Here is a 57671-nt window from a genome sequence, read left to right as displayed (position 1 = left end):
GGTGCGCGACGTGGCCGCCGAACTGCTGGACATTTATGCCCGTCGCGCCGCCCGCGAGGGCTACGCCTTCGCCGATCCGAAAGCCGACTACGAAACCTTCAGCGCCGGTTTCCCGTTCGAAGAAACCGTCGACCAGCAGACCACCATCGAAGCCGTGCGCGCCGACATGCTCGCGCCCAAGCCCATGGACCGACTGGTGTGCGGCGACGTGGGCTTCGGCAAGACCGAAGTGGCGATGCGCGCCGCATTCATTGCCGTGCACGGTGGCAAGCAGGTGGCGATCCTGGTCCCGACCACCCTGCTCGCCCAGCAGCACTACAACAGTTTCCGCGACCGCTTCGCCGACTGGCCGGTGACCGTGGAAGTGATGAGCCGTTTCAAATCCACCAAGGAAGTGAACGCCGCCGTGGCCGAACTGGCCGAGGGCAAGATCGACATCGTCATCGGCACGCACAAGCTGCTGCAGGACGACGTGAAGATCAAGAACCTGGGGCTGGTGATCATCGACGAAGAACACCGTTTTGGCGTACGCCAGAAAGAACAGCTCAAGGCCCTGCGCAGCGAAGTCGACATCCTGACCCTGACCGCCACGCCGATCCCCCGCACGCTGAACATGGCGGTGTCGGGCATGCGCGACCTGTCGATCATCGCCACGCCACCGGCCCGGCGCCTGTCGGTGCGCACCTTTGTCATGGAGCAGAACAAAAGCACCGTCAAGGAAGCCCTGCTGCGTGAGCTGCTGCGGGGTGGCCAGGTCTATTACCTGCACAACGACGTGAAGACCATCGAGAAATGCGCCGCCGACCTGGCCGAACTGGTGCCGGAAGCGCGCATCGGCATCGGCCACGGGCAGATGCGCGAACGTGAACTCGAACAGGTGATGAGCGACTTCTACCACAAGCGCTTCAACGTGCTGATCGCCTCGACCATCATCGAGACCGGCATCGACGTGCCGAGCGCCAACACCATCATCATCGAGCGCGCCGACAAATTCGGCCTGGCCCAGTTGCACCAGTTGCGCGGCCGGGTCGGTCGTAGCCACCACCAAGCCTATGCCTACCTGCTGACGCCACCGCGCCAGCAGATCACCCCGGATGCGGAAAAGCGCCTGGAAGCCATCGCTAACACCCAGGACCTCGGCGCCGGCTTCGTGCTGGCCACCAACGACCTGGAAATCCGTGGCGCCGGCGAACTGCTCGGCGACGGCCAGAGTGGCCAGATCCAGGCCGTCGGCTTCACCCTGTACATGGAAATGCTCGAACGCGCGGTCAAGTCGATCCGCAAGGGCGAGCAGCCGAACCTCGATCAACCCCTGGGCGGCGGGCCGGAAATCAATTTGCGAGTGCCGGCGTTGATCCCGGAAGATTACCTGCCGGACGTCCACGCACGGCTGATCCTCTACAAACGCATCGCCTCCGCCAGCGACGAGGAAGGCCTCAAGGACCTGCAGGTGGAGATGATCGACCGCTTCGGCCTGCTGCCGGAACCGACCAAGAACCTGGTGCGCACCACGCTGCTCAAGCTCAAGGCCGAGCAACTGGGCATCAAGAAAGTCGATGGCGGCCCCAACGGTGGCCGGATCGAGTTCGAAGCCCAGACTCCGGTCGACCCGCTGGTGCTGATCAAGTTGATCCAAGGCCAGCCCAAACGCTACAAATTCGAAGGGGCCACGATGTTCAAATTCATGGTGCCCATGGAACGCGCGGAAGAGCGTTTCAATACCGTAGAGGCGCTGTTCGAGCGCCTCACTCCGACCACTGCTTGAAGGACGCCCCATGCGCCTGTTTCGCTCACTGACCTTGTTGTTGACCCTGGTCGCTCCCCTGGCGTTTGCCGACGACCTGTATCAGGTTGAAATGATTCTAGTCCGCCAGAACGCCGAGCCGGCGATTGTCAGCCGCGCCGCACCGGAAGACTGGGACGCCGGCGCGCAACGCCTGGGCGCGGACAGCCAGCGCACACCGGCCCTGGGCAACATCGTCGAGAAACTCACCGCCAGCGGCCAGTACACGGTATTGATGCACAAGGCCTGGCAGCAGACGCTCGGTGAACAGGGCCGCAAAGTCGCCATCAGCGACGGTGCCGAACAGTTCGGACAATTCCCCATCGAGGGCACCCTGGAACTGAAACTGGGCCGTTTCACCGACGTGGATGCCGATTTCTGGATCAACCAGATCGACGCCAATGGCCTGGTCACCGCCAGCGAGCGCCTCAAACAGCAGAGCCATACCAAAAATGGCCAACTGAATTTCCTCGATAACGGTCACCTCGGCCTGCTGATCAAGATCACCTCGCTGACCGCGCCCGCGCCACGGCAGGCACCTGAAGTCATTCCGGACTGATTGGCGCGCCTATGCCCTCGCCCCTGAGCAAACCCCTGGCACCTTCCTGGGTCAATCGATTCAAGGAACAGAGCCTGGAGCGCGGGCGCCGTTATGCGCTGGAAAACCGCGTCAGGATCGTCGAGGCCGGCGACAGCACCATCACCGCCAGTTGCGAAGGCTCTGGCGGCAACGTCTACCGTCAGACCATTCGCCTTAAAGAGTCAGCCAAGGGCGCGTTGATTCTGCTCGAAGCCGCTTGCTCCTGCCCGGTGCGCATCAACTGCAAGCACTGCGCGGCGGTGTTGCTGCAAGTCCAGGAAACCCTGGCCTATCCGGCCGCCGAAAAAGACGCGCAATTGCTGGAAAAACTCCAGGCCGTGCTGGACAACCGCAGCCCCAAGGCCCCACCGCAAGTGCTGGTGGACAACGTACAACCGGTGCCGCGCCTGTGGCTGGCCAGTATCGAGTTCAGTGCCTTCGAACCGCGCAACGGCAAGATGCAACGCTACATCCAGCACCGCGCCGCCTTGTCCTTCAGCTATCTGGACGAGTACGTCAGCGGCCAGCGCAACACCGACGTGCTGATTCGCCAGGAAACCCAGACGCTGCGGATAAAACGCCACACCGATGTGGAACAGTCCTACCGCGAACAGTTGCGAATCCTCGGCTTCAAGGTCGCGACCCGCCAAAGCAAGGCCCTGCCGGAAAGCGCTGGCGAACTGTATGAAATGGTCAACGACAGTGCCTGGCTGACGTTCACCCTCAACGACCTGCCGAAACTGCGCACCCAGGGCTGGGAATTGCAGATCGACGAGGACTTCGGCTTCGACCTGACGGCCGTGGACGAGTGGTACGTCACGGTCGAGGAAACACCGGAACGGGATTGGTTCGACCTGGAGCTGGGGATCATCGTCAACGGCGAGCGCCTGAGCCTGCTGCCGATCCTGTTGAACCTGATGCGCTCGCACATCGAGTTGTTCAACCCGGAACGCCTGGCCAGGCGCCGGGACGATGAACTGATTCTGGTCAACCTGCCCAACCGTCCGAACTCCGAATTCGGCCCGCAGCAAGTGGCCCTGCCCTATGGCCGGCTGAAACCGGTGCTGGCGACCCTGGGCGAGTTCTACCTGCAAGAACCCGGCACCACCAAACTGCGCCTCAACAGCGCGGACGCCTTGCGCCTGAACCCGCTGCAGGACATGCCACTGACCTGGGAAGGTGGCGAACACATTCGCGGCCTGGCCCAGCGCCTGCGGGACATCAAGGATTACACCACCACCGCGCCGGAAGGGCTGAACGCGACGCTACGGCCTTATCAACTCGAAGGCTTGAGCTGGATGCAATCACTGCGACAGCTGGAAGTCGGCGGCATCCTCGCGGACGACATGGGCCTGGGTAAAACCCTACAGACCCTGGCGCACATTCTCAGCGAAAAAAATGCCGGGCGCCTCGATCGCCCGTGCATGGTGGTGATGCCCACCAGCCTGATTCCCAACTGGCTCGACGAGGCCGCTCACTTCACGCCGCAACTCAAGGTACTGGCCCTGTATGGCGCCGGGCGCAAAAAGCATTTCGAACGACTGGCCGATTACGATCTGGTCCTCACCACCTATGCCCTGCTACCCAAGGATGTCGAGCGCCTGGCCGCGCAGCCATTGCACGTACTGATCCTCGATGAAGCCCAGTACATCAAGAACCCTACCAGCAAAGCCGCCCAGGCCGCCCGCGAGCTGAACGCCCGCCAGCGATTGTGCCTGTCCGGTACGCCCCTGGAAAACCACCTGGGCGAACTGTGGTCGTTGTTTCACTTCCTGCTGCCGGGCTGGCTCGGGGACGTCAAGAGTTTCAATCGCGATTACCGCGTACCGATCGAAAAGCGCGGCAGCGATGTACGACTGCAGCACCTCAACGGTCGGATAAAACCCTTCCTGCTGCGTCGGACCAAGGAACAAGTGGCGACAGAGCTGCCACCCAAGACCGAGATCATTCATTGGGTCGAACTCAGCGATGCCCAGCGGGACGTCTACGAAACCATGCGCCTGGCGATGGACAAGAAGGTCCGCGACGAGATCACTCGCAAAGGCGTGGCCCGCAGCCAGATCATCATTCTTGAGGCACTGCTCAAGCTGCGCCAGGTGTGTTGCGACCTGCGCCTGATCAACGACGCCACCCTGCCCGCCCGAGGCAGCACCTCGGGCAAGCTCGATAGCCTGATGGAGATGCTCGACGAGCTGTTTGAAGAAGGCCGTCGGGTGCTGCTGTTTTCCCAGTTCACGTCCATGTTGGCGCTGATTGAAGATGAGCTGAAGAAACGCGGCGTCGATTACGCCATCCTGACCGGCCAGACCCGGGACCGTCGCACGCCCGTCAAGGAATTCCAGAGCGGCAAGCGTCAGATCTTTCTGATCAGCCTGAAGGCCGGTGGTGTAGGCCTGAACCTGACCGAGGCCGACACGGTGATTCACTACGACCCATGGTGGAACCCGGCCACCGAAAACCAGGCCACCGACCGTGCCTACCGCATAGGCCAGGAAAAACCGGTGTTCGTCTACAAGCTGATAGCCCGAGGCACGGTGGAAGAGAAGATCCAGCTGCTGCAAAAGGAAAAGTCCGACCTCGCGGCCGGTGTGCTGGACGGACGCGTGGCCGGAGATTGGAAATTGCAGAGCGACGATATCGAAGCGTTGTTCGCGCCACTGCCGGACAAACTGGAAAAGCGCTGACCCGCTCAATTCCTGTGGGAGCCGCGCTTGCTCGCGATGGCGGTGGTTCAGTTGGCGCAGATGTTGACTGGACTGTCGTCATCGCGAGCAAGCTCGCTCCCACAGGGGAGTTGCGGTGTTCACAAAACCTGGGGCCGCCACACTTCCAATGTGGGAGCGAGCTCCCACATTGCTCAGCGCTAATCAATCAGCTGGGCAGCCCTCAGCGCGCCGAGCGCCGCCAGCCAGCGAGGGTCCTGCCGGTAGTCCGTGGAAGCATAATAGGCCTGGCCGCGCATACGGGCGATCCGCGCCGAAGGCTTGACCTTCAGGCGTTGGGCAGCGCTCAAGGCCAACTCCGCGGCGGCGCGATCATTGCAGACCAGCCCCATGTCGCAACCCGCCGTCAACGCCGCCTCGATACGACTGGCGGCATCACCGACCACATGCGCCCCGGCCATCGACAAGTCATCACTGAAGATCACGCCCTCGAATTGCAACTCGCCGCGCAGGATGTCCTGCAACCAGCGGCGGGAAAACCCGGCTGGATTGGCGTCAACCTGCGGATAGATGACATGGGCCGGCATCACGGCGGCCAGTTGCTTGCTCAGCCTGGCAAACGGTACCAGGTCGTTGGCCCGAATCTGTTCGAGGCTGCGTTCATCGGTCGGAATCGCCACATGGGAATCGGCCTCGGCCCAGCCATGCCCCGGGAAGTGCTTGCCGGTGGCTGCCATGCCGGCGGCGCTCATGCCACGGATGAAGGCACCGGCCAGCAACGCCGCGCGCTCGGGGTCGCCTTCAAAGGAACGACTGCCGACGACAGCGCTGCGCTGATAGTCGAGATCCAGCACCGGGGCAAAACTCAAGTCGAGACCGACCGCCAGCACTTCGGTGGCCATGATCCAGCCGCACTGCTCAGCCAGGTATTCGGCGTTCGGGTTGTCGGCTATCGCACGCATCGCCGGCAACCGCACAAAGCCCTGGCGCAGCCGCTGAACGCGACCACCTTCCTGGTCCACCGCCAGTAAAAGATCGGGACGGATGGCGCGGATCGACGCGCTCAGCTCGCGCACTTGCCGCGGATGCTCGATATTGCGAGCAAAAATGATCAGGCCGCCAACTTCTGGCTGGCGCAACAGGTGGCGATCTTCGGCCGTCAGCCAGGTACCGGCGACGTCCACCATCAACGAGCCTTGCAGGCCAGCAGTCATAGCATTTCCTTAATAACGATGAACCCGCGCGGTGACACAGGCATGAGCAAACTGCCAGGCCCAAGGCCCGGCAGGTCGCGGTCATGCACTAAAGAATGGAACGGGTTCGAAACGAGAGTCGGCATGGGCGGCTAGCTTAGCGGATGTGGGCAGCTGCGCCCACCCGCGCACTCAAGCCTTGGCCACCGCCGGCGTCGATTTGCTGCGTGGACGCAGTTGAGCGGCCGCCATGGCCTCATCGGTGACGCCGCTTTCGGCACGCATACCGGCCGCCAGGAACGGCACCATCAGGCGCATCACCTGCTCGATCGAGGTGTTCACGCCAAAATCGGTTTCAGCGATGGCCCGCAGCGCCTTGATCCCGGACATGCTGAACGCGGCGGCGCCGAGCATGAAGTGCACCCGCCAGAACAACTCGATGGGAGGAATGCGCGGTGCGGCTTCGTTGACCAACAGCATGTAGCGACGGAACACCTTGCCGTACATGTCTTCCAGGTAACGCCGCAGGTGGCCCTGGCTCTGGCTGAAGGCCAGGCCCAGCAGGCGCATGAAAATGGACAGGTCATTACCGCTGCGCGGCTGCACGACAAGGGCTTGCTCGACCAGGATTTCCAGCAGCTCTTCCAGGGTAGGCTTGACGTCAGGCTTGGCCTGGCGCCGCTCCAGTTCACGATCGAGGCTGAGGCAGAAAGGCCCGAGGAAGCGCGAGAAGACCGCTTGGATCAAGGCCTTTTTCGAGCCGAAGTGATAGTTCACCGCCGCCAGGTTGACCCCGGCCTTGCTGGTGATCAGACGCAATGAGGTTTCGGCGAAACCTTTTTCCGCGAACAACTGCTCGGCAGCATCGAGAATGCGTTCAACGGTTTCCGACTGGGCCATGGTTACTCCGCCTGACAAACACTTGTTTGAAACATACGTTTCAGCCTAGGGGTTGTCAAGCCTGCCGGGGCGTTTTGCGAACGCCCGGTCACGTATTTAACCACACCTTTTCACAGGGGGTAGCCCTGCCCCATCCAACAACCTGACCGACCGTCCAGCGGCCTGTGGAAAAAGGAGGATTGCCAAGTGGCGCCCACTGTATATAATCCCAGTCACTGTATAAAAAGACAGAGCGATCAATATGCTAAAGCTGACGCCACGCCAAGCAGAGATTCTGGCCTTCATCAAACGCTGCCTCGAAGACAACGGCTACCCACCGACCCGTGCGGAAATCGCCCAGGAACTGGGTTTCAAGTCGCCCAACGCGGCTGAAGAACACCTCAAGGCGCTGGCGCGCAAGGGCGCTATCGAAATGACCCCGGGCGCATCCCGTGGCATTCGTATCCCCGGCTTCGAAGCCAAGGCCGACGAAACTACCCTGCCAATCATCGGCCGGGTCGCGGCGGGCGCACCGATCCTTGCCCAGCAGCACGTCGAGGAATCCTGCAACATCAACCCTTCGTTCTTTCATCCCCGGGCCGATTACCTGCTTCGTGTACACGGCATGAGCATGAAGGACATCGGCATCTTCGACGGTGACCTCCTGGCCGTCCACACCACCCGCGAAGCCCGCAATGGCCAGATCGTGGTAGCGCGAATCGGCGACGAGGTGACCGTCAAGCGCTTCAAGCGCGACGGCAGCAAGGTCTGGCTCATTGCCGAGAACCCCGAGTTCGCCCCCATCGAAGTGAACCTGAAAGATCAGGACCTGGTCATCGAAGGCTTGAGCGTCGGCGTCATTCGCCGCTAAAGGAGGCTTTATGCAGTTCCCTCACACACCACAACACACACAACTTCCGCTGTTCGAGGCATTCATGGCCCAACCGCTGGTTCCAGTCCTGAAAGAGGTCATCGAGTCGCCTTGGGGCGTCGAACCCGAGGCCTTCAGCGAACTGTCGTTACGTGGTGCGGCCGGAAACTGCCTGAACCTGCTGGCGCCGATTCTGCGAGAACTCAGCCAGGACCAGAATGCTCGCTGGTTGACGCTGATCGCCCCACCGGCGAGCGTTACCCAGGCCTGGCTGCGGGACGCCGGCCTGAACCGTGAGCGCATTCTGTTGCTGCAGCCGCGTGGCACCCAAAGCGCCCAACAGTTGACTTGCGAGGCCTTGCGCCTGGGCCGTAGCCACACCGTGGTCAGCTGGCTCAACCCATTGACCACGGCCGCACGGCAACAGTTGATCAGCGCCGCCCGCACCGGGGACGCACAAAGCCTGAATATTCGATTGGGCTAAGACAAACGCGGGGCTTCTCCAAAGTAGAGAAGCCGACCAGCAACACTATTCAAAAAAGCCGACAGACGGGATCAGTGAAGAACCCGCGGCCCCTCTTCCTTGTTGAATTCGCCTTCAACCAGGCGACCTGCCATCTGGACGCCCACGCTCAGCATCGCCTTGGCGACTTCGACGTGTTGGCCCTGAAGGAATACCTTGGCATCTTCGGAGAAGTTCAAGGTAACCAGAGAACCCTCGTCCTCGGCCCTGCGCAGCTCGATGCGGCCATCAGGAAGTTCGACAATTTCTAGAAAGGACGTAGGCATAAAAGTCTGTTCTCCACGAAAGGCGAGGATTATATAGTCATCGGCCAGGCTCCGCTCGGGATCTTGACCAAGCGTTATCAACGAACGTAACGGGCCGAGGGGAAACTCAGCACTCGTTCAACCCGTCACGAAAGCGTATCGCCAGGCTCTTGAGGTTCTGGCGCCAGCTCTCCAGCTCCTCCCGGCTCAACTCCTGCTCTGGGTCTTGCTCATCCAGATTGACCGCCACGATCAACGGTTGGGTCACGTCCCCCTTGGGCTTGCGCGGGGCCCGGGGCGGCTCGAACAGCGCCGCATGGGCCGCCAATAACTTCGCAAGCCAGGTTTCCGGGTTATGCGCCAGCTCGACCATTTCGGCCAGCTCCGGAATCGCGATGGTTTCCAGCACTTCGCGGGTCAACAGCAGCTCGGCCCGCGGGGCATTCGCTTGTGGCAGGCGATAGAAACCGGCGATTTCATGGCACAACCCCAACAACGCACCGTACAGGTGAAACAGCGCGGACTCACGGCCTGCCTGGAGCAGCGCCGGGGAGTTCATCGCACGCCCGTCCTCGGCCCTGGTCAGTGCTTCGAGCGATAGGCCGGCGAAATAGATTTTCTGATTGGTGCGGGTATAGAGTTCGTGGGCCATGGCGGCATCTCCCCAACGAAATGAAAGCTTCACGCAAGTGCGACAGTGTCGTGGATGAACCGCGGCCACTGCAAGCCAAAAACAAAAAGGCCGCATGAAAACCCATGGGTTGTCATGCGGCCTTTTGTTCAGTCGGGTCCTGCCTGGGGACGGCTGCGCCATTCAGCGGGAGCAAGCTCCCTTGCCACAGGGCCCCTCGCTTAACCCCGCATCTTCAAGCAAGCGCCACAATCAGCGCTTGTCTTCGACCGTCCACTTACCGCCGTCGTAATAGGCCTTCCAGCCGGTCGGCTTGCCGTCGACTTCGGTCTGCACGTACTGCTCCTTGGTCTTGCGGCTGTAACGAATGACCGCAGGACGCCCGTCCGGATCCTTCTGCGGTGCCTCGCAGAGGAAATGGTACTTCGGATCGATTTCGTCCTTGTGCGGCACGATCTCCATCACCAATGGCGCACGGGTCTCACGGTTTTTCGGAAACTGGCTGGCTGCCAGGAACAGGCCGGAAGCGCCGTCACGCAAGATATAGGTGTCGTTGACCTTCTCGCACTTGAGCTCCGGCATTTTCACCGGATCCATCTTCGGCGGCGCCGCGTCACCGCTCTTGAGCAGTTTGCGGGTGTTCTTGCAGGTCGGGTTGGTGCAACCGAAGAACTTGCCGAAACGGCCGGTCTTGAGCTGCATCTCGCTGCCACACTTGTCGCATTCCAGGCTCGGGCCTTCGTAGCCCTTGATGCGATAAGTGCCCTCTTCGATCTCGTAGCCGGCACAGTCCGGATTGTTACCGCAGATGTGCAGCTTGCGCTTCTCATCCAGCAGGTAGGCGTCCATCGCCGTGCTGCAGATAGGGCAGCGATGCTTGCCACGCAATACCAGGGATTCCGATTCGCCCTCGTCGTCGGCTGCGATTTCATCGCCTGGGACCAGGTTGACCGTCGCCTTGCAGCGCTCCTTGGGCGGCAGGCTGTAGCCCGAGCAACCGAGGAACACACCGGTCGAGGCAGTGCGGATTTGCATCGGACGGCCGCAGGTCAGGCATGGGATATCGGTCATGACTGGCTGGTTGGCGCGCATGCCGCTGTCAGGGCTTTCGGCCACCTCGAGCTTTTTCTTGAAGTCGCCGTAGAACTCGTCGAGAACGTTTTTCCAGTCCCGCTCGCCCTGGGCCACATCGTCGAGGTTCTCTTCCATGCCGGCGGTGAAGCCGTAGTCCATCAGGTTCGAGAAGCTCTCGGACAAACGCTCGGTGACGATGTCACCCATCTTTTCCGAATAGAAACGACGGTTGTGCAGCGCCACATAACCGCGGTCCTGGATGGTGGAAATGATGGCGGCGTAGGTCGAAGGACGACCGATGCCGCGCTTTTCCATTTCCTTGACCAGGCTGGCTTCGGAGTAACGGGCCGGCGGCTTGGTGAAATGCTGGGTCGGATCGAGCTTGATCAGCTTCATCACGTCGCCCTGGGCCATATCCGGCAGGACGTCGTCATCCCCAGGCTTGGTGATTTGCGGCATGACGCGGGTGTAGCCGTCGAACTTCAGGATGCGACCCTTGGCACGCAACTCGAAGTCACCGGCACCGACGCTGACCGTGGTCGACAGGTATTGCGCCGGCAGCATCTGGCAAGCCAGGAACTGGCGCCAGATCAACTCGTAGAGACGCTCGGCATCGCGCTCCATGCCCGACAGCTTGCTTGGCTCGGTGTTGGCGTCGGACGGACGAATCGCTTCGTGAGCCTCCTGCGCGCCTTCCTTGCTGCTGTAGACGTTCGGCGTGTCTGGCAGGTATTTCTTGCCGAACTCGCTTTCTATATAAGTGCGCGCCATCGCCACGGCATCGGCCGAAAGGTTGGTCGAGTCGGTACGCATGTAGGTGATGTAGCCGGCTTCGTACAGACGCTGGGCCATCATCATGGTTTTCTTCACGCCAAAGCCCAGGCGGTTGCTCGCGGCCTGTTGCAGCGTGGAGGTGATGAACGGTGCCGACGGCTTGCTGCTGGTCGGCTTGTCTTCGCGCTTGACGATGCTGTAGCTGGAAGCCTTGAGCTTCTCCAGCGCAGCCATGGCCTGGGCTTCGTTGAGCGGCTTGAAGGCCTCGCCCTTCTCGCGGGCCACGTCGAAGCGCACGGTCGCGCCCTTGGCAGTGCCGAGGTCGGCGTGGACCTCCCAGTACTCTTCAGGGATGAACGCGCGGATCTCGCGCTCGCGCTCCACCACCAGCTTTACGGCGACCGACTGCACTCGCCCGGCCGACAGGCCACGGGCGATCTTGGCCCACAGCAGCGGCGAGACCATGTAGCCCACCACGCGGTCGAGGAAGCGACGCGCCTGCTGGGCGTTGACCCGATCGATATCCAGCTCGCCCGGTTGGGAGAAGGCTTCCTGGATGGCCTTCTTGGTGATTTCGTTGAACACCACGCGCTTGTAGCGGCTGTCATCCCCACCGATGGCTTCGCGCAGGTGCCAGGCAATGGCTTCCCCTTCGCGGTCCAAGTCCGTCGCGAGATAGATGGTGTCGGCATCCTTGGCGAGCCGGCGCAGCTCTTCGATGACCTTTTCCTTGCCCGGGAGGATTTCGTACTTGGCTTTCCAGCCGTGTTCCGGATCGACCCCCATGCGTGAGACCAGCTGCTTGCGCGCCTTTTCTTTCGGCGACAGCGCCGGCGCTTCACCAGCCGCAGCCTTGCCGCGCTTGGCGGCAGGCTCCTTGCTGGCGCTAGCCGAACCGCTGGTGGGCAGGTCTCGGATATGGCCGATACTCGACTTCACCACGTATTGGTTGCCCAGATACTTGTTGATGGTCTTGGCCTTAGCCGGGGATTCCACAATGACCAGCGATTTGCCCATGGATCAGAAAATTCCTGAATTCTAAAAAGTGAAAGGCGGTTGGCGCCTGACGCGGCACCGCTATATATAGTGGCTGAAAGGTGAGGTCAAGCGCAGGGTTGCCCGCATATCGGCTTCAAGGCTTGGAAAAAATGCTCTCCTCGGCCTGCACCAAAGCAAAGCGTGGCACCTGTTCGCCGTCAACCTCGACGGACTCCTGGAACATGCTCAAGGGACGCACCCAAAAGCCGTAATCGCCATACAGGGCTTGATAGAACACCACTTCTTCTTCGGTCTCGGAATGCCGCGCGATGCTGAATACGCGGTACTGCGGACCTTTGTAATGCTGGTAGAGCCCAGGTTGTATCGGCATGTCTTGGCCCTCACTCAAATCTTTTCAAAATAAAAACAAAATTTTTCTACTAAACCCGGAAAAAACAAAAACCGGGGCACTTGGCCCCGGCTTCCATCGACGCAACGCTTAGACGCGTTCGAAGACAGTGGCGATGCCCTGGCCGAGGCCAATGCACATGGTGGACACACCGAAGGTGCCGCCATTCTGCTTCATGACGTTGAGCAGCGTGCCGGAGATACGCGCACCGGAGCAACCGAACGGGTGACCCAGGGCGATCGCGCCGCCGTGCAGGTTAACCTTCTCGTTCATCTTGTCGAGCACTTTCAAATCTTTCAGCACGGGCAGGGCCTGTGCGGCGAAAGCTTCGTTGAGCTCGAAGAAGTCGATATCGGCAATACCCAGGCCTGCGCGCTTCAAGGCTTTCTGCGTGGCCGGTACTGGACCATAGCCCATGATCGCCGGGTCCACACCCGCCACGGCCATCGAACGAATCACCGCCATCGGCTGGATACCCAGGTCCTGGGCACGCTGGGCCGACATCACGATCATGCACGAGGCACCGTCGGTGATCTGCGACGAAGTACCCGCTGTCACGGTGCCACCCTTCGGATTGAAGGCCGGCTTGAGGGCCGCCAGGCTTTCCAGGGTGGTTTCCGGACGAATGGTTTCGTCGTAGTCGAACAGCTTCAGGAAACCGTTCTCGTCGTAGCCCTGCATCGGGATGATCTCATCCTTGAACTTGCCTTCCACGGTCGCCTTGTGGGCGAGCTGGTGGGAGCGCACGCCGAAGGCGTCCTGCTGTTCGCGGGTGATGCCGTGCATTTTGCCCAGCATTTCCGCGGTCAGGCCCATCATGCCCGAGGCTTTTGCCGCGTACAGCGACATGTGCGGATTCGGATCGACGCCGTGCATCATGCTCACGTGGCCCATGTGCTCGACACCACCGACGACGAACACATCGCCGTTGCCGGTCATGATCGCCTGGGCGGCGGTGTGCAGTGCGCTCATGGACGAACCGCACAGGCGGCTGACGGTCTGGCCCGCCGCGGTGTGAGGAATCTGGGTCATCAGCGAGGCCATGCGGGCGATGTTCCAGCCCTGCTCCAGGGTCTGGTTCACACAGCCCCAGATCACGTCTTCGACTTCGTTGGGGTCGACCTTGACGTTGCGTTCCAGCAGCTTGCTGATCAGGTGCGCCGACATGTCTTCGGCGCGGGTGTTGCGGTGCATGCCGCCCTTGGAGCGGCCCATCGGCGTACGACCGAAGTCGACAATCACGACGTCTCTAGGATTCAAGCTCATAAATGTTCTCTCGCTCTAGTCGTTGGGCGCTTAACCGAAGAAACGCTGGCCGTTCTTGGCCATCTCACGCAGCTTCGCGGTCGGGTGGTACAGCGCGCCCAGATCAGCGTACTGGTCAGCCAGGGCAACGAACTCGGCCACACCGATCGAATCGATGTAACGCAGCGCACCGCCACGGAATGGAGGGAAACCGATACCGTAGACCAGACCCATGTCGGCTTCGGCGGCGGTTTCGACAATGCCGTCTTCCAGGCAGCGCACGGTTTCGAGGCACAGCGGGATCATCATCCAGTTGATGATGTCCTCGTCGGTGACTTCGCGCTGCTCGTAGACGATCGGCTTGAGCACTTCCAGTACCGACGAGTCGGCGACTTTCTTCTGCTTGCCGCGCTTGTCGGTCTCGTAGGCGTAGAAGCCCTTGCCGTTCTTCTGGCCCAGGCGCTTGGCTTCGTAGAGCACGTCGACGGCCGAACGACGGTCGTCCTTCATGCGGTCCGGGAAGCCTTCAGCCATGACGTCGCGACCGTGGTGGCCGGTGTCGATGCCGACCACGTCCATCAGGTATGCCGGGCCCATCGGCCAGCCGAATTTTTCCATGATCTTGTCGATGCGCACGAAGTCCACACCGGCGCTGACCAGCTTGGCGAAACCGCCGAAGTACGGAAACAGCACGCGGTTGACCAAAAAGCCCGGACAGTCGTTGACGACGATCGGGTTCTTGCCCATTTTCTTGGCGTAGGCCACGGTGGTGGCTACGGCCAGTTCGCTGGACTTCTCACCACGGATCACTTCCACCAGCGGCATCATGTGCACCGGGTTGAAGAAGTGCATGCCGACGAAGTTTTCCGGACGCTTGAGGGCCTTGGCCAGCAGCGAAATGGAGATGGTCGAGGTGTTCGAGGCGAGGATGGTGTCCTCTTTGACCTTGTCTTCGACTTCAGCCAGTACCGCCTGCTTGACCTTCGGGTTCTCGACAACCGCTTCGACCACCAGGTCGACATGGCCGAAATCGCCATAGGACAGGGTTGGACGAATGCCGTTGAGCACTTCGGCCATCTTCGCGGCGGTCATGCGACCTTTGTCGACGCGGCCGACCAGCAGCTTGGCGGCTTCGGCCAGGCCCTGCTCGATCCCGTGTTCGTTGATGTCCTTCATCAGGATCGGCGTGCCTTTGGACGCCGACTGGTAGGCGATGCCGCCCCCCATGATACCGGCACCGAGCACGGCGGCCTGCTTCACGTCACGGGCGATTTCGTCGTAGGCCTTGGCCTTTTTCTTCAGTTCCTGGTCGTTGAGGAACAGACCGATCAGACTTTGTGCAGCCGAGGTCTTGGCCAGCTTGACGAAGCCGGCGGCCTCGACTTCCAGGGCTTTGTCGCGACCGAAGTTCGCGGCTTTCTGGATGGTCTTGATCGCTTCGACCGGCGCCGGGTAGTTCGGGCCTGCCTGACCGGCCACGAAACCCTTGGCGGTTTCGAAGGCCATCATTTGTTCGATGGCGTTGAGCTTGAGCTTTTCCAGCTTCGGCTGGCGCTTGGCCTTGTAGTCGAATTCGCCGCTGATGGCACGCTTGATGGTTTCAAGGGCCGCTTCCTGGAGCTTGCCAGGTTCGACCACGGCATCCACGGCACCGACTTTCAGCGCGTCTTCGGCACGGTTTTCCTTGCCGGCGGCAATCCACTCGATAGCGTTGTCGGCACCGATCAGGCGCGGCAGGCGCACGGTGCCGCCAAAGCCCGGGTAGATGCCCAGCTTGACTTCCGGCAGGCCGATCTTGGCCGTGGTGGCCATGACGCGGTAATCCGCCGCCAGGCACATTTCCAGCCCGCCACCCAGGGCGATGCCGTTGATGGCCGCGACGGTCGGCACGTTGAGGTCTTCGAAGTCGCTGAAAATACGGTTGGCTTCGAGGTTGCCAGCGATCAGTTCGGCATCGGGCAGCTTGAAGTTGTCGACGAATTCGGTGATGTCGGCACCAACGATGAACACGTCCTTGCCGCTGCTGACGATCACACCCTTGATCGAAGCATCTGCCTTGATAGTGTCTACGGCCTGACGCAATTCATTCAGGGTTAGACGGTTGAACTTGTTGACGGACTCACCCTTGAGGTCGAATTTCAGTTCGACGATGCCACTTTCAAGAGCCTTAACCGTGATGGCTTTACCTTCGTAAATCATCAACTGATCTCCACGATATGGAAGCTGAACAGTACACGTTGGACGCTGACCCACTGGTTCGACACTGACGTTACCGTCGATGCTACGCCAATCCGCCAGGCACACCCGTCAACGCGATAGTCGGGGTCTGTAGGAGCCGTCTGAAAATACAAACGCTCAATTCATACGCCCGTTTGATTTGGGTACGTCACCTTCACGGAATTTCCGACAATTGTCAATCGCCCTAAACACAGGCGTGAACGCGACTTTACGGTCATTTTCGTACCCTGCGGATCCGCAACACGGCGCCGCATGAGTAGCCATTCATAGAATCAATCATTAGAAAAATCGCCCTAATTCCAGACAGACCGGATCCAGCCGACTACGCTGTCGGGAATGCGATTGAATTTTGCGCATTGAAGGGCGCTGCGAACGCACGCCCTGATACGAGATGGATTACCGGCCTGCCTGGCCAACCCGCCCGATGAGACTGTCGGGCTTTTTTATGCCCGAATGTAGGAGCTGCCGAAGGCTGCGATCTTTGAACTTTCACTCAAGATTCAATTGAGCCTGGAAAGATCCCAGCCTCGCTGTGCTCGACAGCGTCTAAAGCGCGTCAGGCCAGCGCCTTCAGCACCGAGGAAATCTCCTGCAAAACACTCGCCTCGCCTTTTTCGCCCCAATACAAGGCAATCATTTGCCGGTCGGCTTCAACTTTGTAGACGTTGGCCGGCAATTTTTCGAAATGATCGAGCAGGGACTCATCCAGGCACACTTCCCGCCACTGATTGACCCAGACGCCCGGCGCAGTTTGCCAGTAGCTCCAGCAGGCCGGCTGGCCGCCGCGCCGAGGCCGATAGTACTGGGCACAGGGGTTTGGCGGCTGTTGGCCGAGCCAGTGCGGCCACTCTTGTGGCGCCAGTTGCATGGCCAGGCCCAGGCGTCGCGCTTCCATGCGCAGGGCCATGCGACCGCTCTGTACCCGGGACGGACGCAACCATGCCAGCGGACTTAACACCACCAACAGGATTGACAGCACTATCCAGACCGTCATATTCGTACTCCCCGATTCTGATGAGCCCATTGACCCAGGTCGCGTCAATGCGCTTGAAACCAGCCATACTTACCGTATCGCAATTCTCTGGAGTGCCTTCCATGTACTACAACCACGTTCTGGTCGCCGTTGACCTCACTGAAGAATGCGATCCGGTCGTCAAGCGCGCCCTCGCCCTCTGCGAAGGCCGAGACACCCGGCTGTCACTGGTGCATATCGTCGAACCGATGGCCATGGCCTTCGGCGGCGACGTGCCGATGGACCTTTCCCAGTTGCAGCAGCAACAATTCGACCAGGCCAAGGAACGCCTTGACCGACTGATCGTGAAATACCCGGCCCTGAAGAAGGAATTCAGCCACCTGACCTACGGCCAGCCGCGCCAGGAGATCCATCACCTGGCCAAGGAACAGGGTTGCGACCTGATTGTCGTCGGCAGCCATGGTCGCCACGGCTTGGCGCTGCTGCTGGGCTCGACCGCCAACGATGTGCTGCATGGCGCGCCTTGCGATGTATTGGCAGTACACCTGGTCAAGCGCACATAAACCTAAACCTGTGGGAGCGAGCTTGCTCGCGATCGCGGTAGATCAGCAGCATTGATGCTGACTGTCACACCGCTATCGCGAGCAAGCTCGCTCCCACAAGGGGATGGCGTTTCAAGTAAAAATCCCGGCGCTCATTGCTGAACGCCGGGATTTTTCTCGACAGTGGATCAAGCGTCCAGTTCAGCCCAGCGCTCGACCAATGCGTCCAGCTCGGCCTGCAATTGCTCCAGGTGCGCAATCACCTTGGCGGTTTCGGCAGCAGGTCGCTGGTAGAACCCGGTGTCGGCCATTTCGGCTTCTACCGCTGCGATCTGCTGCTCCTTCGCGTCGATCTCACCCGGCAAGGCTTCCAGTTCACGCTGCAGCTTGTAGCTGAGCTTTTTCTTCGCTGGGGCCGGGGCTGCTGCGGCAACCGGCGCAGGCTCGGCCTTGACCACGGCCGAGTTCAGGTCGGCCTTGCCGGACTTGCTCTCGGTGACCCCCAGCAGACGCGGCGAGCCGCCCTGGCGCAGCCAGTCCTGATAGCCACCGACGTATTCGCGAACCAGGCCTTCACCTTCGAACACCAGGGTGCTGGTGACCACGTTGTCGAGGAATGCCCGGTCGTGACTGACCATCAGGACAGTGCCGTTGAAGGTCAGCAGCACCTCTTCCAGCAATTCCAGGGTTTCCACGTCCAGGTCGTTGGTTGGCTCGTCGAGCACCAGCAGGTTCGCCGGCTTGCTGAACAACTTGGCCAGCAACAGACGGGCGCGCTCACCACCCGACAACGCCTTGACCGGCGTACGGGCACGCTGGGGGCTGAACAGGAAATCGCCGAGGTAGCTCAGCACGTGGCGGCTCTGGCCATCGATGTCGATGAAATCGCGGCCTTCGGCCACGTTGTCGATCACGGTTTTTTCCAGGTCCAGCTGATGACGCAACTGGTCGAAGTAGGCCACGTCGATCTTCGTGCCCTCCTCCACCTTACCATTGGTCGGCACCAGGCCGCCGAGCATCAGCTTGAGCAAAGTGGTCTTGCCGGTACCGTTGGCACCCAGCAGGCCAATGCGATCCCCTCGCTGCAGCACCATGGAGAAGTCCTTGATCAGGAACGGGCCGCCAGGGTGGGCGAAACTCACGTTCTCCAGGACCATCACCTGCTTACCGGACTTGTCAGCGGTGTCCAACTGAATGTTGGCCTTGCCGGTGCGCTCGCGACGCTCGCTGCGCTCCATGCGCAAGGCCTTGAGCGCCCGCACACGGCCTTCGTTGCGGGTGCGACGGGCCTTGATGCCCTGGCGAATCCAGACCTCTTCCTGGGCCAACTTCTTATCGAACAACGCATTGGCAGTTTCTTCCGCTGCCAGCGCCGCTTCCTTGTGCACCAAGAAGCTGGCGTAGTCGCCGTTCCAATCGATCAGGCCGCCGCGGTCCAATTCAAGGATGCGCGTCGCCAGGTTCTGCAGGAAGGAACGGTCGTGGGTGATGAACAGCACCGCCCCCTGGAAGTCTTTCAGGGCCTCTTCGAGCCAGGCGATGGCGCCGATGTCCAGGTGGTTGGTCGGCTCGTCGAGCAGCAGCAGGTCTGGCTCGGAGACCAGGGCCTGGGCCAGCAGGACGCGGCGACGCCAACCGCCGGACAACTCGGCGAGGGTCTTGTCGGCCGGCAACTGCAGGCGGCTCAGGGTGCTGTCGACCAACTGCTGCAGGCGCCAGCCGTCTCGGGCCTCAAGGTCGTGCTGCACGTGCATCAACTTGTCCAGGTCGGCATCGGTGACGATGTTCTGGCTCAGGTGGTGATACTCGGCCAACAGCGCGCCGACACCGTCCAGGCCCTCGGCAACCACATCGAACACGGTCCGCTCGTCGGCCACCGGCAGTTCCTGGGGCAATTCGCCGATTTTCAGGCCAGGCGCACGCCAGACCGAGCCGTCGTCGGGCTTTTGATCGCCCTTGACCAGCTTCATCATGCTGGACTTGCCAGTGCCGTTTCGGCCGATGATGCACACCCGCTCACCACGGGCGATCTGCCAGGACACCTTGTCCAACAACGGCATAGCGCCGAAAGCAAGGGACACATCGCTGAATTTGAGCAGGGTCATGAGCTTCTCCAAAAACCGGGCGCGCATTCTACCTGAGATGAGGCCTCAAGGGTCCGCCAATTTCGCCACTGAAGCACTCTGCATAACAAATGTTGCGAACTTGCACCGACGGCCCCGCAAAGCTTTCGCCGGCTGCTGGCAAAAGGCTAAGCTACAGACAGTTACCCTGGGTTAACCCTTGGGCTTGTCATGTTTTTTCTGCCCGGACGTCTCATGCGCAGTCGCCTTTTCAGTGTTTTATCGTGTCTTTTTGTATGTGCCACTGCCGTTCAATCCGCTCAGGCGGTGGATATCTCCACTCAGCGCCAATACTACGACGAGGCCAAGCGTGCCTTGGCCAAGGGTGATTCCGGTCCCTACTTTCGCTACAGCCAGGCCCTGCGGGATTATCCACTGGAGCCGTACCTGGCCTACGACGAATTGACCGCTCGCCTCAAGAGCGCCAGCAACGCCGAAATCGAGAAATTCCTCGCCGAGCACGGTGACCTGCCCCAGGCCAACTGGATGAAGCTGCGCTGGCTGCGTTGGCTGACCGAGCGCGGCGACTGGGAGACCTTCGTCAAGTATTACGACCCCAAGCTCAACTTCACCGAGCTGGATTGTCTTAACGCTCAGTACCAACTCAGCCATGGCCTGAAGGCCGAGGGCTATGCCAACACCGAAAAGCTGTGGCTCACCGGCAAGTCCCAGCCTCAGGCGTGCGATACGTTATTCGGCCTGTGGGCATCCCAGGGCCAGTTGACCGAGCAGAAGCGCTGGGAGCGCGCCAAGCTGGCCGCCCAGGCGCGCAACTACCCACTGGCCAACAGCCTGGTCAGCGGCCTGACCACCCTCGCTCCCCGTGGCAACTTGTTGGTGGACGTAGCGCAAAAGCCCGAGTTGCTCAACCAGCCCTCGCGCTTCGTCCCAGCCGATGAACCGATGTCCGATATTGTCAGCCTCGGCCTGCGTCGCCTGGCCCGTCAGGACCCGGAAAAAGCCATGGCGCTGCTGGATGGCTACGCCAGCACCATGCATTTTTCCCGGGATGAAAAAGTCGCGATCGCCCGAGAAATCGGCCTGACCCTGGCCAAGCGCTTCGACAGCCGCGCCCTGGACGTGATGACGAAATACGACCCGGAGTTGCGCGACGACACGGTTTCGGAATGGCGCTTGCGCCTGCTGTTGCGCCTCGCTCGTTGGGACGATGCCTATCAGTTGACCCGCCGCCTGCCCGAGTCGCTGGCCAGCACCAACCGCTGGCGGTACTGGCAAGCCCGCACGCTGGAACTGGCGCAGCCGCAGAACCCGGAAGCCCTGACGCTCTACAAGCACCTGGCCCGTGAGCGGGACTTCTATGGCTTCTTGGCCGCCGACCGATCCCAGTCTCCCTATTCGCTCGTCAACAAGCCGCTGGTGATGAGCCAGGCGCTGATCAACAAGGTGCGCAATACGCCTGGCGTGCGTCGGGCGCTGGAATTCCATGCCCGTGGGGACATCGTCGACGGACGCCGCGAGTGGTATCACGTCAGCCGTCATTTCAACCGGGACGAAATGGTCGCCCAGGCGAAACTGGCTTACGACCTGAAATGGTATTTCCCGGCCATTCGCACCATCAGCCAGGCCAAGTACTGGGACGACCTGGACATCCGTTTCCCGATGGCCCATCGCGAGACCCTGGTGCGCGAAGCCAAGATCCGCGGCTTGCATCCAAGTTGGGCGTTCGCCATCACCCGCCAGGAAAGTGCGTTCATGGATGATGCCCGCTCCAGCGTCGGCGCCGCCGGCCTGATGCAACTGATGCCTGGCACCGCCAAGGAAACCGCGCGCAAGTTCAGCATTCCCCTGGCCTCGCCACAACAAGTGTTGAACCCGGACAAGAACATCCAGTTGGGTGCGGCCTACCTGAGCCAGGTTCACAGCCAGTTCAACGGCAACCGCGTCCTGGCCTCGGCGGCCTACAACGCCGGCCCCGGTCGCGTGCGCCAATGGCTGCGCGGGGCCGATCACTTGAGCTTCGACGTCTGGGTCGAGAGCATCCCTTTCGACGAAACCCGCCAATACGTGCAGAACGTGTTGTCTTATTCAGTGATCTACGGGCAGAAACTCAACTCGCCGCAACCGCTGGTGGACTGGCATGAGCGGTATTTCGATGATCAGTGATTAACACCCCCACAAAGCCCTCTTCTTTGTGGGAGCGAGCTTGCTCGCGATGGCGTCGGCACCTGCAACATGAATGCAAGCTGACTCACCGCTATCGCGAGCAAGCTCGCTCCCACAGGGCCTGTGTCAAACACAACATCCCCTGTGGACGTGGTATCAGTCGGTTGCCGGCTCCAATCCCACATTGAACTGCAACGCCGCCAACCGCGCATATAGCGCATTGCTGGCGACCAGCTCCTGGTGAGTGCCCACGGCAACCACCTTGCCCTGGTCCATCACCGCAATCCGGTCGGCGTTTTTCACCGTGGCCAGGCGGTGGGCGATCACCAGCGTCGTGCGGTTTTTCATCAGGCTGGGCAAGGCTTGCTGGATCAGGTGTTCGCTTTGCGCATCGAGGGCGCTGGTGGCTTCGTCCAACAGCAGGATCGGGGCATCCACGAGCAACGCTCGAGCGATGGCCAGGCGTTGGCGCTGGCCGCCGGATAACCCGAGGCCGCCGTCGCCCAGGTGAGTCTGGTAGCCGTCGGGCATTTTTTCGATGAAGTCGTGGGCGTGGGCGATCTGCGCGGCCTCGCGCACCTGCTCCGACGTCGCCTGCGGGTTGCCATAGCGGATGTTCTCTTCGACCGTGCCGAAAAACAGCGCCGGACTTTGTGAAACCAGGGCGAAATGCCGGCGCAGGTCCAGCGGATCGAGTCGAGTCAACGGCACATCGTCGATCAGGATCTGCCCTTGCACAGGATCATAGAAACGCAGCAGCAAATCGTAGACCGTCGACTTGCCCGCGCCGGAAGGCCCGACCAGGGCCAGGGTCTCACCGGCCTTGATACTCAGGTCGAGGCCGTCGACCGCATAGCTGTCCGGCCGGGACGGATAGGAAAAACGCACGCCTTCGAGACGCAGATCGCCGCGGACCCGCGCCGGCAAGGTCACAAGACCCGAAGCCGGCGGCTGGATGATGTTTTCCGAACGCAGCAGCTCGGCAATGCGCTCTGCCGCACCGGCCGCCCGCTGCAACTCGCCAATCACTTCGCTCAGGGTCCCGAAGGCACTGCCGACGATCAGGCTGTAGAACACGAACGCCGCCAGCTCGCCACCGGAAATCCGCCCGGCGATCACATCCATGCCACCGACCCAGAGCATCACCCCCACCGCCCCCAGCACCAGCACGATCACCAGGGTGATCAACCACGCCCGCTGGACAATGCGCTTGCGAGCGGTGTCGAAGGCCTGCTCCACCGTCACGGAAAAACGTTGTTCGTCCTGGACCTGATGGTTGTAGGCCTGCACGGTCTTGATCTGGCCGAGGGTTTCGGAGACGTAGCTGCCGACGTCGGCAACGCGGTCCTGGCTCTGGCGCGACAAGCTGCGCACTCGACGCCCGAAGAGCAGGATCGGCACCAATACCAGCGGCAGGGCAATCACCACGATGCTGGTCAGCTTGGGATTGGTGATGAACAGCAGCACGATGCCGCCCACCACCATCAAGACATTGCGCAAAAACAACGACAGCGACGAACCGATCACCGATTGCAGCAAGGTCGTATCAGTGGTCAGCCGTGACTGGATTTCCGAACTGCGGTTGTTTTCGTAGAAACCCGGGTGCAAGTACACCAGATGGTTGAACACCTGCCGTCGGATATCCGCCACCACCCGCTCACCGATCCAGGACACCAGGTAAAAACGCGAAAACGTACCGATCGCCAACCCCACCACCAGCACCATGAACAAGCCGATGGATTGATTGAGCAGGTGCGGCGAGCGAGTCATGAAGCCCTGGTCCACCAGCAAGCGGATGCCTTGGCCCATGGACAAGGTAATGCCGGCGGTGACAATCAACGCCAGCAAAGCGCCGGCGACCTGTTTGCGATAAGGGGCGATGAAGCCGCTGGCCAGGCGTATGGCACGGCGATGTCGGGAAGAAAGCATCAAAGGCGTCCGATAATGCAGCAGGAAAAAGGCCAGCTCGCGACGCCGAAACGCAGCGGAACCAAGTTGAATCGCAATGAGTCAGGTTAAATATGACCACTATGACTAGCAGCTAGATGTTATCGGTCTAAAGTCTGGCTGGAAACGCAACTGTGTTTCTGATTGAGTGGAGGTGTCGCCATGAACCTACAAGGAGTGTCATGGCTCGGTCACCTGGCGACATTAAAGTAGACATACAACCTGATGAGGAGACAGGCCATGTCCTTGCAACACAGCAGCGACGACAAGATTCAAGTAATCCGCACGCAACCGGACCAGTCTCTGGGCTGCTCGTTCATCGATGCCCAAGGGCGCGAAGTACCGATCACCGAAGACATGATCCAGAAAGCCTGCAGCGAGCTGGAAAAACGACTGGTCAAGCCTGCCGAACAAAAGTGATACAGCCCGTCTTCAATTGGACCCGACGTTGATGTCGGGTTTTTTATGCCTGAAAGAACAAGGCTGCCATTGATCTCTGGCTTGGCACTCACTTGTGGCGAGGGGATTTATCCCCGCTGGGCTGCGCAGCAGCCCCATTGGTTCAAACTGACACACCGCAATCTTCAGATTTCGGGGCCGCTTCGCGCCCCAGCGGGGATAAATCCCCTCGCCACAAAACGACGGCGTCTAGACGAGAGTGGCGCCCAACGCCGTGACAATCTGTTGCAAGGCCGCCGACTGCCCGTCGATACGCACCTTCAAACTGTCGATTTCCCGGCGTGGCGGATAATGCTTGCGCAAGGCATCGAACGCGCGGCGTTGCTCGTCCACGGTGCCCACCAGGCTGCGGCGAAAATCCGCGTCGTCACGACGGGGGTCGTACACACTCCGGCACAGCGCCGCCAAGGCCCAGGCCGGGTCGGTTTCGGCATCCAGGGTGATGCCACCCAGCCAGGGCCGGGGCAACAGGTCGCTGAGGCTGACTTCAACCGGTCGCTCCAGGAACGCGCACAAGGCCTGGTAGATCTGGGCTGTGCCACGCTGCCGGCCATCGAGGCTGTAACCGGCAATGTGCGGGGTGGCGATCACGCACAAATCGGCCAGGTCCACATCCACGGTGGGCTCATGCTCCCAGACATCCAGCACCGCTTGCAGGTCTTCACGCTCCAGCAACACCTCGCGCAACGCGGCGTTATCGATGACCGGGCCTCGAGCCGCATTGATCAGCCAGGTCCCGGGCTTGAGCTGGTTCAGGCGCGCTTCGTCGAACAGGTGCCAGGTCGGTTGCTCGCCGTCGCGGGTCAACGGGGTGTGCAGGCTGATCACATCGCACTGCTCGATGATCTGCTCCAGGCTCACATAGTCGCCGCCCTCGGCGGCCTGACGCGGCGGATCGCAGACCTTCACGGCCCAGCCCAGCCCCTTGAGCACCTCGATCAACCGCCCGCCCACCTGGCCTGCGCCGACCACGCCGAAGGTCCGCTGCTCCAGCGCCGCACCTTCGATTTCTGCCAGGGTCATCAGACTGCCCAGCACGTAGTCCACCACGCCACGGGCATTGCAGCCGGGTGCGCTGGCCCAGCGGATCCCCGCCTCGGCAAGATAATCCAGGTCCAGGTGGTCGGTGCCGATGGTGCAAGTGCCGACGAAGCGGACCTTGCTGCCTTCCAGCAGGGCCCGATTGACCTGGCTGACCGAACGTACCAGCAGTACATCGGCGTGCTCGACCATCGTCCGGTCGATGCCCCGGCCCGGTACCCGGCGAATTTCGCCGAAGCCTTGGAAAAACGCATCAAGCAGGGGGATGTTTTCGTCGGCGACGATCAGCATGGCAGAGCTCCTTTGGCGGGGTAGGCAGTGTAGGCGTTCCAGTGGGTCTACGCATTACCAGGAGCGAATGATGTTGTGGCGAGGGGATTTATCCCCGTTGGGTGCGCCAGCACCCCCTATGATTATTGCGACTGCTGCGCAGTCGAACGGGGATAAATCCCCTCGCCACAACAGCATTCACGAGCTGAGTGAACGATTACAAATCCACAACACAGGTTTTTTCCTGACCACTGCGTCAAGGCGTAGAATTCTCCGCCTTGCGCTTAACCCTTTCGGACGTTTGCTCTGTGAATCCTGTCATCGACACCTCCACTCCCCTCTCCCGCCCGGCCCGGGTGCGCCTGGAATTCAAGACGTTGCTGGCCCTGGCCTTGCCGATCATGGTGGCGCAACTGGCGACCACCGCCATGGGCTTTGTCGATGCGGTGATGGCCGGTCGGGTCGGTCCACGGGACCTGGCGGCCGTGGCCCTGGGCAACTCGATCTGGGTGCCGGTGTTCCTGTTGATGACTGGCACCCTGCTGGCGACTACCCCGAAAGTTGCCCAGCGCTTCGGGGCCGGTACGTTCGACGAGATCGGGCCGCTGGTGCGTCAGGCATTGTGGCTGGCGCTGGTGGTGGGGTTGATCGCGACACTGGCGCTGTTCAGCGCCGAACCGATCCTGCACATCATGAAAGTCGATCCCGAATTGATCGGTCCGTGCATGGAATACCTGCGGGGCATTGGCACGGGCCTGCCGGCCGTGGCGCTGTATCACGTGCTGCGTTGCTTCAGCGATGGCCTGGGTCGTACGCGACCGGCCATGGTGCTGGGCTTGTGCGGATTGGCGCTGAACATTCCACTCAATTACATCTTTATCTATGGGCACCTGGGCGTGCCCGCCATGGGCGGCGTCGGTTGCGGCTGGGCCACGGCCATCGTGATGTGGGTCATGGCCCTGGGCATGGCCGGTTGGGCACGGTGGGCACCGGCCTATCAGTCGAGCCGGTTGTTCAGCCGCTTCGACTGGCCGCAATGGGCGGTCATCAAGCGCCTGCTGGGCATCGGCTTGCCGATCGGCATTGCGGTGTTCGCCGAGTCGAGTATTTTCGCGGTGATCGCCCTGCTGATCGGCAGCCTCGGCGCCACCGTGGTGGCCGGGCACCAGATCGCGCTGAACTTCAGTTCCCTGGTGTTCATGATCCCCTACTCCCTGGGCATGGCCGTCACGGTGCGGGTCGGCCAGGCCCTGGGGCGGCGGCAGCCTCGCGAAGCGCGCTTCGCCGCCGGGGTGGGCATGGGCACCGCACTGGCCTACGCTTGCCTCTCGGCTAGCCTGATGTTCGCGCTGCGCGGGCCAATCGCGGCGATCTATACCGCCGACCCGGTGGTGATCGAGGTGGCATCGATGCTGATCGTCTACGCGGCGCTGTTTCAGTTTTCCGATGCGATCCAGGTTACGGCGGCAGGCGCATTGCGCGGCTACCAGGACACCCGGGTGACGATGATCCTGACCCTGTTCGCCTATTGGGGCATCGGCCTGCCGGTGGGTTACGCCCTGGGCCTGACCGACTGGCTCGGCGCGGCCAGCGGCCCGAGCGGCTTGTGGCAAGGCCTGATCGTGGGCTTGAGCTGCGCGGCACTGATGCTGTCGATCCGTCTGGCCCGCAGCGCGCGAAAGCAGATCCGCATCAGCCGCTCGACGGGTTAAGCGAGTTTCTTGCGGATCCAGTAGAGGTAGGTGCCCGCCTCTTCCTGCTGGGCCACCAGTTCGTGATCCAGGAACACGCAAAACTTGGGGATGTCGCGGCGGGTCGAAGGGTCGGTGGCGATGACTTTCAGCAGGCCACCGGGAGCCAGGTCGCGGATGTGCTGGTGCAGCATCATCACCGGTTCCGGGCAATTGAGGCCGGTGGCATCCAGCGTGCCGTCGACCGGCGTGTTGTTCATTTCACTCATGTTCTACTCCTGAAACTGGCCGGCATTGTCGCGCAATGTCGGCGCTCGGTCACCCCTGGCTTCGCACTGCCTCCTGTGGGAGCGAGCTTGCTCGCGATAGCGGTGGGTCAGCTTGCATCCATGTTGAATGTACCGACGTCATCGCGAGCAAGCTCGCTCCCACAGAGAACTCCATCAACTCCGAGGGCTAGCGGGACTTCGGCTTTTTCGTGTCCAACCGCCGCAGATGGCAGGTCACTTCCTCACGGTCGTGGTACAGCTGCTTGCAACCGATCTCGACCTTGATGCCCCGGGCCTTGAAACCGTCGGCGATGCGTTCGAGCAGGCGCTTGACCTCGGCATAACGCTGTTTCATCGGCAACTTGAGGTTGACCACGGCCTCGCGGCAATGGCCCTCGCCAATCCACTCTTCCAGCATCGCCGCGTTGCGCGCGGGCTTTTCGACAATGTCGCAGACCATCCAGTCCACCGGCTGCTTGGGCTTGAACGTGAAACCATCCGCCATCAGGTGCTGCACCAGGCCAGTGTCCATCAGGCTTTCGGCCATCGGGCCGTTGTCGATAGCCGTCACCAGCATGCCACGGTTGACCAGTTGCCAGGTCCAGCCGCCTGGCGCGGCGCCGAGGTCCACGCCAGTCATGTCACTGTGCAGGCGCTCGTCCCACTGGTCCCGGGGGATGAAATGGTGCCAGGCCTCTTCGAGCTTGAGTGTGGAGCGACTCGGCGCTTCCCGGGGGAACTTCAGGCGCGGGATGCCCATCGGCCACATCGCCGAATTATCCGCGTCCGCCAGGCCCAGGAACACTTCACGGCCACTCTTGAACGTCAACAGCAGGCGCGGCTTGTGCGGGTCGTCCACCAGCTTGCCGGCCCCGCTCAGCGCTTTGCGCAACGGGCCTTCGAATTTCTTGCAGAAGTTCGACAGCTCCTTGCCGTCATTGGTGTCGACCACTTCCAGCCACAGGCTGCCGCAGGTCGGGAACGCCGACATCTGAGCCAGGATGACGCTGATACGGTCGGTTTCCGGCAATTCAATGAACGAGCCCCGCGCCCACTGGCGCGGAAAAATCAGCTCGGCAAAACGCTGCCCGCGCATCAGCCGCTCGGCACCGTCCTCTTCAGTACAGACAAATTCGGCGCAGGCGCTGGCCGGTTTGGCCTTGGCGTAGCCGGCCACATTGAGCCGGGCCGCGTGCTCGGCGATCTCGGAACAGACCTCGCCTTCGAAGCCTGGCCGGCAGTGCATAAAAAGCGTGTTCATTGAAACTCCGTAGCAAAGCCTGTCACGAAAACCGCCGCATGATAGCGGAGTTCGGAACCGCGAACCTTGCTATAGAGTCCAGTGATTAGTCATACGCTCAAAACAGGGCTAGGTTAAAGGCTCTGTCCGTCCCCCTCCGTCCGTAGCCGTGCGGACTCAAAGGAGTGATTTCAATGCCGTCCCTCGATAGCCTGAAAACCCTTAAAACACTGCAAGTCGACGCCAGGACCTACCATTACTTCAGCCTGCCGGATGCCGCCCGAAGCCTGGGTGACCTGGACAAGCTGCCCATGTCCTTGAAGGTGCTGCTGGAAAACCTGTTGCGCTGGGAAGATGAAAAAACCGTCACCGGCGCCGACCTCAAGGCCCTGGCCGGGTGGCTCAAGGAGCGCCGCTCCGACCGCGAGATTCAATACCGCCCGGCACGGGTGCTGATGCAGGACTTCACCGGTGTCCCCGCCGTGGTCGATCTGGCCGCCATGCGCGCCGCCGTGGAAAAGGCCGGCGGCGATCCCCAACGGATCAACCCGTTGTCACCGGTGGACCTGGTGATCGACCACTCGGTGATGGTGGACAAGTTCGCCAGCAGCCAGGCGTTCGAGCAGAACGTCGACATCGAAATGCAGCGCAACGGCGAACGCTACGCCTTCCTGCGTTGGGGCCAGAGCGCCTTCGACAACTTCAGCGTGGTGCCGCCAGGCACCGGTATCTGCCACCAGGTCAACCTGGAATACCTGGGCCGCACCGTGTGGACCAAAGAAGAAGACGGCCGCACCTACGCCTTCCCCGATACCCTGGTGGGCACCGACTCCCACACCACCATGATCAACGGCCTCGGCGTATTGGGCTGGGGCGTTGGCGGGATCGAGGCGGAAGCGGCCATGCTCGGCCAGCCAGTGTCGATGCTGATTCCCGAGGTCATCGGTTTCAAACTCATTGGCAAACTGCGCGAAGGCATCACCGCCACCGACCTGGTGCTGACCGTCACGCAGATGCTGCGCAAGAAAGGTGTGGTGGGCAAATTCGTCGAGTTCTATGGCGACGGTCTGGCCGACCTGCCCCTGGCCGACCGCGCCACCATCGCCAACATGGCCCCGGAATACGGCGCCACCTGCGGTTTCTTCCCGGTGGACGAGGTGACCCTGGACTACTTGCGCCTGTCCGGGCGTCCAGCCGAAACCGTGAAGCTGGTGGAAGCCTATTGCAAGGCTCAGGGCCTGTGGCGCCTGCCCGGCCAGGAACCGGTGTTTACCGACACCCTGGAGCTGGACATGGGCAGCGTCGAGGCCAGTCTCGCCGGGCCCAAACGCCCTCAGGACCGGGTTTCGCTGCCGAATGTCGGCCAGGCTTTCAGCGACTTCCTGGGATTGCAGGTCAAACCCACCAGTAAAGAAGAAGGCCGTCTGGAAAGTGAAGGCGGCGGTGGCGTCGCGGTGGGCAATGCCGACCAGGTGGGCGAAGCCGAGTACGAATTCGAAGGCCACACCCATCGTCTGAAAAACGGCGCGGTGGTGATTGCCGCCATTACCTCGTGCACCAACACCTCCAACCCCAGCGTGATGATGGCCGCCGGGCTGCTGGCGAAAAAAGCCGTGGAAAAAGGCCTGGTCCGTAAGCCTTGGGTCAAGAGTTCCCTGGCGCCGGGCTCCAAGGTGGTCACCGATTACTACAACGCGGCCGGCCTGACCGAGTACCTGGATAAACTCGGTTTCGACTTGGTGGGCTATGGTTGCACGACCTGTATCGGCAACTCCGGGCCGTTGCCGGACCCCATCGAAAAAGCCATCCAGAAAGCCGACCTGACCGTGGCCTCGGTATTGTCGGGCAACCGCAACTTCGAAGGCCGGGTGCATCCACTGGTGAAAACCAACTGGTTGGCCTCGCCGCCCCTGGTGGTCGCCTATGCCCTGGCCGGCACGGTGCGCATCGACATCAGCAGCGAGCCGCTGGGCAACGACCGGGACGGCAAGCCGGTGTACCTGCGGGACATCTGGCCCAGCAGCCAGGAAGTGGCCGCCGCCGTGGCCCAGGTCAATACCAGCATGTTCCACAAGGAATACGCCGCCGTGTTTGCCGGCGACGAGCAATGGCAAGCCATCGACGTGCCGCAAGCGGCGACTTACGTCTGGCAGGATGACTCGACCTACATCCAGCACCCACCGTTCTTCGACGACATCGGCGGGCCGCCACCGGCCGTCAGGAACGTCGAGGGCGCCCGGGTCCTGGCCCTGCTGGGCGACTCGGTGACCACCGACCACATCTCCCCGGCCGGCAACATCAAGGCCGACAGCCCGGCCGGTCGCTACCTGCGCGAACAGGGCGTGGAGCCACGGGACTTCAACTCCTACGGTTCCAGGCGCGGCAACCATCAAGTCATGATGCGTGGCACCTTCGCCAATATCCGCATCCGCAACGAAATGCTCGACGGCGAAGAAGGCGGCAACACGATCTATATCCCCAGCGGCGAACGAATGCCGATCTACGATGCCGCCATGCTGTACCAGGCCACGGGCACGCCCCTGGTGGTGATCGCCGGCCAGGAGTATGGCACCGGCTCGAGCCGGGACTGGGCGGCCAAGGGCACCAACCTGCTGGGGGTCAAGGCGGTGATCGCCGAAAGCTTCGAGCGTATCCACCGTTCCAACCTGGTGGGCATGGGCGTGCTGCCGCTGCAGTTCAAGCTCGACCAGAATCGCAAGAGTCTGAACCTCACGGGCAAGGAAACCCTGGACATCCTGGGGCTTAATGACGTCGAACTGACGCCGCGCATGAACCTGCCCCTGGTCATCACCCGGGAGGATGGCAGCCAAGAGCGAATCGAAGTGTTGTGTCGGATCGATACCTTGAATGAAGTGGAGTATTTCAAGGCCGGCGGGATTCTTCACTACGTCTTGCGGCAATTGATTGCAGGCTAAAACAGTCCCTCTGTGGGAGCCGAGTTTGCTTGCGATAGCGGTGGGTCAGCCTGCACCTGTGCTGAATGTTCCGCCGTCATCGCGAGCAAGCTCGCTCCCACAGTAGATTCTGGCTGTTCACAGACGCAGCGTTCGACCCCGCCCCCCTGTGGGAGCGAGCTTGCTCGCGATAGCGATGGATCAGCCAGCATCAGTGTTGGCTGACCTGCCCCAATCGTAAGCAAGCTCGCTCCCACAGTTATTTAACAGGCGCTGTTTTTGTACGAGCCCGCCTATAATCCCTCCGCCGACACTCACGCAACCGCGTCAGCCAACTGCTTGCCCCTCCTGCGCATGAATCTGCATGGACACAAATGTGCTCTTTGCGCGACACGGTGGCGTCGAAGACCCGACAGCCGCCCTCGCCCAGAGCTTTCCCGTTAAAAGGATGTTGTATGCCCGCTTTACCCTGGCTTCACCTGGCCCTTCTTTCCACAGGCTATGGTCTGGCGCTGGTCTATGGCCATCTGGCCTGGACCGCGCTCATCTCGATCGGGCTGCTGCTGTTCGCCGGGTATGCGGTTCGCCAGCAACAAACGCCGGTTGGCCGGTTTCTCGGGCATGCCCTGTTCTTGGTCATGGCCCTGGCACTGGCCCTGCACTGGATGCCTGGCTTCTTCAACGGCCGGGCGATCGCGCCGCAACGCCTGACCAATGACGCCGTGTCGTTTGCCATGTACCTGAACCAGGACAAACCGCTGATCGGCTTCTGGCTGTTGTTGGCCTGTCCCTGGATCGTCGGCCGGCGCTCGTTGCGCCTGTCGGTCCAGGCCACGGCGATGGGCTTGGCGCTAAGTACGGTACTGGCCCTCGGCGGGGCGCTGCTACTGGGCATGATTCAGTGGGCGCCGAAATGGCCGGATCATGCGTGGCTGTGGGTGCTGAATAATCTTTTATTGGTAACGCTGGTAGAGGAAGCGCTGTTTCGTGGCTACATTCAGGGTGGCTTGAGCCGACGCTTCAAACACCTGCGCCAGGGCGATAACCTGGCGTTGCTCTTGGCTTCGTTGCTGTTCGGCCTTGTACACGCGGGCGCGGGCTGGCAATGGGTGCTGCTGTCCGGCCTGGCGGGGGTTGGCTACGGTCTCGCTTATCGATTTGGCGGCCTGGGCGCGGCGATTGCCACGCACTTCCTGCTCAACCTGCTTCATTTCGCCCTCTTTACCTACCCGATGCTGGCGTGATAGCGACAGGCAAAAATAACTTCAACTAAAACCTGACGGCGCCGACAACCTTTCAAAGCCTTGCGGATCTACACCACCATGCGTAACAACCAACCCGTCACACAACGCGAAAGGACCTTTCCGGCCCAGCAACGATTGATTTCCACTACCGACGCCAAGGGCGTCATCACCTACTGCAACGACGCATTCGTTGAAATCAGTGGGTTCTCAAAGGAAGAGCTGATCCGTTCGCCGCACAATCTCGTGCGCCATCCCGATGTGCCATCCGCCGTGTTCGCGCACATGTGGGGCACGCTGAAACAAGGCTTGCCATGGATGGGCATCGTCAAGAATCGCTGCAAGAGCGGTGACCATTACTGGGTCAACGCCTATGTCACGCCCGTGTTCGAGGGCAATCAGGTGGTCGGCTACGAGTCGGTGCGGGTCAAGCCCTCCGCCGAGCAGATCGCCCGCGCCGAAGCCCTGTATCAACGCATCAACCAGGGCAAATCCGCGGTTCCGGCCAGCGACAAATGGTTGCCGATGCTGCAGGACTGGCTGCCGTTCATCCTGGTCAGCCAACTCAGTTTCGTCGTCGGCGCGTTCCTGAACTCCCACTGGGGCTTTGCCCTGGCCGCCCTGCTGTCGGTGCCCTTGGGGCTGATGGGCCTGCAATGGCAACAACGCGGGATCAAGCGCCTGCTGCGCCTGGCCGAGCAAACCACCTCCGACCCGCTGATCGCCCGGATGTACACCGACAGCCGCGGTGTCCAGGCTCGCCTGGAAATGTCGATCCTCAGCCAGCAAGCGCGCCTGAAAACCTGCCTGACGCGCCTGCAGGACACCGCCGAGCACCTTAACGACCAGGCTCGCCAGTCCAACACGTTGGCCCATGACAGCTCCAGCGGCCTTGAGCGCCAGCGGGTGGAAACCGAACAGGTCGCCACGGCCGTCAACCAGATGGCGGCAACGACCCAGGAAGTCGCCAGTCACGTGCAGCGCACCGCCGATGCCACCCAGGAAGCCAATCGCCTGACCAGCCGCGGCCGCGACATCGCCGGGGAAACCCGCGAAGCCATCGAGCGGCTGTCGGTGGTGGTCGGCGAGACCGGCAACACCGTGACTCAGCTGGCCAAGGACAGCGACGAGATCGGTGGCGTAGTCGACGTGATCAAAGGCATCGCCGACCAGACCAACCTGCTGGCCCTCAACGCCGCCATTGAAGCGGCCCGTGCCGGTGAGATGGGCCGCGGCTTCGCCGTGGTGGCCGACGAAGTACGGCAACTGGCACAACGCACCAGCGAATCCACCGGGCAGATCCATGCCCTGATCGCCAAGCTCCAGCAAACCGCCAATAATGCCGTGCAAACCATGGAGGCCGGCCACCGCCAGGCCGAAGAAGGCGTGGCACGGGTGATGGAAGCGGACCAGGCATTGGTGGGCATCAGCGAAGCGGTGGCCCACATCACCGACATGACCACCCAGATCGCCGCTGCCACCGAGGAACAAAGCTCAGTGGCCGAGGAGATCAGCCGCAATATCAGCAACATCTCGGACCTGGCCGACCAGACCTCCGGCCAGGCCCACAGCTCGGCGCTGCTGAGCGAAGAGCTGACCCGCACGGCGAATTCGCAGTATTCGTTGGTGGAGCGGTTCAACCGCTGATGTCAGTTGGCTTGCCAAAAACCCGGACAGCGAAAGCTTCCGGTTTTTTTGTTGCCTGAGCAGCCGCTATCGCGAGCAAGCTCGCTCCCACAAGGGGATAAGGTTGTTCCTTCATGCACTCCAATTGTGGGAGCGAGCTTGCTCGCGACGAGGCCGGGACAGGCGCTATCAATCCTGAAGAAGAAACGCCGCCACCTTGCCCGCCGCCGCCTCCAGATGCTGCTCATGACTGAACCCTGAAGCCTTCAGCGGCTTGAGGTCATGATCCCCCGCCACCAGCCACGACACCTCAATGCTCGGTGACAAGGTGTAGCCCCGCACCGCCTCCCGATTGCCTAACGCATCGCGCTCGCCTTGGACGATCAAGGTCCGGGTTTTCAACCCGGCCAAATGCTCGACCCGCGGTTTCTCCGGCTTGCCTGCTGCATAGAACGGATAACCCAGGCACACCAACGCGTCACACCCCAGCTCATCGGCCAACAGGCTCGCCATCCGCCCGCCCATGGACTTGCCGCCAACGGCCAGCCGCCCAGCGACATAAGGCCGCACCGTGGCGTACACCGCACGCCAGCATTCCAACAGTTTCGGTGCCGGGTTTGGAGGGCGCTTACCCCCATCCTGGCGCCGCTGGGCCATGTAGGGAAACTCGAAGCGCAACACGTTGACGCCCCGTACGGCAAGGCGCGCGGCCATTTCCTCCATGAAGCCACTGTCCATCGGTGCACCGGCACCGTGGGCCAGGATGAGGGTCGGGGGCTCGGCAACGATACCCGGTTGCGCGACCGTCCATAGCCAACCGTGTTCGGCCACGCACCGCGCCCATTGATCCCCGTCAATACTGGCCTTGTGCTGTTTGTCCATGCTTGCCTCGCTTTTAGTCTGCCTATAACTCCAGGCGAAGAACGCCGCACTGCCTTGCGCAGGCGCTCACTTCGGCTGAACCGTGGATGGGGAACCATGAACACTTCTATCAGTACCGCCTACAACTACAAGGTGGTCCGCCAATTCGCCATTATGACGGTGGTGTGGGGCATCGTCGGCATGGGGCTCGGGGTTTTTCTCGCCGCCCAATTGGTCTGGCCGCAGCTCAACTTCGATTTGCCCTGGACCAGCTTCGGCCGCCTGCGCCCGTTGCACACCAACGCGGTGATCTTCGCCTTTGGCGGCTGCGCCCTGTTTGCCAGTTCGTTCTATTCGGTGCAGCGCACCTGCCAGACCCAGCTTTTTGCGCCGAAAATCGCCGCATTCTGCTTCTGGGGCTGGCAATTGGTGATCCTGCTGGCGGCCATCAGCCTGCCACTGGGCTACACCAGTTCCAAGGAATACGCCGAGCTGGAATGGCCGATCGACATCCTGATTACCATCGTCTGGGTCGCCTATGCCATCGTGTTCTTCGGCACCGTGGCCAAGCGCAACACCAAGCACATCTACGTCGGCAACTGGTTCTTCGGCGGGTTCATCCTGACCGTGGCGATCCTGCACATCGTCAACAACCTGGAACTGCCCGTGAGCTTCACCAAATCCTACTCGGTGTATGCCGGGGCCACGGATGCGATGGTGCAATGGTGGTACGGTCACAACGCCGTAGGCTTTTTCCTCACCGCGGGCTTTCTGGGGATGATGTACTACTTCGTACCCAAGCAAGCCGAGCGCCCGGTGTACTCCTATCGCCTGTCCATCGTGCACTTCTGGGCGTTGATCACCCTGTACATCTGGGCCGGTCCGCACCACCTGCACTACACCGCGCTGCCGGACTGGGCACAGTCCCTGGGCATGGTGATGTCGCTGATCCTCCTGGCCCCCAGTTGGGGCGGCATGATCAACGGCATGATGACCCTCTCGGGTGCCTGGCATAAGTTGCGCAGTGACCCGATCCTGCGCTTTTTGGTGGTGTCCCTGGCGTTCTACGGCATGTCGACCTTTGAAGGTCCGATGATGGCGATCAAGACCGTCAACGCCCTCTCCCACTACACCGACTGGACCATCGGCCACGTACATGCCGGTGCGCTCGGCTGGGTGGCGATGATTTCCATCGGTGCGCTGTATCACATGATCCCGAAAGTCTTCGGCCGGCCACAGATGCACAGCATCGGCCTGATCAACGCGCACTTCTGGCTCGCGACCATCGGCACGGTGCTGTACATCGCCTCGATGTGGGTCAACGGCATCGCCCAGGGCCTGATGTGGCGCGCGGTGAACGAGGACGGCACCCTCACCTACTCCTTCGTCGAAACCCTGGTGGCCAGCCACCCAGGCTTCGTCGTGCGGCTGGCGGGCGGGTCGATCTTCCTTCTCGGCATGCTGCTGATGGCCTACAACACCTGGCGCACCGTGCGGGCCTACCAGCCTGCCGAAGCCGCCGCTGCCGCGCAGATGGCCTGAGGAGTCCACCATGAAACACGAAACAATCGAAAAAAACGTCGGCCTGTTGATGCTGCTGATGGTCCTGGCCGTGAGCATTGGTGGCCTGACCCAGATCGTGCCGCTGTTCTTCCAGGACGTGACCAACAAGCCGGTGGACGGCATGAAGCCCTACACCGCCCTGCAACTGGAAGGCCGCGACATCTACATCCGTGAAGGCTGCGTCGGCTGCCACTCGCAGATGATCCGTCCGTTCCGCGCCGAGACCGAGCGCTACGGCCACTACTCCGTCGCCGGCGAAAGCGTCTGGGACCACCCATTCCTGTGGGGCTCCAAGCGTACCGGGCCGGACCTGGCACGGGTCGGCGCGCGCTACTCCGATGACTGGCACCGCGCCCACTTGTACAACCCGCGCAACGTCGTGCCTGAGTCGAAAATGCCGGCCTACCCATGGCTGGTAGCCCAGGCGGTGGACAGCAGCCACACCGAAGGCAAGCTGCGCGCCATGCGCACCCTCGGCGTGCCGTACACCGACGACGACATCGCCGGCAGCGTGGCCTCGCTCAAGGGCAAGACCGAAATGGACGCGCTGGTGGCCTACCTGCAAGTGCTCGGCACCGCCATCAAGAGCAAGAGGTGAGCCTGATGTTCTTTGAAATGAGCACTGGAATGATCCGTGGCCTGGGCACCGTCGTGGTGTTCATCGCCTTCATCGGCCTGACCCTGTGGGTATTCAGCAGCAAGCGTGGCCCGGAATTCGCCCAGGCGCGCCTGCTGCCGTTCGCCGACGAACCACCCGCCGACATCACCCCACAAGACCCTGCGACAAGGAGTACCCGGCCATGACCACCTTCTGGAGTACGTGGATCTGCGTACTGACCATCGGCAGCCTGATCGGCCTGACCTGGCTGCTGATCGGCACCCGCAAGGGCGAAACCAAGGGCAGCGTCGACCAGACCATGGGCCACAGCTTCGACGGCATCGAGGAGTACGACAACCCACTGCCGCAGTGGTGGTTCCTGCTGTTCGCCGGCACCCTGGTGTTTTCCGTCGGTTACCTGGTCCTCTATCCGGGCCTGGGCAACTGGAAAGGCATCCTGCCCGGCTACGAGAACGGCTGGACCGGCGCCCATGAATGGGAAAAGGAGATGGCCAAGGCCGACGCCAGGTTCGGGCCGATCTTCGCCAAGTTCGCCGCCATGCCCGTGGAAGAAGTGGCCAAGGACCCACAAGCCTTGAAGATGGGTGGGCGCCTGTTCGCCTCCAACTGCTCGGTCTGCCACGGCTCGGATGCCAAGGGTGCCTTCGGCTTCCCGAACCTGACTGACAGCAACTGGCGCTGGGGTGGCGCCGCCGACACCATCAAGGCGACCATCATGGGCGGCCGCATGGCGGCGATGCCGGCCTGGGGCGAAGTGCTGGGGGACGCCGGGGTCAAGAACGTGGCCGCATACGTACGCCACGACCTGGCCGGTCTGCCTTTGCCGGCAGACAGCGGTGCCGATCTGCAAGCCGGCCAACAGGCTTTCAACACCACCTGCGTGGCCTGCCACGGCGCCAACGGCCAAGGGACCGAAGCCATGGGCGCGCCAAACCTGACGCAACCGGCCGGTTTCATCTACGGCACCAGCCTGGCCCAGTTGCAGCAGACCATTCGCCATGGTCGCCAGGGCCACATGCCGGCGCAGAATGAACTGCTGGGCAATGACAAGGTGCAACTGCTCGCGGCTTACGTCTACAGCTTGTCTCAGGGCGCCCGCACCGAGCGCCTGCAAGCGGAACACAAAAGCGAATAAATCCTGACCGCACAAACAGCCGCATTCACCTGGATGCGGCTGTTTCGTGCCCCTGCGCGACGCATTGTCGCACCCTCCTATCGTCTTCCTTTCGGTTCCCCGGAATCAGGTCTAAGCTTGCCTCTGCGTGCGCTGGCGACTGCCGGTTTCAGGTCGACCCGACCCGATGCGTTCGACAATCGTTCGACAAAAAGGCCGCAAAGGCAGGTGAATACCGGCTGTTGCGACAGTTGCCTGGCATCACCCGAACGCCGTGTTCGAACACACCCCGTTACAACCGACCTGACCCCCTCGCCTCTTTCCTTCGTTGCGACATTTTGCCGAGGGTCAATTTTGTCCCTACTCGGCACATGGAAAGGCCGCAGAATCAGCTTTGGAAAGCATTGACCCAGGTCATGGCGCGTTGCAATGACCCCCCGCTTTCTCCATACTTGCGACCGATTTTTATCCTAATAAAACACCCAAACCGTGGAACCTTAGAATGAGCACAGCAATCAGTCCGACTGCTTATAACTATAAGGTAGTCCGCCAGTTCGCCATCATGACGGTGGTCTGGGGGATCCTTGGCATGGGGCTCGGTGTCTTCATCGCCTCGCAACTGGTCTGGCCGGAGTTGAACTTCGATCTGCCATGGACGACATTTGGACGCCTGCGCCCGCTGCACACCAACCTGGTGATCTTCGCCTTCGGTGGTTGTGCGTTGTTTGCCACTTCTTACTACGTCGTGCAGCGAACCTGCCAAACGCGACTGATCTCCGACAGCCTCGCCGCCTTCACCTTCTGGGGCTGGCAAGCGGTCATCGTCGGTGCGATCGTGACCTTGCCAATGGGTTTCACCACCACCAAGGAATACGCGGAGCTGGAATGGCCCCTGGCTATCCTGCTGGCCATCGTCTGGGTGACCTACGGTTTGGTGTTCTTTGGCACCATCGTCAAGCGCAAGACCAAGCACATCTACGTCGGTAACTGGTTCTACGGTGCCTTCATCGTCGTGACCGCCATGCTGCACATCGTCAACCACGCCTCCCTGCCGGTCAGCTTCTTCAAGTCGTACTCGGCCTACTCGGGCGCGACCGACGCGATGATCCAGTGGTGGTACGGTCACAACGCCGTGGGTTTCTTCCTGACCACCGGCTTTTTGGGGATGATGTACTACTTCGTGCCGAAACAGGCCGAGCGTCCGATCTATTCCTATCGCCTGTCCATCGTGCACTTCTGGGCGCTGATCACCCTGTACATCTGGGCAGGTCCGCACCACCTGCACTACACCGCACTGCCAGACTGGGCGCAGTCCCTGGGCATGGCGATGTCGATCATCCTGCTGGCGCCAAGCTGGGGCGGCATGATCAACGGCATGATGACCCTGTCGGGCGCCTGGCATAAGCTGCGCACCGACCCGATCCTGCGGTTCCTGGTGGTGTCGTTGGCGTTCTACGGCATGTCGACCTTCGAAGGCCCGATGATGGCCATCAAGACCGTCAACTCCCTGAGCCACTACACCGACTGGACCATCGGCCACGTACACGCCGGTGCGCTCGGCTGGGTGGCGATGATTTCCATCGGCGCCATCTACCACATGATCCCGAAATTGTTCGGTCGTGCGCAGATGCACAGCACCGGCCTGATCAACGCGCACTTCTGGCTCGCGACCATCGGCACCGTGCTCTACATCGCCTCGATGTGGGTCAACGGCATCACCCAAGGCCTGATGTGGCGTGCAATCAACGACGACGGCACCCTGACCTACTCGTTCGTCGAAGCCCTGCAAGCCAGCCACCCGGGCTATATCGTTCGAGCCCTGGGCGGCGCGTTCTTCGCCAGCGGCATGCTGTTCATGGCCTACAACGTGTACCGCACCGTTCGTGCCTCTGACCCGGCTGAAGCTGAAGCCGCCGCCAAGATCGCCGTAGTTGGAGCTCACTGATGAAGCACGAAGCAGTAGAGAAGAATATCGGCCTGCTGGCCTTCTTCATGGTCATCGCCGTGAGCATCGGCGGCCTGACCCAGATCGTTCCGCTGTTCTTCCAGGACGTGACCAACAAGCCGGTCGAAGGCATGAAGCCGCGTACCGCCCTTGAACTGGAAGGCCGCGACATCTACATCGCCAACGGCTGTGTCGGCTGCCACTCGCAGATGATCCGTCCGTTCCGTGCCGAGACCGAACGCTACGGCCACTATTCGGTTGCCGGTGAAAGCGTCTGGGACCACCCGTTCCTGTGGGGCTCCAAGCGGACCGGCCCGGACCTGGCCCGCGTTGGCGGCCGTTACTCCGACGACTGGCAGCGTGCGCACTTGTACAACCCGCGCAACGTTGTGCCTGAGTCGAAAATGCCGGCCTACCCGTTCCTCGTAGAAAACAAGCTCGACGGCAAAGACACCGCCAAGAAAATGGAAGTCCTGCGGGCCTTGGGCGTGCCTTACACCGACGAAGACATCGCCGGTGCCAGGGATGCCGTCAAGGGCAAGACTGAAATGGACGCGCTGGTGGCCTATCTGCAAGGCCTGGGCACCATCATCAAAAGCAAACGGTGATCTGGATGGATATCGGGATGATTCGTGGCCTGGGCACCGTCGTCGTGATGGTGGCCTTTATCGGCCTGGCCTTGTGGGTGTTCAGCCCCAAGCGCAAGTCGGAGTTTGACGACGCGACCTTGCTGCCGTTCGCGGATGATCCCGAGGCCATCAAGCACGTCGAGCAAGCTTCTAGGAGTAACAAAGAATGACTACGTTCTGGAGTCTGTACGTCACAGTCCTCAGTCTGGGTACGATCTTCGCCCTGACCTGGCTGCTGCTGTCGACCCGCAAGGGCCAGCGCAGCGAAGCCACCGAAGAGACGGTTGGCCACTCCTTCGACGGGATCGAAGAGTACGACAACCCGCTGCCGAAATGGTGGTTCATGTTGTTCGTGGGCACCATCGTGTTCGCCCTCGGTTACCTGGTGCTCTACCCTGGCCTGGGCAACTGGAAAGGCCTGCTGCCAGGCTATAACTACCTGGACAATGAAAAGCAGACCGCCTTCGCCAACGGCCAGACCGGCTGGACAGGCGTTCACGAGTGGGAAAAGGAAATGGCTCGCTCGGACGCCAAGTTCGGTCCGATCTTCGCCAAGTTCGCCTCCATGCCGATCGAAGAAGTCGCCAAGGACCCGCAAGCCCTGAAGATGGGTGGCCGCCTGTTCGCCTCCAACTGCTCGGTCTGCCACGGTTCCGACGCCAAGGGCGCCTATGGCTTCCCCAACCTGACCGATGCCGACTGGCGCTGGGGCGGTGAGCCGGAAACCATCAAGACCACCATCATGGGCGGCCGTCACGCCGTGATGCCGGGCTGGGCTGCCGTGGTGGGCGAACAAGGCGTGGCCGACGTGGCCTCCTACCTGGTGACCGGCCTGCACGGTCGCAAACTGCCGGAAGGCGCCAAGGCCGACCCGGCCAACGGCCAGAAACTGTTCGCGGCCAACTGCGTGGCCTGCCACGGTCCTGCCGGCAAGGGCACGCCCGCCATGGGCGCACCTGACCTGACGCATCCGGCCGGTTTCATCTACGGTTCGAGCTTCGCCCAACTGCAGCAGACCATCCGCTACGGTCGCCAGGGCCAGATGCCGGCCCAGGCCGACCTGCAAGGCAACGACAAGGTCCACCTGCTGGCCGCCTATGTCTACAGCCTGTCTCACGGCGAAAAGGCACCTGCGGCTGACGCCCAGTAAAGCCAACGCCTGATGCACCAAAGGCCCCGTCAACCAACATTGACGGGGCCTTTTTGTTTGCCGGTGCGACAGGACGAAATTGTTTTATCTTGCCCGCAAACAGCCGTGGTAGTAACGTGCCTACATTCAGTTCTATCGAGGACGCCGCCATGTCCATCACCACTATTTCCAGCCGCGAATTCAACCACGACACAAGTGGTGCCAAAAAAGCCACCCGCCAGGGGCCGGTCATCATTACCGACCGTGGCAAGCCGGCCCATGTGCTGCTAAGCATTGAGGAGTACCAGAAACTGACCGGCATCGGCACCAGCATCGTCGAGTTGCTGGTCATGCCCGACACGCCGGATATTGATTTCGATACCGAACGTGCCGTCATCTCTCCTCGACCGGTGGACCTGTCCTGATGTACCTGCTCGACACTAACGTCATCTCGGAACTGCGCAAGCCTCAAGCCGATAAGAACGTACAGGCCTGGGCGCGTGGCGTGCCCGCCCCCAGCCTTTACCTTTCGGCGATTACCGTATTGGAATTGGAAACCGGCGTGTTGCGCTTCGAACGCAAGGACCCGGTGCAAGGCAGCCACCTGCGTGCATGGCTGGACAACCATGTCATGCCCGCATTCGCCGGAAGAATCCTGGCGGTCGACCGCGCCGTCGCGCTGCGCTGTGCTCGCCTGCACGTTCCGGATCGCAGCAATGAATGCGATGCACTGATTGCTGCCACTGCGTTGGTCCACGGACTGACCGTAGTCACCCGCAACGTGAGTGATTTCCAGAGCAGCGGCGTGGCGGTGCTCAACCCATGGTCATCCCGTCCACCCGCTTGAGACGGCAGCTCCTACAATAGTCAATTGATCTGGGTCATGACTTGTTACATCCGCTACACCATTCTGGGCAGACGCCCAACGCGACCAAAGGTCGCACCCTTGAGCCAGAGCGACAGGCGTATCATTGCGCCACTGCAATACCCTTTCTGACCGTGGTCGGCACGTACTGACCCCGGCACTTTTCCACTGCCGTGGGATGCAATTGATGAGCAACCAGATTCCGGTACATGACGTTACCCCGCCTGCCAAGGACGCGAACAAAAGCGTCGACCTGTATGCCTCTCGGGAAAAAATCTACACCCGCGCCTTCACCGGTCTGTTCCGTAACCTGCGGATGCTGGGCGGAGCGTTCTTGTTCCTGCTGTATTTCGGTACGGTCTGGTTGAACTGGGGCGGCCACCAGGCCGTCTGGTGGAACCTGCCGGAACGCAAGTTCTTCATTTTCGGTGCGACGTTCTGGCCCCAGGATTTCATCCTGCTGTCGGGGATGCTGATCATTGCGGCATTTGGCCTGTTCTTCATCACGGTCTATGCCGGACGGGTGTGGTGCGGCTACACCTGCCCACAAAGCGTGTGGACCTGGATCTTCATGTGGTGCGAAAAAGTCACTGAAGGCGATCGCAACCAGCGCATCAAGCTCGACAAGGCCCCCATGGGCGCCAACAAATTCCTGCGCAAGTTCGCCAAGCACAGCCTGTGGCTGCTGATCGGCTTCGCCACAGGCGTGACCTTCGTCGGTTACTTCACGCCGATCCGCGAACTGGTGTTCGAGTTCTTTACCGGCCAGGCCGATGGCTGGTCGTATTTCTGGATCGGCTTCTTCACCCTCGCCACCTATGGCAACGCCGGCTGGCTGCGTGAGCAGGTGTGCATCTACATGTGCCCTTACGCGCGCTTCCAAAGCGTGATGTTCGACAAGGACACCTTGATCGTGTCCTACGACCCGCGTCGTGGCGAAAGCCGTGGCCCGCGCAAGAAAGGTGTGGACTACAAGGCCCTGGGCCTTGGGGACTGCATCGACTGCACCATGTGCGTCCAGGTCTGCCCGACCGGCATCGACATTCGCGACGGCTTGCAGGTCGAGTGCATTGGCTGCGCAGCCTGCATCGACGCCTGCGACAGCATCATGGATAAGATGGACTACCCGCGCGGCCTGATCAGCTACACCACCGAACACAACCTCTCGGGGCAGAAAACCCATAAACTGCGCCCACGCCTGATCGGTTACGCCTTGGTGCTGCTGACCATGATCAGCTTGCTGGCGGCGGCATTCTTCATGCGTTCGCTGGTGGGGTTCGACGTCAGCAAGGACCGCGTGCTGTACCGCGAAAACGCCGAAGGCCGGATCGAGAACGTCTACAGCCTGAAGATCATGAACAAGGACCAACGCGACCATACGTACGTCCTGGAAGCCTCAGGCCTGCCCGACCTCAAGCTGCAAGGCCGGCGGGAAATCAAGGTCGCGGCCGGCGAGATCTATAGCCAGCCGGTTGAACTATCCAGCGCACCGGAGCAACTGCCATCGAGCACCAACGAGGTGACCTTCACCCTCAAGGACGCCGATGACGAAAGCGTACATGTCGAAGCCAAGAGCCGGTTCATCGGCCCACAAACTCGTTGAGAGAAATGAACATGCCTGCAGCAACCGCCACCAGCCCTTGGTACAAGCACCTCTGGCCGTGGATCATCATCGCGATCCTGAGCTGTTCGGTGACACTGAGCCTGACGATGGTGACCATTGCAGTGAAGAACCCGGACAACCTGGTCAACGACAACTATTACGAAGCCGGCAAGGGCATCAACCGCTCGCTGGAGCGCGAACTGCTGGCCCAGACCCTGCAACTGCATGCCAACGTGCAACTGGATGACGTGACCGGCGAAGTGAACCTGCGCCTGAACGGCAACAGTCGCCCCCAGACCGTGGAACTGAGCCTGATCTCGCCGACCCAGCCGGAGAAGGACCGCAAAATCGTCCTGACCCGCAACGATAGCGAACCGGGGCGCTATGTCGGCCAGTTGACGGACAAGGTCGAAGGCCGGCGCTTTGTCGAATTGCTGGGGGTGGAGAACGACAAGACCTGGCGCCTGTTCGAAGAAGAACAGATCAACCACGACCAGGCCATCCTGCTCGGTGATGAACCGCTGCAAGGCGCTGAAGACCTGAAAAAATAAGCTGCTCACAGCCCTGTAGGAGCTGCCGAAGGCTGCGATCTTTTGATTTTTGGTCTTTCGCTTGAGACTCAAGTGCCAAGGGAAAGATCGCAGCCTTCGGCAGTCCCTACAGTTCGTGTACCCCTTGCAAGCCCACTATGCCAGGCCTTCATGCCACAACCATGACCACTCCACAGCCCTGCTACCACTGCGCCCTGCCCGTCCCCCCTGGCAGTCGCTTCACCGCCGTTGTCCTCGGTGAAACCCGCGAGCTGTGCTGCCCGGGCTGCCAGGCGGTGGCCGAGGCCATTGTCGCCGGTGGCCTGGAAAGCTATTACCTGCATCGCAGTGAAGCGTCGGCCAATCCCGAGACCCTGCCCGTCCAGTTGATCGACGAACTGGCGCTGTACGATCGCCCTGACGTGCAGCAGTCGTTCGTGCGTCATGAGGGCGAATTGGCCGAAACCACTCTGTTGATGGAAGGCATCAGTTGCGCCGCCTGCGGCTGGTTGATCGAAAAACAGCTGCGCAGCCTACCGGCCGTGGCCGAGGCGCGGTTGAACCTGTCCAATCATCGCCTGCACGTGCGCTGGGCCGACGCCCAGTTGCCGCTGAGCACGCTGCTCGCCGAGTTGCGCCAGATCGGCTACGTCGCCCACCCGTACCAGGCCGACCAGGCGTGCGAGCAACTCGCCGCGCAAAACCGCCTGGCCCTGCGCCAATTGGGCGTGGCCGGGTTGCTGTGGTTTCAGGCGATGATGGCGACCATGGCCACCTGGCCGGAATTCAACATCGACCTGAGCCCGGAGATGCACACCATCCTGCGCTGGGTCGCCTTGTTTCTCACCACGCCCATCGTGTTCTACAGCTGCACGCCGTTCTTCAAAGGTGCCATGCGCGACCTGCGCACCCGCCACCTGACCATGGACGTTTCGGTGTCCCTGGCCATTGGCAGCGCCTACATTGCCGGGATCTGGACATCGATCACTGGCGTTGGCGAGTTGTACTTCGATGCCGTGGGCATGTTCGCCCTTTTCCTGCTGGCCGGCCGTTACCTGGAGCGCCGGGCCCGGGAGCGCACGGCCGCCGCCACCGCCCAGCTGGTCAATCTGTTACCGGCCTCGTGCCTGCGCCTGGCGGACGATGGCCAGAGCGAACGCATCCTGCTCAGCGAATTGCGCACCGGTGACCGGGTGCTGGTGCATCCCGGGGCGGTCCTGCCGGCTGACGGCAGAATCCTCGAGGGGCAGTCCAGCATCGACGAATCCCTGCTGACCGGTGAATACCTGCCCCAACCTCGGCAGGTGGGCGATGCGGTCACCGCAGGCACACTGAACGTCGAAGGCGCCTTGACCGTCGAGGTGCTGGCCCTCGGGCAAGACACCCGGTTGTCGGCCATCGTTCGCCTGCTGGAACGGGCCCAGGCCGAGAAACCGCGATTGGCGGAGATCGCCGATCACGCCGCCCAGTGGTTCCTGCTGTTCTCCCTGGTCGCGGCGGCGGCCATCGGCCTGTTGTGGTGGCAACTGGATGCCTCGCGGGCCTTCTGGATCGTCCTGGCGATGCTGGTCGCCACTTGCCCCTGTGCATTGTCCCTCGCCACGCCGACCGCCCTCACCGCAGCCACCGGCACCTTGCACAAACTTGGCCTGCTGCTCACGCGCGGCCATGTACTGGAGGGCCTGAACCAGATCGACACGGTCATTTTCGACAAGACCGGCACCCTCACCGAAGGCCGCCTGGCGTTGCGCGCCATTCGGCCACTGGCGGCCCTCGACAGCGATCACTGCCTGGGCTTGGCGGCGGCCCTAGAAAACCGCTCGGAACATCCCATCGCCCGTGCTTTTGGCCGCGCGCCAATGGCCGCTGAGCAGGTGCAAAGCACCCCGGGGCTGGGGCTGGAAGGCCTCGTGGCCGAACGACGCCTGCGCATCGGCCAGCCCGGTTTTGTCTGCGAACTGAGTGGCGCCGCCATACCGCAGATGCCGGACGAAGCCGGGCAATGGCTGTTGCTGGGCGATGAGCTCGGGCCGCTGGCCTGGTTCGTCCTCGATGACCGCTTGCGCGCCGACGCCCCGGCCCTGCTGGCGGCCTGCAGGGCGCGGGGCTGGCGAACGCTGCTGCTGTCGGGCGACAGTTCGCCGATGGTTGCCAGCGTCGCCGCCGAACTGGGCATCGACGAGGCCCGGGGCGGCCTGCGCCCGGACGACAAACTGGCGGTGTTGCAGCAATTGCACCAACAGGGCCGCAAGGTGCTGATGCTCGGCGATGGCGTGAACGACGTGCCCGTGCTGGCGGCGGCGGACATCAGTGTCGCCATGGGCTCGGCCACCGATCTGGCCAAGACCAGCGCCGACGCCGTGCTGCTGTCCAACCGCCTCGACGCCCTGATCCACGCCTTCGACCTGGCTCGACGCACTCGCCGGGTGATCGTCGAGAACCTGGTGTGGGCAGGACTGTACAATGGCCTCATGTTGCCGTTCGCCGCCCTCGGCTGGATTACACCGGTGTGGGCCGCGATCGGCATGTCCATCAGTTCGTTGACCGTGGTGTTGAATGCCCTGAGGCTGACGCGTCAGCCCAGGGCGCAGGTTTTCACCGCCACGCCCGATACCCGCCCGCTGCCGGCCTGAGCCGCGCGGGCATGGAGTTCCAACATGCCAGCTCTTTACGTGATGATCCCGGCCGCGCTGCTGATCGTGGCCATCGCCGTGTACATTTTCTTCTGGGCCGTGGACAGCGGACAGTACGACGACCTCGACGGTCCGGCCCATAGCATCCTGTTCGACGATCAGGATCCGAACCACAAGGCGGCGGTGGACGAAGCCAGTGGCGAGGTCCGCAAGCCGGACGACAAGGCCCCACCCCATGCTTGACCTGGCGCCACTGCTGGTTTCAGCCGTTATCCTTGGCCTATTGGGCGGCGGCCATTGCCTGGGCATGTGCGGCGGCCTGATGGGCGCCCTGACCCTGGCGATTCCCAAGGAACAGCGCAGCCGGCGCTTTCGGTTGCTGCTGGCGTACAACCTGGGGCGAATCCTGAGCTATGCCACCGCCGGGCTGCTGATCGGCCTGGCCGGTTGGGCCGTGTCCAACAGTCCAGCAGCGATGATCATGCGGGTGCTGGCCGGCTTGCTGTTGATTGCCATGGGCCTGTACCTGGCGGGCTGGTGGAGCGGCCTGACCCGCATTGAAAGTGTGGGGCGTGGCTTGTGGCGGCACATCCAACCCGTCGCCAACCGCTTGCTGCCGGTGTCGAGCCTGCCCCGGGCCTTACTGCTGGGTGCCCTATGGGGCTGGCTGCCGTGCGGGTTGGTCTACAGCACCCTGCTATGGTCCGCCAGCCAGGGCAATGCCCTGGACAGCGCCCTGCTGATGCTCGCCTTCGGCCTGGGCACCTGGCCGGTGTTGCTCGCCACTGGCCTGGCCGCCGAGCGTATCACCGCCCTGCTGCGTAAACGCAGCGTGCGCATGGCCGGTGGGCTGTTGGTGATTGTTTTCGGGATCTGGACACTGCCGGGGCCGCATCAACATTGGCTCATGGGCCACTGAATGTGGGAGCCGAGCTTGCTCGCGATGGCGGTGGTTCAGCTGACATCCGCGTTGGATGTGCCGCCGCTATCGCGAGCAAGCTCGGCTCCCACAGGTCATGTATCGTCTTCAAAAGCCTTGCACACCCTTCTGCGCAGCGAGCCTGTTGACACAAATCAAGACCACCCCGCACCTCCCCCCCTAGACTCGCCCCATGCCAGCCTACCCGGGGAACACCCGCATGCTCGACGCCATCCGTTGGGATTCAGACCTGATCCGCCACTACGACCTGGCGGGACCACGCTACACCTCGTACCCGACTGCGGCGCAGTTCGGCGGCCAGGTGGGCACCTTCGACCTGCTCCATGCCCTGCGTGACAGCCGCAAGGCCCGGCGGCCACTGTCGGTGTATGTACACGTGCCGTTCTGCGCGAACATCTGCTACTACTGCGCCTGCAACAAGGTCATCACCAAGGATCGTGGCCGCGCCCACGCCTATCTGCAACGCCTGGAACAGGAAATCCAGTTGATCGGCTGCCACCTGGACCCGACCCAGCCCGTGGAACAGTTGCACTTTGGCGGCGGCACACCGACGTTCCTCAGCCACGACGAGCTGCGCCAACTGATGGCCACGCTGCGCAAGCACCTCAACCTGCTGGACGAAGACTCCGGCGACTACGGCATCGAGATCGATCCCCGGGAAGCCGACTGGTCGACCATGGGGCTATTGCGTGAACTGGGGTTCAATCGGGTCAGCATCGGCCTGCAAGACCTTGACCCAGCGGTGCAGCGTGCCGTCAATCGCCCGCAAAGCCTGGAAGAAACCCGCGCTGTGGTCGAGGCCGCCCGAACCTTGCAATTCCGGTCGATCAACATTGACCTGATCTACGGACTGCCCAAGCAGACTCCGGACAACTTCGCCCGCACCGTCGAGGAGGTCATCCGCCTGCAACCGGACCGGCTCTCGGTGTTCAATTACGCCCACTTGCCGGAACGCTTCATGCCCCAGCGACGCATCAACAGCCAGGACTTGCCGAACCCGGAGCAGAAACTGGCGATGCTGCAGGGCACCATCGAACAACTGACCGCCGCCGGCTACCGCTACGTCGGCATGGACCACTTCGCCCTGCCCGACGACGAGCTGGCCATCGCCCAGGAAGAGGCCACGTTACAGCGCAACTTCCAGGGCTACACCACCCATGGCCATTGCGACCTGATCGGCCTCGGCGTATCGGCCATCAGCCAGGTCGGCGACCTGTACTGCCAGAACAGCAGCGACCTGAACCATTACCAGAACACCCTCGCCGACGGGCAGCTGGCAACCAGTCGCGGCTGGGTATGCAACGCCGACGACCGACTGCGGCGTGCGGTAATCCAGCAATTGATTTGTCATTTCAACCTGGTCTTCGCCGAGATCGAGCAAACCTTCAATATCGATTTTGGCGGATATTTTGCGCCGTTATGGCCGCAATTGCGGGCCATGGCCTCGGACGGTCTGATCGAGTTCGACAACACGCACATCAAAGTCCTGCCCGCCGGGCGCCTGCTGGTGCGATCCGTGTGCATGGTCTTCGATGCCTATCTGGAGCAGCACAACCGGCAGCGCTTCTCTCGGGTTATCTGAGCGCGACAATTTGACGACGAAACCGCACTGGCCGGAGTGTCTACGCTGGGGTACCCTTACGGCTTATGTGTGTTTTCCCACAAGGATTGAAGAAATGTCCGAGCCAGTCAAACTGCGCGCCCACAACCAGGCCCACTGCAAGGATTGCAGCCTGGCTCCCCTGTGCCTGCCACTTTCATTGAATCTGGAGGACATGGAGGCGCTGGACGAAATCGTTAAACGGGGCCGTCCGTTGAAAAAAGGTGAATTCCTGTTTCGCCAGGGTGACACCTTCGATTCCGTCTACGCGGTGCGCTCGGGCGCCTTGAAAACCTTTAACTTGAGCGATGGCGGCGAAGAGCAGCTCACCGGTTTCCACCTGCCCAGCGAACTGGTGGGCCTGTCCGGCATGGACACCGAGAGCCATCCAGTCTCGGCCCAGGCGCTGGAAACCACCTCGGTGTGCGAAATCCCCTTCGACCGCCTGGATGAGTTGGCCATACAATTGCCGCAACTGCGTCGTCAGTTGATGCGGGTCATGAGCCGGGAAATCCGTGACGATCAGCAGATGATGCTGCTGCTTTCGAAAAAAACCGCCGACGAGCGCATCGCCACGTTCCTGGTCAACCTCTCGGCACGCTTCCGCGCCCGCGGGTTCTCGGCCAACCAGTTCCGCCTGAGCATGTCGCGCAACGAAATCGGCAATTACCTGGGCCTGGCGGTGGAAACCGTGTCCCGGGTGTTCACCCGTTTCCAGCAGAACGAATTGATTGCCGCCGAAGGCAAGGAAATTCACATCCTCGACCCGATCCAGCTCTGCGCCCTGGCCGGCGGCTCGATCGACGGTTGATGAACCAGCGCGGCTGAGGGATTTTCCTCGCCGCGCTATACTGCCGCGTTTGCAGCCCTGCCAGGACACCTCCACGATGGTCTTTGACTCCTTCGACATCAAATCCCTGATCCGCCCCGTGATCGATTTCCCCAAGCCCGGCGTGATCTTTCGCGACATTACCCCACTGTTCCAATCCCCGACTGCCCTGCGCCTGGTCATGGACAGTTTCGCCCACCGCTATGTCGAGGCCGAGTTCACTCACATTGGCGCGATGGATGCCCGCGGTTTCCTGATCGGTTCGATCCTGGCCTATCAGTTGAATAAACCGCTGGTCTTGTTCCGCAAGCAAGGGAAGCTGCCGGCCGATGTACTGGCCGAGGGGTACCAGACCGAATACGGCGAAGCCTTCCTTGAAGTGCATGCCGACAGCCTGTGCGAGGGGGATTCGGTGGTGATGTTCGATGACCTGATCGCCACTGGTGGCACGCTGATCGCCGCCGCCAACCTGATCCGCCGCATGGGCGCCAAGGTCCACGAGGCCGCAGCGATCATTGACTTGCCGGAACTGCTCGGCTCCCAACGCCTGGAAGACATGGGGATCCCGACGTTCTGCCTGACGCAGTTCTCCCTCAGCGAAAAATAATGGGCAGGCAACCATCGAGCCTGTGGGAGCGAGCTTGCTCGCGATGGCGGTTTATCAGTCGCAGGGATATTGACTGATCCACCGCTATCGCGAGCAAGCTCGCTCCCACAGGGTATGGGTAGCTGTTACAAGGCGATCGGCTTGCGCCCCGCGAACGAATGCGCCAGCGTCCCGCCATCAACCAGCTCCAGCTCGCCGCCCAAAGGCACGCCGTGGGCGATGCGGGAGGCGACCAGGCCTTTGTTGTTCAGCAGTTGGGCGATGTAATGGGCGGTGGCTTCGCCTTCGACCGTCGGGTTGGTGGCGAGGATGACTTCCGTGAACGTGCCCGCTTCTTCGATCCGCGCGACCAACTGTGGAATGCCGATGGCTTCCGGCCCCAAGCCGTCGAGCGGGGACAAATGGCCCTTGAGCACGAAATAACGGCCACGAAAACCGGTCTGCTCTACCGCATACACATCCATCGGCCCCTCCACTACGCAGAGCAAGGTGTCGTCCCGACGCGGGTCGGCACATTGCGGGCAGAGGTCGTCTTCGGTGAGGGTGCGGCATAAACGGCAATGCCCTACACCTTCCATGGCCTGGCTCAAGGCCTGGGCCAGGCGCGAACCGCCGCTGCGATCACGCTCGAGCAATTGCAACGCCATGCGCTGGGCAGTTTTCTGACCCACACCCGGCAACGTTCGCAGGGCATCGATCAGTTGGCGAATCAAAGGGCTGAAGCTCATGGAGGAAATGTCCGACATAACAACGAGACGCGGTTTATACCCGCGCCTCCGATTAGCGTCAAATACTCAATCCTGCGCGACCCGCACCACCAACTTGCCGAAGTTGCGCCCTTCCAGCAGGCCGATGAACGCCTGCGGCGCATTTTCCAAACCATCGACCACGTCTTCACGGAACTTGATCTTGCCATCGCGCACCCAAGGGGCCATGGCACTGATGAACTCAGGCTGACGGTCACCGTAGTCGTCGAACACAATAAACCCTTGGATCCGCACGCGCTTGGTCAGCAAGGTACGCTGCAGCTGCGGCAAGCGATCCGGACCGCTCGGTGCTTGATGATCGTTGTAGGAGGCGATCAGGCCACAGAGCGGGATCCTCGCCTTGGCGTTGAGCAACGGCACGACGGCATCGAAGACCTTGCCGCCGACGTTTTCGTAATAGATATCGATGCCCTTGTCACAAGCCTGCGCCAGTTCCTCGGCAAAATTGGCGCTCTTGTGATCGACACAGGCATCAAAGCCCAGCTCATCGACCACGTATTTGCATTTCTCGCTGCCGCCCGCGACCCCGACGACACGCAGGCCCTTGATCTTCGCCACCTGGCCGACCACCGAGCCCACGGCACCCGAGGCGGCCGCGACCACCAGGGTTTCCCCGGTCTTGGGCTGGCCGATGTCCATCAGCCCCATGTAAGCGGTCATACCCGGCATGCCCAATACACCCAAGGCCATCGACGGGCTAGGCAGCCCGGACGGGATGGGCATCACGTTGCGCCCATCGCTGATGCTGTGGCTCTGCCAACCCGTGGCGCCCACCACCAGATCACCTTCCTGGAATTTCGGGTGCATGGAACGCTCTACACGGCTGACAGCGCCGCCGGTCATCACCTCGTCGATTTCCACCGGCGCGGCGTAGGAAGGTGCGTCGCTCATTCGCCCACGCATGTAGGGGTCCAGGGACAGGAACAATGTCTTGAGCAGGATCTGACCCTCCTGCAGGTCAGGCAGCGTTACCTGTTCAAGGCGGAAATTGTCCGGGGTCGGGGCGCCATGGGGGCGAGAGGCCAGGACGATACGTTGGCTGGTGGTCGATGCTTGTGACATGGAAGCGTCTCCTTGATCGTTGAGTGGCACGTATAGGGAGCAGACCATGGCCGAGGGGGCGGCGTTCGATGTTTGTTCGGTTGGACCGCAATGGTCGCATCGCAAGCAAGCTCGCTCCCACATAGGACCTGCGACGCACCTCACAATTGAGGAAGACTTCAATCCAGTGTGGGAGCGAGCTTGCTCGCGATAGCGGCCGGACATCCAACGCTGTATCTGGGCCAGAAATAAAAATGCCAGGCGCGATGCCTGGCATTGGGTGTAGCCCATCCCGACCGGGATGGCGAATCAGAACGGCAGTTTCATGCCCGGTGGCAGTTGCATGCCAGCGGTCATGCCAGACATCTTGTCCTGGCTGTTGGCTTCGATCTTGCGCACCGCGTCATTGACGGCAGCGGCGAACAGGGCTTCGAGCATTTCCTTGTCGTCTTCGCTCAGGCCTTCGACCACGCTTGGGTCGATGCTGACACGCTTGATGTCGTGACGACCGGTCATGACCACGGTCACCATGTCGCCACCGGATTTGCCGGTGACTTCGGCGTTGGCCAGTTCTTCCTGCATCTTGGCCATTTTTTCCTGCATCTGCTGCGCCTGCTTCATCAGGCCGGCCATGCCACCTTTCATCATGGGAATCACCTCGAAAGTACTTGGATAAACAACACGCCCGGCCCATTCGGCCCGGCGCCTTCAGTTATGAGCCCTGGGTGACCGGGGCCTCGACAGGTTCGATAGTATCGTGACGGACCACGGCGCCGAACTGTTGCATCATCTGCTGGATGAATGGATCACCGTGGATCGACTCCTCGGCTTCGCGCTGACGGTCGGCACGGCGGCGGGATGCGGCCTGGGCCGGAGTCTCCTGCTCGGGCTTGATCAGCTCGATGGTCAGCGTCAGGGTGCGCTGATGGTACTGGTTCAGCGCATCGTTGAGGCGACGTTGCTGGGTCGCGTTGAACAGTGCGCTGTGGGCCGGGTCCAGGTGCAGCAGCCAGTGGTCGCCTTCCACGGCCATCAGCGTGCAGTTGGCGGCGATGCTGCCGGTCATGCCGCTGATCGGCAGTTTAGGGAACAGTTCCAGCCATTGCAGGGCCAGCCCAGTGGCCGGCATCGCCGCCGGCTCCGGCTCGGGCTCCGGGGCCGGCTCAGCGGCGTGCTCGCTGGCCAGGTCGTCCAGGTAGCTGTACGCCGAATCCATATCCGGTTCGATGTAATCCTCATCCAGCGGCGGCTCGTCGTCCAGGTCGATGCCCGGCGTAGCGATATAGACGTCGGCCACCGTCGGCTCGGGCACGGGCGCTGCGACCCATTCCGGCGCATCGGGCACCACGCTGTCGGGCGTCGGCAGGGGCATCGGCGGCAACTCAGGCTGCTCGGCGACGGTTTCCAATACGGGCTCGACGACCGGCTGCTGGACCACTTGCGGCTCGACCGGGTCGTTCCAAGGCAGGTCGACGACTTCTTCGGCGACGGGCTCGGGCAGCGCCTCGACGACCGGCTCGGGTTCCGGCTCGGGCGTCGCGACGACAGGCGCCGGCTGGGCTACAGGTGCCACTGCTGCCGGCGCAACGACGGGCGCGGCAGCCACTGGCTTGGCGGAATCAGCTGTGGCCTGGCTGATCCCCACTGGCTTTAGCGTTTGCCTCGGGGCGTCCGCCGTGTCGGCTGGCCGGAACGCCAGCATTCGCAACAGGACCATTTCGAAGCCGCCTCGCGGATCCGGTGCCAAGGGCAGGTCACGACGGCCGATCAGGCCCATCTGGTAATAGAACTGCACGTCTTCGGCCGGCAGCGCCTGGGCCAGGGCCAGTACGCGATCACGGTCGCCATGGCCGTTGTCGACGCCTTCAGGCAGAGCCTGGGCAATGGCGACACGGTGCAGCACGTTGAGGATTTCCGAGAGTACGCCATTCCAGTCCGGCCCCTGCTCGGCCAGGTGACGCACCGCCTCGAGCAGCGCCTTCGCATCGCCTTCGATCAGTGCATGCAAGACGTCATAGACCTGGCCGTGGTCAAGGGTGCCGAGCATGGCTCGAACATCGGCGGCCATGACCTTGCCTTCACCGAAAGCGATAGCCTGGTCGGTCAGGCTCATGGCGTCGCGCATCGAACCATCGGCGGCGCGGCCCAGCAGCCACAACGCATCGTCTTCGAATGGCACGTTCTCGACGCCCAATACGTGGGTCAGGTGCTCGACCACCCGTTCCGGCGTCATGTTTTTCAGGGAGAACTGCAGGCACCGCGACAGAATCGTTGCAGGAAGTTTCTGCGGGTCGGTGGTCGCCAGGATGAACTTGACGTAGGGCGGCGGTTCTTCGAGGGTCTTGAGCAGCGCATTGAAGGAGTGGCTGGAGAGCATGTGCACTTCGTCGATCAGGTAGACCTTGAAGCGCCCACGGCTCGGGGCGTACTGCACGTTGTCGAGCAGTTCGCGGGTGTCTTCGACCTTGGTGCGGCTGGCGGCGTCGATCTCGATCAGGTCGACGAAGCGGCCCTCGTCGATTTCCCGACAGACCGAACACTCGCCACAAGGTGTCGAAGTAATACCGGTTTCACAGTTCAGGCATTTGGCAATGATCCGCGCGATGGTGGTCTTGCCCACGCCCCGGGTACCGGTGAACAGGTAGGCGTGATGCAGCCGCTGGCTGTCCAAGGCATTGATCAGAGCCTTGAGCACATGGGTCTGGCCGACCATTTCGCGGAACGAGCGCGGACGCCATTTACGTGCAAGAACCTGATAACTCATCGAAAACCGTCGCAACGAAGGAACATAAGCGGCTAATGCTAGCGGAGCAGGGGCGAAATTGCATCCGGTGTGCTCGTCTATTGTGACTAAGCTAGGCCAAGGGCCTCGTTGTCGACAGGGTTTTACACAGTCAGGAGAGTTTATGCGCTCAGCCATGGGGGCTTTGCTGTTGTTGAGTACCAGTTGTCTTGCCGAGGAAGGCCCCTTGCGTTTCGCCATTACCGATGGCTGGGCGATGCCCCTGGTGCAGATCGAACGAGGCCGCCCGACCCAGGGCATCATTCCCGACATCATGACCAGCCTGGCTACCCAGATAGGAAAGCCGGCGCAATTCCACGTTCTCTCCCGCGCCCGGCTCGACGGCGCCATGAAACACGGCGAGATCGACTTGCGTTGCTATGTCAGCCCTGACTGGGTGAAGGACAATAGTGATTATCTGTGGAGCATCCCGTTGTTTTTCCAACGTGACCTGCTCGTCGCCACGACCAGCACACCCGCGACGGTAACGCCAACAACGCTATCGCCCCAACCCATCGGCACAGTGCTCGGCTATAGCTATCCGACCTTGCAACCCTTGTTCGACGCCGGTCAACTGCACCGCGACGATGCCCGCAGCCAGGAACAAGTGCTGGCGAAACTGCTGGCCGGGCGTTATCGCTATGGGATCAGTAGCCAATGGGCGCTGGACTGGTTCAATCAACGCCATACCGCTGATCGCCAACTCCATGAGGTGGCTGTCCTGCAGGAACAGCTGTTGAGCTGTTATGTACGCAACGATCCGAACATTCCCGCACAGCGAATTTTGAGGACATTGCTGAACATGAAGACGTCCGGGGAAATCGACGCGATCATCCAGCTCTACACCGGCCGCAGTGAAGCATCGCGCGCCGAGAGCGAGGCGTCCTCGCCCTGATCGCCTGGCCGCTGTTGCCATTGCGACGGCGGGACGAACCCCTGTACCCAGCCGGGCACCTGTTCGGGCGGCATGGGCCGGGCGATGAAATAACCTTGTGCCACCTCGCAGCCCAGGCTCAGCAGCAGTTGGCCATGCTCCAGGCTGTCCAGCCCTTCGGCGACCACCTCGC

Annotated in this window: 51 protein-coding genes (2 of these 51 only partly in view); 31 read left to right on the top strand and 20 right to left on the bottom strand. The window is 61.7% G+C overall.

Annotation, left to right across the window (positions count from 1 at the left end):
• The 3 genes in view from mfd to AB7M32_RS13960 are tightly spaced (at most 11 nt apart) and all read left to right on the top strand, a layout consistent with a single transcriptional unit that may run on beyond the window.
• Positions 1-1765, top strand: the 3' portion of a protein-coding gene (gene mfd / locus AB7M32_RS13970; RefSeq protein WP_092166598.1) for a transcription-repair coupling factor. The gene continues 1685 nt to the left of window position 1, outside the view; the window shows 1765 of its 3450 coding nt (coding positions 1686-3450); its start codon lies off the left edge, out of view; the stop codon is at positions 1763-1765.
• Positions 1766-1775: 10 nt separating this feature from the next.
• Positions 1776-2342, top strand: coding sequence for a CsiV family protein (locus AB7M32_RS13965; RefSeq protein ID WP_060738405.1), 567 nt, complete (start codon positions 1776-1778; stop codon positions 2340-2342).
• Between the two features lie 11 nt (positions 2343-2353).
• Positions 2354-5047 (top strand): SNF2-related protein, encoded by a 2694-nt coding sequence (locus tag AB7M32_RS13960; protein ID WP_454250230.1) that lies wholly within the window; start codon positions 2354-2356, stop codon positions 5045-5047.
• Between the two features lie 179 nt (positions 5048-5226).
• Here the strand turns inward: AB7M32_RS13960 and nagZ are convergent, their stop codons facing one another.
• Positions 5227-6228: a beta-N-acetylhexosaminidase gene (gene nagZ / locus AB7M32_RS13955; RefSeq protein WP_454252137.1), complete on the bottom strand. Its 1002-nt coding sequence runs from the start codon at positions 6226-6228 to the stop codon at positions 5227-5229.
• 183 nt (positions 6229-6411) lie between these two features.
• Positions 6412-7119, bottom strand: a complete 708-nt coding sequence (locus tag AB7M32_RS13950) for a TetR family transcriptional regulator (protein ID WP_454250229.1) — start codon at positions 7117-7119, stop codon at positions 6412-6414.
• 241 nt (positions 7120-7360) lie between these two features.
• Between AB7M32_RS13950 and lexA the strand changes: the two genes are divergently transcribed.
• Together lexA and sulA are read left to right on the top strand one after the other, a co-directional pair.
• Complete coding sequence (lexA, locus tag AB7M32_RS13945) at positions 7361-7969, top strand: transcriptional repressor LexA (protein ID WP_003199651.1); 609 nt, start codon at positions 7361-7363, stop codon at positions 7967-7969.
• 10 nt (positions 7970-7979) lie between these two features.
• On the top strand, positions 7980-8453 hold the full coding sequence (gene sulA / locus AB7M32_RS13940; RefSeq protein ID WP_454250228.1) for an SOS-induced cell division inhibitor SulA: 474 nt from the start codon (positions 7980-7982) through the stop codon (positions 8451-8453).
• A gap of 71 nt (positions 8454-8524) precedes the next feature.
• Here sulA and AB7M32_RS13935 read toward each other — a convergent pair whose 3' ends face one another.
• The 7 genes from AB7M32_RS13935 to AB7M32_RS13905 form a co-directional block, all read right to left on the bottom strand.
• Positions 8525-8758 carry a hypothetical protein gene (locus tag AB7M32_RS13935; protein ID WP_003183419.1) on the bottom strand — a complete coding sequence of 78 codons (234 nt, stop codon included), beginning with the start codon at positions 8756-8758 and terminating at the stop codon, positions 8525-8527.
• Between the two features lie 106 nt (positions 8759-8864).
• Positions 8865-9389, bottom strand: coding sequence for a DUF6586 family protein (locus AB7M32_RS13930; RefSeq protein WP_072347518.1), 525 nt, complete (start codon positions 9387-9389; stop codon positions 8865-8867).
• A 231-nt stretch (positions 9390-9620) separates the two neighbouring features.
• A complete protein-coding gene (topA, locus tag AB7M32_RS13925) occupies positions 9621-12233 on the bottom strand; it encodes a type I DNA topoisomerase (RefSeq protein ID WP_158455470.1) in 2613 nt (870 codons plus the stop codon).
• Positions 12234-12348: 115 nt separating this feature from the next.
• Positions 12349-12585: a DUF1653 domain-containing protein gene (locus tag AB7M32_RS13920; RefSeq protein WP_025212748.1), complete on the bottom strand. Its 237-nt coding sequence runs from the start codon at positions 12583-12585 to the stop codon at positions 12349-12351.
• Between the two features lie 108 nt (positions 12586-12693).
• Positions 12694-13869: an acetyl-CoA C-acyltransferase FadA gene (gene fadA / locus AB7M32_RS13915; RefSeq protein ID WP_024618393.1), complete on the bottom strand. Its 1176-nt coding sequence runs from the start codon at positions 13867-13869 to the stop codon at positions 12694-12696.
• Positions 13870-13899: 30 nt separating this feature from the next.
• Positions 13900-16047 carry a fatty acid oxidation complex subunit alpha FadB gene (gene fadB / locus AB7M32_RS13910; protein WP_092197357.1) on the bottom strand — a complete coding sequence of 716 codons (2148 nt, stop codon included), beginning with the start codon at positions 16045-16047 and terminating at the stop codon, positions 13900-13902.
• Between the two features lie 595 nt (positions 16048-16642).
• Entirely contained in the window at positions 16643-17080 is a 438-nt protein-coding gene (locus AB7M32_RS13905) for a hypothetical protein (protein ID WP_454250227.1), read from the bottom strand.
• Positions 17081-17181: 101 nt separating this feature from the next.
• Between AB7M32_RS13905 and AB7M32_RS13900 the strand changes: the two genes are divergently transcribed.
• Complete coding sequence (locus AB7M32_RS13900) at positions 17182-17622, top strand: universal stress protein (RefSeq protein ID WP_454250226.1); 441 nt, start codon at positions 17182-17184, stop codon at positions 17620-17622.
• A 167-nt stretch (positions 17623-17789) separates the two neighbouring features.
• Here AB7M32_RS13900 and AB7M32_RS13895 read toward each other — a convergent pair whose 3' ends face one another.
• The gene (locus AB7M32_RS13895; RefSeq protein ID WP_454250225.1) at positions 17790-19706 is read right to left on the bottom strand and encodes an ATP-binding cassette domain-containing protein; all 1917 of its coding nucleotides are present in this window, start codon (positions 19704-19706) and stop codon (positions 17790-17792) included.
• A 213-nt stretch (positions 19707-19919) separates the two neighbouring features.
• Between AB7M32_RS13895 and AB7M32_RS13890 the strand changes: the two genes are divergently transcribed.
• Positions 19920-21848: a transglycosylase SLT domain-containing protein gene (locus AB7M32_RS13890; protein WP_454250224.1), complete on the top strand. Its 1929-nt coding sequence runs from the start codon at positions 19920-19922 to the stop codon at positions 21846-21848.
• A gap of 156 nt (positions 21849-22004) precedes the next feature.
• Here AB7M32_RS13890 and AB7M32_RS13885 read toward each other — a convergent pair whose 3' ends face one another.
• Positions 22005-23777, bottom strand: a complete 1773-nt coding sequence (locus AB7M32_RS13885) for an ABC transporter transmembrane domain-containing protein (protein WP_454250223.1) — start codon at positions 23775-23777, stop codon at positions 22005-22007.
• Positions 23778-24035: 258 nt separating this feature from the next.
• On the opposite strand from AB7M32_RS13885, the gene AB7M32_RS13880 reads away from it, so the two are divergent.
• A complete protein-coding gene (locus AB7M32_RS13880) occupies positions 24036-24215 on the top strand; it encodes a PA1571 family protein (RefSeq protein ID WP_003199629.1) in 180 nt (59 codons plus the stop codon).
• A gap of 228 nt (positions 24216-24443) precedes the next feature.
• On the opposite strand, the gene pdxB is transcribed toward AB7M32_RS13880, so the two are convergent.
• Positions 24444-25586, bottom strand: a complete 1143-nt coding sequence (pdxB, locus tag AB7M32_RS13875) for a 4-phosphoerythronate dehydrogenase PdxB (RefSeq protein WP_454250222.1) — start codon at positions 25584-25586, stop codon at positions 24444-24446.
• A gap of 287 nt (positions 25587-25873) precedes the next feature.
• Between pdxB and AB7M32_RS13870 the strand changes: the two genes are divergently transcribed.
• Positions 25874-27277, top strand: a complete 1404-nt coding sequence (locus AB7M32_RS13870) for an MATE family efflux transporter (RefSeq protein WP_454250221.1) — start codon at positions 25874-25876, stop codon at positions 27275-27277.
• On the opposite strand, the gene tusA is transcribed toward AB7M32_RS13870, so the two are convergent.
• Positions 27274-27525 carry a sulfurtransferase TusA gene (gene tusA / locus AB7M32_RS13865; protein ID WP_109751569.1) on the bottom strand — a complete coding sequence of 84 codons (252 nt, stop codon included), beginning with the start codon at positions 27523-27525 and terminating at the stop codon, positions 27274-27276. The genes AB7M32_RS13870 and tusA overlap by 4 nt on opposite strands.
• 187 nt (positions 27526-27712) lie before the next feature.
• Positions 27713-28786, bottom strand: coding sequence for a 23S rRNA (cytidine(2498)-2'-O)-methyltransferase RlmM (rlmM, locus tag AB7M32_RS13860; protein WP_454250220.1), 1074 nt, complete (start codon positions 28784-28786; stop codon positions 27713-27715).
• Positions 28787-28959: 173 nt separating this feature from the next.
• On the opposite strand from rlmM, the gene acnA reads away from it, so the two are divergent.
• The 3 genes from acnA (at position 28960) to AB7M32_RS13845 (ending at position 34568) form a co-directional block, all read left to right on the top strand.
• Positions 28960-31701, top strand: coding sequence for an aconitate hydratase AcnA (gene acnA, locus AB7M32_RS13855; RefSeq protein ID WP_454250219.1), 2742 nt, complete (start codon positions 28960-28962; stop codon positions 31699-31701).
• Positions 31702-32135: 434 nt separating this feature from the next.
• Positions 32136-32924 carry a CPBP family intramembrane glutamic endopeptidase gene (locus AB7M32_RS13850; RefSeq protein ID WP_454250218.1) on the top strand — a complete coding sequence of 263 codons (789 nt, stop codon included), beginning with the start codon at positions 32136-32138 and terminating at the stop codon, positions 32922-32924.
• Between the two features lie 78 nt (positions 32925-33002).
• Entirely contained in the window at positions 33003-34568 is a 1566-nt protein-coding gene (locus AB7M32_RS13845; protein WP_454250217.1) for a methyl-accepting chemotaxis protein, read from the top strand.
• Between the two features lie 168 nt (positions 34569-34736).
• Here the strand turns inward: AB7M32_RS13845 and AB7M32_RS13840 are convergent, their stop codons facing one another.
• Entirely contained in the window at positions 34737-35429 is a 693-nt protein-coding gene (locus AB7M32_RS13840; RefSeq protein WP_454250216.1) for an alpha/beta family hydrolase, read from the bottom strand.
• A 96-nt stretch (positions 35430-35525) separates the two neighbouring features.
• On the opposite strand from AB7M32_RS13840, the gene ccoN (AB7M32_RS13835) reads away from it, so the two are divergent.
• From ccoN (AB7M32_RS13835) to AB7M32_RS13750, 18 genes are all read left to right on the top strand, one after another.
• Complete coding sequence (gene ccoN / locus AB7M32_RS13835; RefSeq protein WP_003199614.1) at positions 35526-36950, top strand: cytochrome-c oxidase, cbb3-type subunit I; 1425 nt, start codon at positions 35526-35528, stop codon at positions 36948-36950.
• Positions 36951-36960: 10 nt separating this feature from the next.
• Complete coding sequence (gene ccoO, locus AB7M32_RS13830; RefSeq protein ID WP_053120686.1) at positions 36961-37569, top strand: cytochrome-c oxidase, cbb3-type subunit II; 609 nt, start codon at positions 36961-36963, stop codon at positions 37567-37569.
• 5 nt (positions 37570-37574) lie between these two features.
• On the top strand, positions 37575-37775 hold the full coding sequence (locus tag AB7M32_RS13825; protein ID WP_060743060.1) for a cbb3-type cytochrome oxidase subunit 3: 201 nt from the start codon (positions 37575-37577) through the stop codon (positions 37773-37775).
• Entirely contained in the window at positions 37772-38725 is a 954-nt protein-coding gene (ccoP, locus tag AB7M32_RS13820) for a cytochrome-c oxidase, cbb3-type subunit III (protein WP_072407853.1), read from the top strand. The genes AB7M32_RS13825 and ccoP (AB7M32_RS13820) overlap by 4 nt, the downstream gene beginning before the upstream one ends.
• Before the next feature lie 481 nt (positions 38726-39206).
• A complete protein-coding gene (ccoN, locus tag AB7M32_RS13815) occupies positions 39207-40649 on the top strand; it encodes a cytochrome-c oxidase, cbb3-type subunit I (protein ID WP_413794773.1) in 1443 nt (480 codons plus the stop codon).
• On the top strand, positions 40649-41257 hold the full coding sequence (gene ccoO / locus AB7M32_RS13810; protein ID WP_072407855.1) for a cytochrome-c oxidase, cbb3-type subunit II: 609 nt from the start codon (positions 40649-40651) through the stop codon (positions 41255-41257). The genes ccoN (AB7M32_RS13815) and ccoO (AB7M32_RS13810) overlap by 1 nt, the downstream gene beginning before the upstream one ends.
• Before the next feature lie 5 nt (positions 41258-41262).
• Complete coding sequence (locus AB7M32_RS13805) at positions 41263-41448, top strand: CcoQ/FixQ family Cbb3-type cytochrome c oxidase assembly chaperone (RefSeq protein WP_003183474.1); 186 nt, start codon at positions 41263-41265, stop codon at positions 41446-41448.
• Positions 41445-42428, top strand: coding sequence for a cytochrome-c oxidase, cbb3-type subunit III (gene ccoP / locus AB7M32_RS13800; RefSeq protein ID WP_454250215.1), 984 nt, complete (start codon positions 41445-41447; stop codon positions 42426-42428). Before AB7M32_RS13805 ends, ccoP (AB7M32_RS13800) begins: the two co-directional genes overlap by 4 nt.
• Positions 42429-42577: 149 nt before the next feature.
• A complete protein-coding gene (locus tag AB7M32_RS13795; protein WP_060738429.1) occupies positions 42578-42832 on the top strand; it encodes a type II toxin-antitoxin system Phd/YefM family antitoxin in 255 nt (84 codons plus the stop codon).
• On the top strand, positions 42832-43254 hold the full coding sequence (locus AB7M32_RS13790; RefSeq protein ID WP_454250214.1) for a PIN domain-containing protein: 423 nt from the start codon (positions 42832-42834) through the stop codon (positions 43252-43254). The genes AB7M32_RS13795 and AB7M32_RS13790 overlap by 1 nt, the downstream gene beginning before the upstream one ends.
• Positions 43255-43459: 205 nt before the next feature.
• On the top strand, positions 43460-44875 hold the full coding sequence (gene ccoG / locus AB7M32_RS13785) for a cytochrome c oxidase accessory protein CcoG (protein WP_454250213.1): 1416 nt from the start codon (positions 43460-43462) through the stop codon (positions 44873-44875).
• An 11-nt stretch (positions 44876-44886) separates the two neighbouring features.
• Entirely contained in the window at positions 44887-45426 is a 540-nt protein-coding gene (locus AB7M32_RS13780; protein ID WP_072408031.1) for a FixH family protein, read from the top strand.
• A gap of 161 nt (positions 45427-45587) precedes the next feature.
• Positions 45588-48038 carry a heavy metal translocating P-type ATPase gene (locus tag AB7M32_RS13775; protein WP_454250212.1) on the top strand — a complete coding sequence of 817 codons (2451 nt, stop codon included), beginning with the start codon at positions 45588-45590 and terminating at the stop codon, positions 48036-48038.
• 24 nt (positions 48039-48062) lie between these two features.
• On the top strand, positions 48063-48281 hold the full coding sequence (gene ccoS / locus AB7M32_RS13770) for a cbb3-type cytochrome oxidase assembly protein CcoS (protein WP_092326950.1): 219 nt from the start codon (positions 48063-48065) through the stop codon (positions 48279-48281).
• Positions 48274-48957, top strand: a complete 684-nt coding sequence (locus AB7M32_RS13765; RefSeq protein ID WP_072407868.1) for a sulfite exporter TauE/SafE family protein — start codon at positions 48274-48276, stop codon at positions 48955-48957. Before ccoS ends, AB7M32_RS13765 begins: the two co-directional genes overlap by 8 nt.
• A 220-nt stretch (positions 48958-49177) precedes the next feature.
• Entirely contained in the window at positions 49178-50560 is a 1383-nt protein-coding gene (gene hemN / locus AB7M32_RS13760; protein ID WP_454250211.1) for an oxygen-independent coproporphyrinogen III oxidase, read from the top strand.
• Between the two features lie 94 nt (positions 50561-50654).
• A complete protein-coding gene (fnr, locus tag AB7M32_RS13755; protein WP_072407872.1) occupies positions 50655-51389 on the top strand; it encodes a fumarate/nitrate reduction transcriptional regulator Fnr in 735 nt (244 codons plus the stop codon).
• Between the two features lie 76 nt (positions 51390-51465).
• Complete coding sequence (locus AB7M32_RS13750) at positions 51466-52014, top strand: adenine phosphoribosyltransferase (protein WP_003183509.1); 549 nt, start codon at positions 51466-51468, stop codon at positions 52012-52014.
• Between the two features lie 125 nt (positions 52015-52139).
• Here the strand turns inward: AB7M32_RS13750 and recR are convergent, their stop codons facing one another.
• The 4 genes from recR to dnaX all read right to left on the bottom strand — a co-directional run bounded on the left by recR (position 52140) and on the right by dnaX (position 56586).
• A complete protein-coding gene (gene recR, locus AB7M32_RS13745; RefSeq protein ID WP_072408033.1) occupies positions 52140-52742 on the bottom strand; it encodes a recombination mediator RecR in 603 nt (200 codons plus the stop codon).
• 66 nt (positions 52743-52808) lie between these two features.
• Positions 52809-53843 (bottom strand): NADP-dependent oxidoreductase, encoded by a 1035-nt coding sequence (locus tag AB7M32_RS13740; protein ID WP_072407874.1) that lies wholly within the window; start codon positions 53841-53843, stop codon positions 52809-52811.
• 288 nt (positions 53844-54131) lie between these two features.
• Positions 54132-54470, bottom strand: a complete 339-nt coding sequence (locus AB7M32_RS13735; RefSeq protein ID WP_003183512.1) for a YbaB/EbfC family nucleoid-associated protein — start codon at positions 54468-54470, stop codon at positions 54132-54134.
• Positions 54471-54534: 64 nt separating this feature from the next.
• Positions 54535-56586, bottom strand: coding sequence for a DNA polymerase III subunit gamma/tau (gene dnaX, locus AB7M32_RS13730; protein ID WP_454250210.1), 2052 nt, complete (start codon positions 56584-56586; stop codon positions 54535-54537).
• A gap of 142 nt (positions 56587-56728) precedes the next feature.
• Between dnaX and AB7M32_RS13725 the strand changes: the two genes are divergently transcribed.
• Entirely contained in the window at positions 56729-57499 is a 771-nt protein-coding gene (locus AB7M32_RS13725) for a substrate-binding periplasmic protein (protein ID WP_454250209.1), read from the top strand.
• On the opposite strand, the gene AB7M32_RS13720 is transcribed toward AB7M32_RS13725, so the two are convergent.
• Positions 57445-57671 carry the 3' end of a putative bifunctional diguanylate cyclase/phosphodiesterase gene (locus AB7M32_RS13720; RefSeq protein ID WP_454250208.1) on the bottom strand. It continues 1522 nt past the right edge of the window, so the window shows 227 of its 1749 coding nt (coding positions 1523-1749); its start codon lies beyond the right edge, outside the window; the stop codon is at positions 57445-57447. The two genes, AB7M32_RS13725 and AB7M32_RS13720, sit on opposite strands and share 55 nt — an antisense overlap.

It is taken from the genome of Pseudomonas sp. R151218B TE3479 (genome assembly GCF_053629195.1).
This window is presented reverse-complemented; position numbering and strand designations above follow the sequence as displayed.

What these genes read in the sequence shown, in the direction of transcription:
- AB7M32_RS13965 (WP_060738405.1), top strand. Translation starts at nt 1,776, where the DNA reads ATGCGCCTGTTTCGCTCACTGACCTTGTTGTTGACCCTGGTCGCTCCC.
- AB7M32_RS13960 (WP_454250230.1), top strand. Translation starts at nt 2,354, where the DNA reads ATGCCCTCGCCCCTGAGCAAACCCCTGGCACCTTCCTGGGTCAATCGA.
- AB7M32_RS13950 (WP_454250229.1), bottom strand. Translation starts at nt 7,119, where the DNA reads ATGGCCCAGTCGGAAACCGTTGAACGCATTCTCGATGCTGCCGAGCAG.
- lexA (WP_003199651.1), top strand. Translation starts at nt 7,361, where the DNA reads ATGCTAAAGCTGACGCCACGCCAAGCAGAGATTCTGGCCTTCATCAAA.
- sulA (WP_454250228.1), top strand. Translation starts at nt 7,980, where the DNA reads ATGCAGTTCCCTCACACACCACAACACACACAACTTCCGCTGTTCGAG.
- AB7M32_RS13935 (WP_003183419.1), bottom strand. Translation starts at nt 8,758, where the DNA reads ATGCCTACGTCCTTTCTAGAAATTGTCGAACTTCCTGATGGCCGCATC.
- AB7M32_RS13930 (WP_072347518.1), bottom strand. Translation starts at nt 9,389, where the DNA reads ATGGCCCACGAACTCTATACCCGCACCAATCAGAAAATCTATTTCGCC.
- topA (WP_158455470.1), bottom strand. Translation starts at nt 12,233, where the DNA reads ATGGGCAAATCGCTGGTCATTGTGGAATCCCCGGCTAAGGCCAAGACC.
- AB7M32_RS13920 (WP_025212748.1), bottom strand. Translation starts at nt 12,585, where the DNA reads ATGCCGATACAACCTGGGCTCTACCAGCATTACAAAGGTCCGCAGTAC.
- fadA (WP_024618393.1), bottom strand. Translation starts at nt 13,869, where the DNA reads ATGAGCTTGAATCCTAGAGACGTCGTGATTGTCGACTTCGGTCGTACG.
- fadB (WP_092197357.1), bottom strand. Translation starts at nt 16,047, where the DNA reads ATGATTTACGAAGGTAAAGCCATCACGGTTAAGGCTCTTGAAAGTGGC.
- AB7M32_RS13905 (WP_454250227.1), bottom strand. Translation starts at nt 17,080, where the DNA reads ATGACGGTCTGGATAGTGCTGTCAATCCTGTTGGTGGTGTTAAGTCCG.
- AB7M32_RS13900 (WP_454250226.1), top strand. Translation starts at nt 17,182, where the DNA reads ATGTACTACAACCACGTTCTGGTCGCCGTTGACCTCACTGAAGAATGC.
- AB7M32_RS13895 (WP_454250225.1), bottom strand. Translation starts at nt 19,706, where the DNA reads ATGACCCTGCTCAAATTCAGCGATGTGTCCCTTGCTTTCGGCGCTATG.
- AB7M32_RS13890 (WP_454250224.1), top strand. Translation starts at nt 19,920, where the DNA reads ATGCGCAGTCGCCTTTTCAGTGTTTTATCGTGTCTTTTTGTATGTGCC.
- AB7M32_RS13885 (WP_454250223.1), bottom strand. Translation starts at nt 23,777, where the DNA reads ATGCTTTCTTCCCGACATCGCCGTGCCATACGCCTGGCCAGCGGCTTC.
- AB7M32_RS13880 (WP_003199629.1), top strand. Translation starts at nt 24,036, where the DNA reads ATGTCCTTGCAACACAGCAGCGACGACAAGATTCAAGTAATCCGCACG.
- pdxB (WP_454250222.1), bottom strand. Translation starts at nt 25,586, where the DNA reads ATGCTGATCGTCGCCGACGAAAACATCCCCCTGCTTGATGCGTTTTTC.
- tusA (WP_109751569.1), bottom strand. Translation starts at nt 27,525, where the DNA reads ATGAGTGAAATGAACAACACGCCGGTCGACGGCACGCTGGATGCCACC.
- rlmM (WP_454250220.1), bottom strand. Translation starts at nt 28,786, where the DNA reads ATGAACACGCTTTTTATGCACTGCCGGCCAGGCTTCGAAGGCGAGGTC.
- acnA (WP_454250219.1), top strand. Translation starts at nt 28,960, where the DNA reads ATGCCGTCCCTCGATAGCCTGAAAACCCTTAAAACACTGCAAGTCGAC.
- AB7M32_RS13850 (WP_454250218.1), top strand. Translation starts at nt 32,136, where the DNA reads ATGCCCGCTTTACCCTGGCTTCACCTGGCCCTTCTTTCCACAGGCTAT.
- AB7M32_RS13845 (WP_454250217.1), top strand. Translation starts at nt 33,003, where the DNA reads ATGCGTAACAACCAACCCGTCACACAACGCGAAAGGACCTTTCCGGCC.
- AB7M32_RS13840 (WP_454250216.1), bottom strand. Translation starts at nt 35,429, where the DNA reads ATGGACAAACAGCACAAGGCCAGTATTGACGGGGATCAATGGGCGCGG.
- ccoN (WP_003199614.1), top strand. Translation starts at nt 35,526, where the DNA reads ATGAACACTTCTATCAGTACCGCCTACAACTACAAGGTGGTCCGCCAA.
- ccoO (WP_053120686.1), top strand. Translation starts at nt 36,961, where the DNA reads ATGAAACACGAAACAATCGAAAAAAACGTCGGCCTGTTGATGCTGCTG.
- AB7M32_RS13825 (WP_060743060.1), top strand. Translation starts at nt 37,575, where the DNA reads ATGTTCTTTGAAATGAGCACTGGAATGATCCGTGGCCTGGGCACCGTC.
- ccoP (WP_072407853.1), top strand. Translation starts at nt 37,772, where the DNA reads ATGACCACCTTCTGGAGTACGTGGATCTGCGTACTGACCATCGGCAGC.
- ccoN (WP_413794773.1), top strand. Translation starts at nt 39,207, where the DNA reads ATGAGCACAGCAATCAGTCCGACTGCTTATAACTATAAGGTAGTCCGC.
- ccoO (WP_072407855.1), top strand. Translation starts at nt 40,649, where the DNA reads ATGAAGCACGAAGCAGTAGAGAAGAATATCGGCCTGCTGGCCTTCTTC.
- AB7M32_RS13805 (WP_003183474.1), top strand. Translation starts at nt 41,263, where the DNA reads ATGGATATCGGGATGATTCGTGGCCTGGGCACCGTCGTCGTGATGGTG.
- ccoP (WP_454250215.1), top strand. Translation starts at nt 41,445, where the DNA reads ATGACTACGTTCTGGAGTCTGTACGTCACAGTCCTCAGTCTGGGTACG.
- AB7M32_RS13795 (WP_060738429.1), top strand. Translation starts at nt 42,578, where the DNA reads ATGTCCATCACCACTATTTCCAGCCGCGAATTCAACCACGACACAAGT.
- AB7M32_RS13790 (WP_454250214.1), top strand. Translation starts at nt 42,832, where the DNA reads ATGTACCTGCTCGACACTAACGTCATCTCGGAACTGCGCAAGCCTCAA.
- ccoG (WP_454250213.1), top strand. Translation starts at nt 43,460, where the DNA reads ATGAGCAACCAGATTCCGGTACATGACGTTACCCCGCCTGCCAAGGAC.
- AB7M32_RS13780 (WP_072408031.1), top strand. Translation starts at nt 44,887, where the DNA reads ATGCCTGCAGCAACCGCCACCAGCCCTTGGTACAAGCACCTCTGGCCG.
- AB7M32_RS13775 (WP_454250212.1), top strand. Translation starts at nt 45,588, where the DNA reads ATGACCACTCCACAGCCCTGCTACCACTGCGCCCTGCCCGTCCCCCCT.
- ccoS (WP_092326950.1), top strand. Translation starts at nt 48,063, where the DNA reads ATGCCAGCTCTTTACGTGATGATCCCGGCCGCGCTGCTGATCGTGGCC.
- AB7M32_RS13765 (WP_072407868.1), top strand. Translation starts at nt 48,274, where the DNA reads ATGCTTGACCTGGCGCCACTGCTGGTTTCAGCCGTTATCCTTGGCCTA.
- hemN (WP_454250211.1), top strand. Translation starts at nt 49,178, where the DNA reads ATGCTCGACGCCATCCGTTGGGATTCAGACCTGATCCGCCACTACGAC.
- fnr (WP_072407872.1), top strand. Translation starts at nt 50,655, where the DNA reads ATGTCCGAGCCAGTCAAACTGCGCGCCCACAACCAGGCCCACTGCAAG.
- AB7M32_RS13750 (WP_003183509.1), top strand. Translation starts at nt 51,466, where the DNA reads ATGGTCTTTGACTCCTTCGACATCAAATCCCTGATCCGCCCCGTGATC.
- recR (WP_072408033.1), bottom strand. Translation starts at nt 52,742, where the DNA reads ATGAGCTTCAGCCCTTTGATTCGCCAACTGATCGATGCCCTGCGAACG.
- AB7M32_RS13740 (WP_072407874.1), bottom strand. Translation starts at nt 53,843, where the DNA reads ATGTCACAAGCATCGACCACCAGCCAACGTATCGTCCTGGCCTCTCGC.
- AB7M32_RS13735 (WP_003183512.1), bottom strand. Translation starts at nt 54,470, where the DNA reads ATGATGAAAGGTGGCATGGCCGGCCTGATGAAGCAGGCGCAGCAGATG.
- dnaX (WP_454250210.1), bottom strand. Translation starts at nt 56,586, where the DNA reads ATGAGTTATCAGGTTCTTGCACGTAAATGGCGTCCGCGCTCGTTCCGC.
- AB7M32_RS13725 (WP_454250209.1), top strand. Translation starts at nt 56,729, where the DNA reads ATGCGCTCAGCCATGGGGGCTTTGCTGTTGTTGAGTACCAGTTGTCTT.